The sequence below is a fragment of the Lactiplantibacillus sp. ME-2 genome (assembly GCF_022549155.1).
GTDB lineage: Bacteria > Bacillota > Bacilli > Lactobacillales > Lactobacillaceae > Lactiplantibacillus > Lactiplantibacillus plantarum.
On sequence record NZ_JAKZEQ010000021.1, the window covers coordinates 1 to 57,671 of the forward strand.

Genomic DNA, 57,671 nt, shown 5'->3' on the forward strand with positions numbered 1-57,671 from the left:
CGGATAGTGATTCGGACTCGGATAGTGATTCGGATTCCGACAGTGACTCCGACTCGGATAGTGATTCGGATTCCGACAGTGACGCTGACTCAGACAGCGACTCAGGTTCCGACAACGACTCAGACTCAGACAGTGATTCGAATAACGACAGTGACTCCGATACAATCACAGATTCAGATTCAAATGATGGAACCAATTCTGACAATGGTAGTAATTCTGGCTCAGATGGAAGTTCCAGTTCAAATACTGGATCAGGTTCGGGCAATACGACGGGCTCTACTGGAAATAATTCAGGTACTGGCACTGGTACGACAACTTCATCGACTGCTTCTAACAACGGTGCTGCTTCGACAAGTACGACTAGCTTGAGTGCTGCAGCAACAAGTGGTGTCTCGGCCACAGCCGCAACGTTGGCGGTTACGACACCATCCAGTGACGGTGCTGCAACAACGTCAGCAACTGCTGCTACATCAGTGGTTTATGCCGCTGCTAGCGCTCAAGACGTTGATGCAACTTCTGATCAGACTGATTCAGATTCGAAGAGTAGTAATGATTCTGATAAGGATAAGAAGTCAGCTGATACTGATAGTGCTGATGATAAGGTCGGCTCAAGTAATACTGACGAGAATGGTAAGACTGCATCTGATACAAGTAATAATGCCGGAACGATTTTCGGTGGCTTGTTGACCGCTGCTGCAGCTGCTGGACTCGGCTGGTGGTTCTTCTTGTTCGGTCGTCGTCGTAAAGATGATGATGAAGATGATGAGAATCAAAAATAGTTAAAATTTAAAGCTGATTTGTTAGTACTGCTAACGATATACGTTGTAAAATAAGACTATTAACCAAAACGGGCGTGAAGCCCGTTTTGGCGTACATAAAAGAAAATTGAAAGAGGTAAGACTAAGATGCAAAAATCTACTGTCACCAAGCTTAAGCAAGCACTGATTGCAACTGGAAATTTGAAAGATTACGGTACAAGTACCGTAACCTTGGCACTTTCGGGTATCGGATCATCGACATCGGGCCCAAGTGCGATTCTATCGTTGCGATTCTTTCAAGCAAGCTTGGATAGCAGTTGCACAACAATTAGCCAAAACCCCTCAAGCGAGTTGGGTTCGATTAGAAGCAGTTCAATCAACACAGAAGTTACCAAGAGAAACTTTTGAAAAGCGATTGGCAGCTACTTTTCGGATGAACTATTGGCGATACGGTATTAGTTTTGATGCAGATTTCAAGACAGCCTTATTGGAGATGGAAAGTAATGGACAAGCATTTTTCCGTCCTAGCAAAGCGCATCGAATTGGTAAGAATCGTTCGGGTTCTTGGGTCGACTATGATCGAGTAGAGCCGTATCTTGACAAGCGTGAAGGAGCGCTACCAGTCGATATTCGAAAGACAGAAAATGTTTGGGTCTTTACAACCGCTGGTGTATTTACTGACGGGCAGAAAATCTGGAATCTATCTGAGCAAGAGGATTGTGGTAAGGGCGTTCGGGTGGTGACTGACGAGCAGAGCGAGCTGCAATCAGCTATTGAACATGGTGAAACTTTCCTAATTAATCAGTTAAAAGACAATGGAAAATTTGTCTACGGTTATTTTCCGGCTCGTCAAAGAGTTCTTAGCAATTACAATGTTGTGCGGCATTTTTCGTCCTTATATGCCTTGCTGGAAGCCATTCCATTCACAAAGCGCACTGAAGATTGTGCAAAAGTTAAGTTAGCGATTCAGTGGGGCTTAAAAAATGCCACGATTGAAAAAGAGGGCGCAATCTTCGTCGATGATAATGGCGAGCTAAAGTTGGGTGGACAGGCCTTATTAATACTTGCATTGAGTAAATATCAAGACGTTACCAAGGATGATACTTTCATGCCAGTTTTAATGAAAGCTTTTAAAGGCGTCCATTTCTTCCAAGAACCGTCTGGTAAGTTAATTCATGTCCTAAATCCAGATTTAACGGTCAAAGCAGCTTATCGAATTATCTATTATGAAGGAGAAGTCGCATTTGCGCTTTCCCGACTATATGAGTTAACACATGATAAGAATGTGATGGATCTGGTGAAGCAAATCTTGGATTACATGGTGGCTAATGACTACGGTAAATACCATGATCACTGGATTTCTTATGCAATCAATGAAGCATTACTGGTATTCCCAGACAATCGTGATTATATGAAACTGGGTTTGAAAAATGTATTCAGTCATCTAAAATTCATTGAAGAGCGTGATACCACGTATCCAACATTACTTGAGTTAGTTGATGCGGCCGTCAAAATGACCGATATGATTAAACGTTCAGGTAATGAAGACTTGATAGCACCTTATGACTTGGTTCGTTTACGGCAGGTATTGCGGTATCGTGCGTTGTATGAGATTACTACTGGGTGTTTTCTACCTGAGATTGCAATGTATCTCTATAATCCACAGAAGTTCATTGGTGGGTTCTATGCACGTCATGACAATTTCCGGACACGGATTGACGATTGTGAACACTTCTTATCTGGGTTGATCAACTATTATAACTACACATATCGACAAGCATAATACTAGGTAACAGAAAGGGTGACTGTATGTTTTACTTCATTAATGAATATATTTTAGGCAAGAATTCGAGTGTTGAGCACGCGGCAATCAACCGGGTGAAATTATTTAACCACTATAAAGCGCCAGCCCAGATTGTGACTAAGATGTATGACCGTTTGCTACATCAGACCATGGGAACTTTTCAGTTAGCAAACCAGCAAGTGCTGAATATGTTTGATTACTTTCAACAAACCACGGATGTGCCAACTAAAGTTCTGCATACTGATGACATGCATCTGCCAGTTGAATATGCGGTAGAAGTGGGTGCCAACTTTAGCAAAATTTTTAATGGTGATGAACACGTTAGCAACGTCGGCTTTATTCCTGGAACGATTGGGCGCGTCTTTTACCAAGAATTCTTCGACAATCAAGGTAACTTATCTTCAACTGACCTGTGGGATTGGCGAGGCTTCAAGTCCAGTACACAATATTTTGGTCAGAACGGTAAACTGGTTTTGGAACGGTTTTATAATCTACAAGGCGAGACCGTTATTGAGCAGTACTATGTACCTGACACTAACGGTAATCCGCTAGCGTCACGTTTGATTTTAAAGAATTATCGTGATCAAGCAGAGCGCTTCTTCCAGGACGCGAACCATTTATTTCGTTTCTTCTTGGCCGAACTCAGTCATTTGGACAAGCAAACGACGACCTTTATTAGTGATCGCCCAGGTACCAGTGTGAAGCCGTTGTTGGAACTTCAGGATGATTCTCACAAGTATGTGACGGTTCCAATTTATCAGGCGAAGGATATTAATGACCCAATTCATTCCCCGTTGGACGGGTTCTTAACACCGGCCTTCGATAATCTGCAACACTTTGATGGTTTCATTACAGCTACTGAAAGTCAGGCTCAGCATCTGCGGACGCGGTTCCCTAAAGCTAAGGTGACAGTGTTACCAACTGTAACTACGAGTCCGTTGGCGCAGAGTAAACTACGGCCAATCACGGCCCGCCCCAAGCAATTGCTATACGTTGGGCGGCTGGCGCCAGATCGGCAACTGGATCAGTTAATTCGGACCATTGCGTTAGTTAAGCAACAGGTCAAAGAAATTCAGTGTGACTTTTACGGCTACGGCGATCCAGAGTATCTTAAGACGCTGAATAAGCTGGTTGAAGAATTAAAATTGACGAATAATGTGCATTTATTAGATTATCATCCTGATTTAGAAACACGTTATGATGATTATCAGCTGTTGCTCAATACCGATATTGTTGATGGTGGTCCAATGAGTATGCCGGAAGCCATGAGTCACGGAATTCCAGTGATTAGTTATCGCTTTAATTATGGGCCTAAAGATTGGATTGATGACGGTCATGACGGTTTCATCGTTGATCCTGGCAATCAATTGGCGCTGCGTGACCGGGTCATCGAATTAATGACGGATACGAAGAAGTTGACGGCATTCAGCGAAGCCGCCTTTAAGAAGCTTCATACGTCACAAACTGACTTAAAAGTTTGGCACCGTTGGCAACAATTACTGGGTATTAAGTAGGAGGGCGCATATGTATTATTTCTTAAACGATAACATGCAATTTTCAAAATCAGGAATCGAACAGGCGGAAATCAACCGACTGACTTTATTCAAGAAGCACCATGTGGCTGCTAAAATCGTGACCCGCGTATTCGCAATGAACTTGCACGATGTGCTTGAAGGGGCCAACATTGCCGATGCTGATTTTGTTAATCTTTTTGACTTCTTTTGTGGTAGTCAGTCGGTCAAGCGTCAAAGGTTTGATTTGGCCGACTTTGAAGTGCCAGCCGATGCTATCAAAACCCGGAAGGATAATCAGATTCAAGTCATGGAACGTGGTAAGTTAATCATGATTATTTACCTTCGGGCCGGTACGGAAGCCGTTAGCAATGTGCAATACTTTGACGTTAATGGTCGTACGCTCAAGATGAGTTGGTGGGATACACGGGGTTTTAAGTGTCTTGAACAATTATTTGATTGGGACGGTAAGATTGCCCAAGAAGCGTACTTTGGCCCGGATGGATTGATTCACGTGGAGAAGTTACACTTGTTAAATCACGCTGGTCAGGAGCGAATCACGTGGCGCGTCTTGAACTACAACGAGCAGAGCCATACTTTTAATGGGATGAATGAACTGACCCGTTACTTCTATGATGAACTTAACCAGTTGAATGATGAACAAAATGTCTTCATTTGTGATCGGACCGTTGAATGTGCCTGGGGCTTATTCAATATGACCACACCAGCTAAGAAAGTCTTGCATCTACATAATAACCATGTGAGTGATGCTAAGGATATTATGCATTCTACCTTGAACAATAATTATGCTAATGCGCTGAATAATTGGGCGGCTTGGAACGCGGTCATTTCTGCGACACCGGAACAAACTAAGGACGTGGAAGCCCGCTTTGGTAAGGATATTCCAGCGTTCACTATTCCGGTTGGCTATGTTGATAATGCTACGTTAAAAGCCGCGCCGGTGAAGTTTGACCAACGACAAAAAGACCTCGTCGTGCAAGTTGCGCGGCTGGCACCTGAAAAGCAACAGAATCATTCAATCGAAGCCTTTGTTGAAGTTCACAAGCAGTTTCCTGATGCCAAGTTGGAATTATGGGGTTATGCGAACGGGGATATTGAAAAGCAACTACATGCACAAGTTGCTGCAGCGCACTTGGAAGATGTGGTATTGTTCAAGGGGTATACCACGGATGTCAATGCCGTTTACAACCGGGCCCAATTAGGACTTTTGCCAAGTCGAGCTGAAGGATTCTCATTGATGTTGTTAGAAGCTCAAGCCCATGGGTTACCAATGGTTGCCAATGACGTGAAGTACGGCCCGAGTGATATTATTCAGGATCATAAGAGTGGAATCCTAACGACAGACGGCGATGTGCAACAATTGACCAAAACGATTTTAGAATTGTTGAAGAATCAAGGGCAGCTGGCACAATACAGTGCTCAGGCCTATGAAAATGCCAAGCGTTATTCAGAAGAAGCCGTTTTCAAGCAGTGGCAAGCATTGTTAGATTACTTTAAGCCTGCTAAGGTCACGGCTTAAGTAGATTTGACGGCAAGGGAGGGCGCAAAATGTTAATGATTATGACCATTTATGGGACCGTTAAGATGTTTACCCGAATGATCGTGTACTGTGGCATCGGTGGTCTTGTCCTAATTGTTCGTCACCATAATCGTAAGAAGCGGCGTAACGAGATGGACGAGGGAACTAAGCGGATCATGCGTAATACCCCTAAGGATGAGAACGGTAAGTATCCGTGGGAGAAGTAAGGTACCATTGGTTTTTAAGTTAAGTATCTAATTGAAAAGACCTGTCAGACGAAGCTAATCGTCTGACAGGTCTTTTCGGCTAATTTATCGTTAAATTAACGTTTCTGAATGGCCAACAAATATGGCGGCACATGGACTTGATTAATAAACTGATATTGTAGGACTTGGAATTGATGCTGGTCTAAATTCGTTACGTAATCCAAAACGGCTTGTGCTTCTGTCGCACCACCGGGATGACCAGCATAGACTAGCAGGATAATGAGTCCGTTGGTGACGAGGCGTTCCTGAATGGCTTTTATGGCCGTTAACGTTGTCGTTGGTTTCGTAATGATTTGTTTATCGCCACCTGGTAAATAGCCCAGGTTAAAGACGGCACACTTGATAGGTTGATCAGCGGCAATCTTATCTGCGATGTGTTCATGGCCCGTTTGCCACAGAGTGACTTGATGGGTGAGCGCTGCTTTATCTAAGGCAGTTGTCGTCGCTTCAATGGCCGCTGATTGAATGTCGAACCCGTCGACGTGACCAGTAGTCCCGACCAGATTGGCGAGGTAGACGGTATCATGGCCGTTGCCAACCGTCGCGTCAATCACGTGGTCACCGGGATTGACGACTTGGTTCATTAGCGCGTGGCTATAAGCTAATGCCGAACTGAGTTGAATGAGTGTTACCCCCTTGTTGAATTCATGAATTAGGGCCGCAATCGAAGCGGTCCGTGCCGATAACGCATACTAAAACGCGCACTTATATATAGTAAAACACTTCCAAGTAAAAGGCCACCGATTGTATCGCTGGGATAGTGGACGCCCACGATGACCCGGCTGATCATCATTAACAAGATGGCCGTTATGCCGAGGGCAGTGAGCCAGCCAGTCAAGGCATTGCGGTGCCAGTAGTCAAATGCCAACACGAGCAGACTACCGATAAGGACGGTCGTTGTTGTCGAGTGCCCGCTGGGGTAACTATACCCCCCAATTTGGACAAGTCGCCAAGCGGTTGGCCGTGGCCGCATGATGACCTGTTTGATGAGATAATTACCGTAGCCGGTAATCAGCCAGGTGGTGACCCAAAAGAAGACTGCGCCGCGTGGGTTATGGCCCAGCCAGAGTGCCAGGCCGATAATTAACGTGATTATGGTGATGGTGTGGGGATTGCCAAGCTGCGTATACGTGACCATCGCGTGTTGAAACCACTGGGGACTATGATGCCAAAAATTAGCAAACGTGGTGTCAAAGTGTGTTAACCAAGGCGCCCGTTGCCATACCGCGGCCGTCCAGCCTAACCATCCTATAAATATAAGTAGAATCAAACTGTCCGAACGTTGCCAGGATCGTTGCTTCAATACTGATTCCTCCGATAAATAAATTATTGCCATTATTATAGCATTTTTTATCAGGGGTCCGATTAATGCCGATGATAAAATTTATCGCCAGCGGGGCTTGGACCCTTGAAAAAAACGTGCTGGTTTGCTACTATGAAAACAATAACTTTACGACTCTGAGAAGGAATAGTAGTGGCTGGTGTTTTGCAGAAACTCCGTGGTAGTTGCAAACGGGGATTCACCAATCATGAACTCACCTTCGAGTCTTCCGGCTGAACAAGATTGTAGGTACGGACGTGGTTTCGCGTTAAGATTCCCAAGAGGCCACGGTAACGTGGAATCATAGGTGGTACCGCGGAACCCGTTTTCGTCCTATAAGCTTAATTGGCTTATAGGATTTTTTTGTTTTTTAACCGCTTTTACTGAGTTGAAGCATGAAAATGCCATCTTGAATAGTCAGTTGGAAAGTCGCAATGCTAGCTTTTACATACAAGGCAGCAAGAAAGGGGCACTACTATGGCATACAACCATAAAGTCATTGAACGCAAATGGCAACATTATTGGAAGGAAAACAAAACCTTCAAAACATTAGATACGACGGATAAGAAGAAGTATTACGCCTTAGACATGTTCCCATACCCATCTGGTCAAGGATTACACGTTGGACATCCTGAAGGGTATACGGCCACGGATATTATGTCACGGTTCAAGCGGATGCAAGGGTACAATGTCTTACATCCAATGGGTTGGGACGCATTCGGTTTACCCGCTGAACAATATGCGCTCAAGACGGGGCATAACCCGAAGGACTTTACGGCCAAGAACATCAAAAACTTCAAACGTCAGATTCGGTCATTAGGTTTTTCATATGACTGGGACCGTGAAGTGAATACGACTGATCCAAGTTACTACAAGTGGACGCAGTGGATCTTTGAACAGCTCTATAAGAAGGGCTTGGCTTACGAATCTGAAACGTTGGTCAACTGGGCTCCTGATATGATGGGTGGAACGGTTGTTTCTAACGAAGAAGTGGTTGATGGTAAGACGGAACGCGGTGGCTATGATGTTTACCGGGTGCCAATGAAGCAATGGAGCCTCAAAATCACGGCCTATGCGGACCGGTTGATTGATGACCTGGACGATATTGATTGGCCAGAAAACATCAAAGAGCAACAACGTAACTGGATTGGCCGCTCAGTTGGCGCATCCATTCGTTTCAAGGTTGCTGGTCAACCTGACGATACCGAGATTGAAGTGTTCTCAACGCGGCCAGACACGCTGTTTGGCGCAAGTTACATGGTCTTGGCACCTGAACACGACTTAGTTGAACAATTGACGACACCCGAACAAGCGGACGCTATCAAAGCATACAAAGCTAAAATCGCCAGCAAGTCAGACCTTGAACGGACTGATTTGAATAAGGACAAGACCGGGGTCTTCACTGGTAGCTACGGCATCAACCCGGTTAATGGTGAAAAACTGCCAATCTGGATTGCCGATTACGTTCTGGCTTCATATGGAACTGGGGCCATCATGGCAGTGCCTGCTCATGATGATCGGGACTTTGAATTTGCACAAAAATTTGATTTGCCAATCAAACCTGTCATTGCGGGTGATAATGATTATGACCAACAAGCTTACACTGGCGACGGGGAACACATCAAATCAGGTTTTGTTGACGGTTTAGCTAAGCAACCAGCTATTGATAAGATGATTGACTGGTTAGGTGAACACCATGCCGGTGAAAAGAAGGTCAACTATCGGTTACGTGATTGGATCTTCTCACGGCAACGGTACTGGGGCGAACCGATTCCAGTTATTCACTGGGAAGACGGCGAAACGACGCTGGTTCCTGAAGATGAACTACCATTGCGGTTACCAGCAACTAAGAACCTGGAACCATCAGGAACTGGTGAAAGCCCGTTAGCGAATATCGACGACTGGGTAAATGTCGTCGATGAAAACGGTCGTAAGGGGAAGCGTGAAACCAACACGATGCCACAATGGGCCGGGAGTTCATGGTACTTCTTGCGTTACGTTGATCCGCACAACCGTGAAGCTTTGGCCGATTATGACAAGTTGAAGTACTGGTCACCCGTTGACTTATACGTGGGCGGTGCAGAACACGCGGTCTTACATCTGCTTTACGCACGTTTCTGGCACAAGTTCTTATATGACTTAGGCGTTGTGCCAACCAAGGAACCATTCCAGAAGTTAGTTAACCAAGGGATGATTTTGGGTGATAATCACGAAAAGATGTCTAAGTCGCGGGGGAACGTGGTTAACCCCGATGATATTGTTGACCAATATGGTGCCGATACGTTGCGGTTATACGAAATGTTCATGGGACCATTGGAAGCTTCGATTCCGTGGAGTACCGATGGGTTACATGGTGCCAATAAGTGGATCGAACGGGTTTGGCGCTTAATGATCGATGAAAACAATCGTGTTCGCGACCGAATCACGACTATCAATGATGGTAAGTTGACGAAAATCTACAACGAAACCGTTAAGAAAGTCACGGAAGACTATGAAGCTATGCGCTTTAACATTGCGATTTCACAAATGATGGTCTTCGTAAACGAAGCATACAAGGTCGACGATTTACCAATCATTTATATCGAAGGCTTTGTGAAGTTACTGTCACCGATTGCACCACATTTGTCGGAAGAACTATGGTCATTATTAGGCCATGATGACACGATCACCTACGCCACTTGGCCAACGTATGACGAATCTAAGTTAGTAGAAGACACGGTCCAAATCGTGCTTCAAGTTAATGGTAAGGTTCGCTCGCACGCCGAAGTCGCTAAGGATATGGGCAAGGATGAACTTGAAAAACTAGCCCTGGCGGATGAAAAAATCCAGGAATTTACGGCCGGCAAGACAGTTCGTAAAGTGATCGCCATTCCTGGTAAACTGGTTAACGTGGTTGCCAACTAAGTACCACGACCAGTATCAACTTAAATGAATATCGCTTAAATTAATCGTGATGGTGACTGACAATTGTTGGTTGCTATCACGATTTTTTAACTACTCACAGAACTAATTAGTGCGGTTACGATTGATTTGGTTAAGTGAATAAAGATTCTGAGGACGTTCTGGTTCGGTTTGGGAGACAAATCACACGTGTTTTTGGTGGGCAGGGCGTGTGCAACCGCCTATGCTTAACTTAAAACTAGCAGTAACGTGGTTTAATCAGCGGAAATGGTTATCATGGCGATCATGGCGGCACTCTGCTGTAATCGAATTTGAGACCGCATCGTGGCCGCTGGTAAAGCGTACGGATTGGTCTTTTTTCTGTATCAGCCATAGGGTATCGGACGGCGGTACGGTTCGCCAATAGCTGGTGCAGTTGTCAAGACCTTATCATTAAAGTTCGGTTAAACTCACGCATAAGGCCGGAATTGAATTGCAACTTGTTTGTTTTTCATCTAAAATGATTAGGATTGAATTAAGAAAGTGGGTTACGAACATGTCTGAGGAATCAAAAGCTAATCAGCCCCAGAATGCACACGTGAATTCTGAAGCCGAAGCGCACCAGAAGATGGTGCGCGGGTCGGCTTGGATGACGGCTGGGAGTCTCTTTTCACGGGTGCTCGGGGCGATTTATATTATCCCGTGGGTTATCTGGATGGGCGCTGATTATACGCAAGGTAACGCGCTTTATGCCAAGGGATATAATATTTATAGTTTTTTCCTGCTAATTGCGATCGGGGGAATTCCGTCCGCAATTTCTAAACAACTTTCCGAATATAATGCGATGAATGAATATGCCGTTGGACAGCGCTTGTTCAAGCGGGGCTTGTTGTTGACGTCAGCCTTTGGGATTATTGGTGCCATTATTTTATGGTTTGGTGCTGGCTTGATTTCAACAGCTTTTGGGGGCTATGATGCCAATCTGATTCCCGTCTTGCATGCGTTGGCTATTGCCTTGGTGATTCTGCCATCGATGTCTTTGACCCGGGGATTCTTCCAAGGGTATCAACAGATGGCGCCGTCCGCAATCTCACAGTTCGTGGAACAAGTCTTTCGGGTCATCTATATGTTGGGTGCGACGTATTTCATCATGCGCGTCGCTCACGGCGATTGGGTGAATGCCGTGACCCAATCGACATTCGCAGCATTCGTCGGGGCGGCTGCCAGCTTCTTATTACTCGGTTGGTATTATTTCCGCAAACGGCCCGAGCTAAATGCCTTAGCTGCTCAGAGTGAGAACAAACTAGTTATTCCAGTCTGGCAATTGTTCCGCGATATTATTATTCAGGCGATTCCATTTATTGTGATCGATACCGCAACGACAGTCTTCAACCTGTTGGATCAAGCAACGTTCCAACCGATGATGCGGCTGGTTTACCATTTGGGTACTAAGCAGATCGATACGTTGTATGCTTACTTTGCATTTAATGCGAACAAATTGGTGATGATCATTGTGTCATTGGCGTCTGCGATTGCCGTGACGGTCGTGCCGATTTTATCTGAATCATTGGCCAGTCATAATATGCGTAATATTCGTAAACAATTGGAAGATTCGATTATTTTATTCCTATTTATCATGATTCCCGGAGCGCTGGGGATGGCCGCAGTGGCACAACCACTTAACACGCTCTTTTATAGTTATGATCAAATTGGAACGTTGATTCTGCAGATCTCAGCATTTACCGCGATTGCTTTAGGCTTTTTTACGGTGATTTCGGCGCTGATGCAAGGCCTATCACGCAACCGCGATATTATTCGCTATTACTTGATCGGCTTACTGGTCAAAATCGTGATTCAGTTACCATGTATCTATTTCCTATCAACGGCTGGGCCCCTGGTTGCGACCGCGATTGGGATGATGGTTGCGAGTCTGATGGCGATGTATGATTTGGAAGTCAACTTTGGAATTCGTTACGTGAAGTTATTACCAAAAATCAATCGAATTTTAGTTTATTCGATTTTAACATACGTCACGGCACGATTAGTTGTTTATGGGCTGAACTTTGTGTTGAATGAGCACAGTAAGACGCAATCGTTCTTGATCGTGGCCCTAGCAGTTATCGCTGGTGGTGCGGTTTACGTTTACTTAGCACTCCGTTCACGGATGGCTGATTTGATGATTGGAACGAAAGCTGCTGGGTTACGACGGAAATTACGGATTAAATAGGTGAATTATGCGAGTAGATAAATTTTTACATGCGATGCGAATTGGCACGCGGACTCAAGTACGTCGTCTGATTAAAGATGGTCATATCACTGCCAATGGTGAGCCAGTAATCTCTGGCAAACAACAGATTAACCCTGGCAGTGATACCGTCTTTTTAGATGACGTGCAGGTCCGTTACCAACAATACTTCTATTATGTGATGAATAAGCCAGTCGGGGTCATCACGGCAACGACGGATTCCGCTGCGAAAACGGTGATGGACCTGTTCAATACGGCGGATTTTCGTGACGATCTATTTCCAGTGGGTCGTCTCGATAAAGATACTGAGGGAATCTTGGTCATTACGAACGATGGAACCCTATCACACGACCTATTGTCGCCGAACCACCATGTTACGAAGGTCTATGAGGCTGAAGTAACGGGGGAAATCACTGCAGCTCAATTGGCTAATTTTAATGATGGAATCACGTTAAAGGACGGGACTGAACTGCAACCGGCTCAGGCTGAGATTGTTCAATTCCATGAAATCGAGAACTTTACCACGATTCGAATCATGATCCATGAAGGCAAGTATCACCAAGTTAAGCGGATGGTCGGAACGTTAGGTGAACGGGTCGTCGGGTTACGGCGAATCAAGTTTGGTTCGTTAACGCTACCCGTTGGCTTATTAGCGGGGAACTATCGTGCGCTGACTGATGACGAACTAACAGCGTTGAAGGCGGATGCGAACCAACCCGTAGGCGAATAGTGCGTGTTACGAATTCGGCCACTCTGGTTTAAACTAAATCATTAAGCCCCAACTAACTATGAATTCAAGCATGGTTAGTTGAGGCTTTTTTAGCATAATGTCGTTGGCTTGTTCGTGTTCATTATGGTCCAGCTAGCTAAGGGCGTTCAATCTGACTAAAGCGGTGCATGTAAGTCGGAATGCGGGTACTGATTTGATGCGGCAAGACGACGTACCGCGTTGCAGCGAGGTCATCGGCAATGGCACTGTGCAAGTAGACCGCGCTGAGAACGGCATCGGTGAAATTATGAAATTGACTTACGAAGCTACCAATCATACCAGCCAACGTGTCACCCATGCCGCCGGTCGCCATGGCCGGAGTGCCGCCGGGGTTGAACCAGACTCGTTCGTCAGTGTAGACGGTCGTGCGATGAGCTTTGACCACGGCCGTAACACCTAACCGTTGTTGCGCGTCATGATTGGCAGTTGGGGTTTGATCTTTGATCGCGATACCGCTAAGTCGTTGCCATTCCATTTGGTGTGGCGTGACCACGATGTCCGTGGCGGGTAAGGGGCGGGCCTGCTGTGCAAGCAAGGTCAGCGCCGAACCATCGATGACCAATCGTTGTGGGACGTGCGTCGCAGCGAGAACGGCGGTCAGTAACTGATCAGCGACGGTATCTGTTCCAAGGCCTGGACCGATGACGATAACGTCCATTCCTGCCAGCAGGTTTAATAAGGTGTCCGTTTGGTGATAGTCAATGACCATGGCTTCGGGTAGCCGAGCATGTAGACTCGTGAAATTAGACGGGTCGGTAGCGACCGTCACCAGACCGGCACCACTATATGTTGCGGCCGTTGCGGCCATGATGATAGCACCACCAAAATTTTGATTACCCCCAATCAGCATGATTCGGCCGTAATTGCCTTTGTGAGAATCAGCCGGTCGTTTGATAATCGTTCGGCTAACAATTTCAGTTGTAATAGGTTGCATAAAATGACCAGCTTTCTAAGTTAATTTACTTTGAGTATACCATTTTCCAAAAGCGGTTACTTACGATTATTAAGTTGACGACAGCTATGATAAAATTGAGGTAACAATATGTGGGAGGAATTTAACATGTCAGTTGATTGGAAAAATGAAGCAACTAAGCATCAAGATGATTATTTAGCAGATTTAACCACCATGCTCCGCGTACCGAGCTTTCGTGACGATAGCCAGGCGACGGATGATGCACCCTTAGGCCCTGGTCCTAAGCAAGCGTTAACCACGTTTTTAGCGATTGCGGAACGCGATGGCTTTAAGACCAAGAACATTGATAACTTGGTCGGTTATGCTGAAATTGGTGAGGGGGATGAAACCTTGGCAATTTTAGCCCATGTGGATGAAATGCCTGCTGGTAACGGCTGGGATACGGACCCCTTCGAACCAACCATCAAGGATGGCAAGATGTATGCCCGCGGCGTTTCCGACGATAAAGGCCCGGGAATGGCGGCCTACTATGGCTTAAAGATTGTCAAAGAACTTGGCTTGAAGCTCAATAAGAAGATTCGCTTTATCGTTGGGACAGATGAGGAAAGTAATTGGACTGGAATGAAACGCTACTTTGAAGTTGAACCAGCGCCAACCTTGGGCTTCTCTCCAGATGCCATGTTCCCGTTGATCAATGGTGAAAAGGGAAATGTGAGTCTGCAATTACACTTCGGTCATGAAGATAATGGCGACTTTAACCTTGTTTCTTTTGATTCTGGCTTGCGTGAAAATATGGTGCCGCGTGATGCCGAAGCCGTGGTCGCGACGGATGACAACGAGCAGTTGGCGGCCGACTTCACAGCGTTTCTGGACCAGCAACCAGTAACTGGTGAATTAACGGTCGTTCCTGAAGGCGTTAAGCTGGAAGTTGTTGGAAAGGCCGCCCATGGGATGGAACCACGTAACGGGATCAATGCCGGAACCTACCTTGCAACGTTCTTGACTAACTATGCCTTTGCTGATGATGCCGCTGCTTTCTTAGACTTCGTGGCTAATAAGCTACACGATGATTCACGGGCGAACCAGTTAGGCTTAGCTTACAAGGATGACGTTATGGGTGATTTGACGATGAATGTCGGGTTACTCAGCTTCGACCATCAAAAGGGTGGTGCGTTAACGTTGAACTTCCGTTATCCGAAGGGAATCGAACCTGCTGATTTAACGGCGAAAGTCCAAGCACAGTTACCAGCTGGTGCCACGGTCACGCAGGGTGACTTCATGGTGCCACATTACGTTGACCCTGAAGACCCGATCGTCAAGGATTTGATGGACGTTTACCGGCGTCAAACTGGTGACACGGCCTCACAACCACAAATTGTTGGTGGTGGGACTTATGGCCGGATGATGGCTCGTGGGGTTGCCTTTGGGGCACTCTTCCCAGATACCGAAGATACGATGCACCAAGCCAATGAATTCCAACCAATTGACGAATTAATGGCTGCAATGGCGATTTACGCTGAATCAATTGCCGTGTTAGCAACCGACAAATAGTGATCCTTTAATGGAGGGTGATGGTTATGACGATGGTTAAACGCATTTTAGTCGGCATCGATACGAGTCCTCAGTCCCAATTAGCTTTAACGAAAGCAATTAAGATCGCGGTCGAGCAAAATGCCGCTTTGGATATTGTGACGGTCATTAATACTGAGAAATTTATTGGTGTGACTCAAGGGCCGATGGGTTTTGGCGCAACGACACCGCAGGCATTGAACGAATTGACGGCCGGTCTTAAAGCGAATCTCGCTAAGGCTCGCCAACAAGCGATGGCCGCGGGTGTCAGCGATGTGCGGGTTCACTTACATTCAGGTAATTCGAAGTTATTGTTAGCGACGACTTTACCAGACCGCTATGGCACTGACTTGATCGTTGTTGGGGCCACAGGTCTTAACAACGTGGCACGGGTGTTAATTGGCTCTAATGCTGCTTATGTGATTCGCAATGCTACCTGTGACACGTTGGTGGTGCGCACAGATGCTGATCAACAGCCAGTCAAACTGCCAAAGCATACCACTCGTCGGCTTTAATTGAAATTTTTAGGACATCCGATAGTGTGTCCAGATAAACATTTGAGCGGCTTTTTCAAGCTCGATATCGGACACAGAGAAAACCGACTCAAGGTGGACCGTTATCATCCATGACAGATTAACTGGTAGGACACAGACTAAATAGTTGTTTCGAGAATGTACAAATTCTCGAAACAACTATTTTTTATTCACTCCGAATTTGTTGGTGGGGCGCTGTTTATGAAAAAAATACATAACCCATACGTTATTTTTACATTATGCCAACATTCCCGATACGTTGGTCTGGCATGATTAAAGAGTAATCTAATAAATTACAAATAAAAGGTCGAGGGGATATGAATATGGGAATTACCTTGCAGAACATCACAAAGACGTATGATAAGGCGAAACAGCCAGTTTTAAACGATGTAAATGCCGAGATTCAAGACGGAGAGTTATTCGTGATTGTTGGGCCATCCGGTTGTGGTAAAAGTACGCTGCTGCGGATGATTGCCGGTATTATTCCAATTACTAGTGGAAAGCTGGCCATCAATGGTCAGATCATGAATGCAGTCCCACCAAAAGATCGAAAGCTGTCAATGGTTTTTCAAAGTTATGCCTTGTACCCTTTTTTGGACGTGGCTGCCAACGTTGCGTTTGGTTTACAAGCACGAAAAATGCCGGCCGCGGAAGTCGAGCGTCGGGTCAATGCCGCGTTGAAGATGGTCAATTTGACGGCTTATCGTGACCGCAAGCCGCGCGAACTATCTGGTGGTCAACGGCAACGAGTGGCTTTGGCTCGGGCGATTGCCAGTGATGCTAAGGTTTGCCTGATGGACGAACCGTTATCAAACCTTGATGCGCAACTACGCGTGCGAATGCGGACCGAAATTCGCGAACTGCAACGTAAGCTCGGATTGACATTGATTTATGTCACCCATGACCAAACTGAAGCGATGACCATGGCCGATCACGTAATGGTGTTAAATGAGCGTCACGTGCAGCAGATTGATACACCGTTAGATATTTATAATCATCCTGCTAATCATTTCGTCGCTGAATTTTTCGGTACGCCACAGATTAATTTACTGCCAGTGGTGACGAAAACCGCTCGTAATTTACACGTCGCGGAGGGCTTTCAGATTGCGCTTAACCAACCATTAAACGCGGGGAGCTATACGATTGGTATCCGACCTAATCAGCTAAACGCAGTACCAGTTACTGATGAGCGCGGTAATGGCAAGGTTACGAATGTCGAGACACTGGGCGAGATGACGATTATCGAAGTGCAGGCTGATAACGGGACGGCATTGCGAATTGCACAATCTGGTCAGGTCCAATTACCACTTGAACAACGGGTGAATGTAACCGTTAATGGTAAGATCTTCATTTTTGATGAGCACGAACAACTGATTGCTGAAGAGGAGGGTGTTACTAGTGATCAACTCGTTTCCGTCGATTAAGCGACGCCTTAAGCCGAAACAATCGCCAGATGCGCATGACCAAGCAAATGTGCAGACCGGCAGTTTTGAATTAAAGCGTAATGATAAATATTATGCTTGGCTATTTCTTGGGCCCTCAATACTCGCCCTCAGTGTTTTTGTTTTCTATCCAATGTTACGCACCTTGTATCTAAGCTTTTTCTTGACTAATAGTCTTGGTGAACCAACCGTCTTTGTTGGTTTGCAAAATTACCTTAATTTGCTGACGACTAATAGTTATCTTGCTAGCCTGCAAGCCACTGGAATCTATGTCGTGGGTGTGACAGTGTTCACGTTAATTGGGGGGTTACTGTTAGCGGCCGCTGCCAATCAAAGGGTTCGAGGTATCGAGCTATTTCGAACTATGTTTACCTCGACTATGGGAGTGTCTGTCTCGGTCTCCGCAATTTTCTGGTTATTCATGTTTAATCCATCCGTGGGCTTGTTGAATAAGGTGGCCATCTGGATGCACTTACCGGCAATTAATTGGTTAACGGAGCCACACTGGGCCATGGTGGCGATTATTATGACGAGCGTTTGGATGCACCTCGGATTTACTTTTCTGATCTTTTTTGGGGCATTGCAAGTTGTGCCTAAAACCTTATATGATGCGGCCGATGTGGCGGGGACCAGTCGGCGTTATCAGTTCATCCATATCACGTTGCCAATGATTTCCCCCACACTCTTCTTTGCGGCGGTGATTACGTTGATCTCAGCGTTCAAGAGTTTCGGATTGATTGACTTAATGACTGCGGGTGGGCCTACGAACGCCACCAACTTATTAGTTTACCGTATTTATCGGGATGCCTTCGTTGATGGTAACTATGCGCTTGCTAGCACGGAATCGATCATACTAGCAATCATTATTGCAGCGATTACGGTAATCCAATTCAAACTTTTAGCAAAGCGGGTGCATTACTAATGGAAAATACGATGGCTACTCAAGCCCTGATTCGACATCGAATCGGTATCGGATTCCGGTACTTGTTATTAATTACATTAACGTTAGTCATTATTTTACCGTTTGTTTTAGGGTTGTGGACCAGCTTTTTACCAACGACGACTATTGCGAAAGGATCACTGAGCGGAACCCTTTCTTGGCAGAACTATCAGGATGCGTTTACCAAAACACCCATTCTTCGCTACTTATTTAACAGTTTAGTGATTTCAATCATTCAGATGATTGCTCATCTGTTTTTTGCATCAATTGCCGCCTACGCCTTTGTGTTTTTAGAATTTAAGTATCGGGATGCGTTGTTCTACTTGGTCTTGGCAACTATGATGCTACCATTTGAAGCTGAAGTGATTCCGAACTTTCACACGGTCCGTGCGATGCACTTGTTGAATCACTATGCGGTGATGGTTATCCCGTTCTTAACTTCGGCCTTTGGTATCTTCATGTTACGTCAAGCCTTTCTGCAAATTCCGCGAGACTTAAAGGAAGCCGCTGATGTTGATGGTCTCTCACACTGGCAATTTTACTGTCGCGTTGCCTTACCATACTCACGGATTAGTTTATTGACGCTAGCTGCTTACAGCTTTTTAGGAAGCTGGAACCAATATTTATGGCCAATGCTGACCACGTTTTCAAATCGGCTACGTCCGGTCCAAGATGGATTGCGGCAATTGCATTCGGAGGAAACCGCTACGAATTGGGGACTCGTTCAGGCGAGTGCCGCCATCGTGGTGATTCCAACATTGATTGTCCTTTTCTGGGGGCAACACTACTTTAAATCTGGATTGAATGAAGGTTCGGTGAAATGATGAAGATAACGCGGAAGTGGCAGTGGCTAGCCGGTATGATGGCTGTCCTCTTGGTAGTGGGTGGGGTCGCTTATAGTCGGACCCGTGTCCATGCGGATAGTAGTCGCATTAAAGTGGTGTTTTGGCATGAGATGAAAGGTCCTGGTCAACAAGCGATTGACGCCTACGTTAAAGCGTTTAATCACCAACAGTCCAAATATGAAGTTGTAGCCGAGTTTGAGGGTGGCTATAATGGCGTCATTCAAAAAATCTTGAATACGCATGGGACGGCCGCGTCACCAGCTCTATTTCAATCGATGGATATTTCCACCAGTCAGATGTATCACAGTGGTTTCACGACACCGATGCAGAAATTTATTGACCGTGACCATTACGATGCTGATCAAATCATTCCGGGCGCCAAGGCGATCGTGATGCGCGACAATCAATTGCTAGCAATGCCGTTTAATGCATCGCAAACGGCGCTTTATTATAATAAGAGGGTCTTGCGTCAGTACGGGATTACGCCGCCGCCAGTGGATCCGACTTACGATGATATCACGCGAGTCGCTAAGGCCATCCACGACAAATCCCATGGCAAAGTCAAGGGAATGACAATGGAGGCCTATTCGTGGCTATTCGAGCAGCTGGTCGCTAACGCAGGTGTTCCCGTTGCCGATCATGATAATGGTCATACTGGCAATGCGACTAAGGTCGACTTTACGAGTCCCGCGGCGATCAATGCGATGAAGTGGGTTAAAGAAAATATTGACTATGGTGACTTTATGAACTTTGGTTCGGGTGGTAATGCTGCTGCAAATGAAGCAGCCTCTTTCTTGGCAGGCCATTTGGGTATCTTCATGCAATCGTCCGCGAACACGGGTCAGTTGTATCAAGTGCTCAAAAATGATCTAGGTGTCACATATTTCCCACGGCCGAATGGTCAGAAAGCTAACGGAATCGCAGTTGGTGGGGCGGCACTTTGGATTGCAAACGATAAACCAAGCGCGGTCCAAGATGGCGCGTGGGAATTCACTAAGTTTCTCGCTAGCGCACAGACGCAAGCCGATTGGCAAGCCAAGACTGGTTATTTAGCCGTTAATAAGGGGGCTAAGGACAAGCCAACGCTGAAAAAACTATTCAAGAAGTCGCCGGTCCTAGAAGTTTCTGGTAATCAGATGCTACGAACGAAGCCTAATAATACGAACTCAGGTGTCTTTGTCGATGGTTGGGTTCCCGCACGGACGGCGATTCAAACGGCGATGCAGCAGATTTTTGCAGGCCAAGATATTCGACAATCGTTGCAAACGGCTGAAAATACGTACAATAAAGTGTTAGAATCAAATAACCGTGCAAACGGTCGTCATTAATCGGAAAGAGTTGAAGAATTGTGCCAAATATGTCGTTGATTTATGGTCATCGGGGCGTTCCCGTTAAGTTTCCTGAGAATTCGCTAGCTGGGTTTGCGTATGCCATCAGTCATCATATCGATGGCTTAGAGTTTGACGTCCATCTTACCCAGGATCAAATACCAGTGATTATGCATGACGAACGAATCGATCGAACTACTAATGGGCAAGGGGCTATTGCGGATCTGGCCTTCGAACAGTTGCGTAGATTTGAATTAGCAAATGGAGAGCCCGTCCCATCCTTACAAGAATTTTTAAACTTAGTGAGTGGGGAGCCCGTTCACTTGAACCTTGAGTTGAAGACTGATCGACACTATTATCTTGATATCGAGCGGATTGTGCTACGGATGGTCCGGCAGACTGACTTAATTTATCCGGTCGTTTTTTCGTCGTTTAATCTGAAGAGTTTACAGCGGGCCTACGCCATTGATGCCAGCCAGAAATATGCTTTTTTGACTTCAGCGCGTCTGGGTAATCCGGATGAGTTTGCGACTCACGAACGCTTAGAAGGGGTGCATCTTGAACACTATCAACCTGTACACCATGTTGCTGAACGGGTTTGGACAGTGGATGAGCCAATCGTAATGCAACAATTGTTCGCAGCCTCGGTCAATGCGGTGATTACCAATAACTTTGAGTTAGCCCAACAAGTCCGGGCAGCCATGTAATCGAGCGCAATTGTGCTAGTGCGGCATTCAAAGATTGTCGTTTGGTAATGCGACACTACCCGCGCTACCTAGTTAGCTGGTCGCGAGTCATTAAGAAGTTTCTGTATTGTTTGCTCGCTAGATTGTGCGCAATAAAAGCGCCAGTCCCGATAATGGGGACTGGCGCTTTTAGCATGATTAATTAAACTGTGGTTGGATTGCGAATCTTGCCTAATTCAGAATCGATTTGAGCCAGCACTGCTTGTTGGTTAGCAGGTTTTTCCAAGTCGTACTGTTGTAAATCAATCTTCATTTTAGGGCTAGCATCGTATTCATCGTACCATTTCCGATAAGCGGTCCACATCTTATAGTAATAAGATTCCAGTTCAGGGTTGTGGTCGAACTGTTCGTAGTCGCGACCACGCTTCTTGATCCGGTAAAGAATCGTATCGAAGTCAGTTTCAGAGTAGACCATCAAGTCTGGTGCCTTCTTAGGCAGTTCAGTCAATTCGGTCATCATATTGTCTAGTAGTTGCAAGTAAACATTCAATTCAGTATCAGAGATGTTTCCTTCAGCGTTGTTTTCTTTGGTGAAGAGGGCATCTTCATAGATGGAGCGGTCGAGGACGTTGTTATCGTCGGCCAATGCCTTCTTGATCATTGCAAAACGTTTGTTGAGGAAATAGATTTGTAATAGGAACCCGTAATTCTTAGGATCCGAATAATAAAGTGGCAATACGGGGTTGTCGCCAACCGGTTCGTAAAATGCCTTAGTTCCAAGGTGGTCAGCAATTAACCCCGTTAACGTGGTTTTGCCGACCCCAATCATTCCTGCTGTTATTATCACCATGATAGCCCCTCTTTATAAAAAATTGCACAATATATTGTATCTCAAAAAAAGTTTTAATACCATATAGACTTTTAATGAAAAATTTGCTTGGGAGCTATTTTCATTTATTTTTTAGCCTGTTCCTTTAATAAATCACGAATTTCTTCTAGATATTGCGCGGAAACATCGACTTCTTCTTCCTCGGGTTCTTCTGGTTCATTTTTAACCACTTTATTAATAATTTTCACCAGAATGAAAACGACGATGGCGACGATGAAGAAATTAATGATGGCATTTAGAAAGGACCCGTACTTAAAAGTAGCATCACCGATACTGAACTTTAGATTGGATAAATCAACTTTTCCTAAGAAAATCCCAATCAGTGGATTAATTAAGTTGTCTGTCAACGATTTAACAATGGCCGTAAAAGCGGACCCAATAATAACCCCAACGGCCAAATCAATCACGTTACCGCGGGCAATAAATTCCTTGAATTCTTTGATCATGCGACTCGCACTCCTTTATTAATTGACTGTTAACAGTATAGCCAAAATCAAACGCTGACTCAATCAATATACCAATCTAATTTAACCGTAAGCTTGTCCCTAACTAAAGCATACCCATACTAATTTGAGGTGGTATCATGATTAGTTTTGTTTGGATAGTGACTTAATGTTGTTCTGAATGATTGTTGTGGTGCATTTGAGACTAGTTAATGGTTTTAGCTAGTTGGGCTGTTGACTGAAAAGTTAGGTGACTTAGCGTGTGTGACATCCGGTCAAAATGAGTCTGTGAAAAGCAGTCTCAAGTGATGGGGAAGTCGTTTCAATATTAGTAGGGATTTTCACGAATACTAATAATATGGTAGTAGGTTAAGGTGTTGACCAGCGAATCAGAATTAACAGCACCATTTGGGTAAAGTCGTCAACTTAGTTAGCTGCTAAAAACGACTCTCTCTGATATAGAGAAAGTCGTTTTGGCAGTGTTTCGAGATCATAAATCCAAATAACTAATTCGTCTTATTGTCAGATGCTTTAGCTTGAGCCTTTCGCCGAACCAACGTGGCTAACTTACTCTGAGTGGCTTTGACGGCGACGGGGTCTTCAAAGTCAATTTGAGCCAGCCGAGGGTAACGACGGATAAAGAACAACCAGGTCAGAGCAATAAACAGCATTAGAATCAGTGCTAAGACGCCCATCTTAGGAAGAGCAGAATTACCAGTCATTAAGGTCTGCCGCAAGCCGTTGACGCTGTAACTCATTGGTAACCACGGGTGGATTGTTTGGAAAAAGTGACCTGACAGCTGAATTGGATACGTTCCGGCTGAACCACCGAGCTGTAAGACTAGTAGTACCATACTGAAGAAGGCGCCAGCTTTGCCGAAGACAAGGTTAAGCCAAGCGACGATCGTCATGAAGAGTAGCGCCGTTAGCGTGAGTAACAACCAAGTGGCAAACGGATGAATCGGGCTGAGTCCGTTGATTAACATCATCAAGCCGAGCATAATCGTACTTTCCATGATTGAAAAGACGAGCATGATGCTGGCCTTGCTACTCCACCAATCCAGTGCCGATTGCGGGTGTTTGCGTGGGGTATACATATCAAACATCATATTGAGGGCGAGCGCGCCGACAAATAACGAGACACTTAACATATACGGCGCCATACCAGTACCGTTGTTTGGTACATCATCACGGTCCTGGTGAGTTGTAGTGACGGGTTTGGCAACTTGTTGATACGTCAGTTTTGATGGATTGAGATTCCCCTTGCTTGCGGCCGTTCCTAATTTGGTCGCTAATGCTTGGTTACCAGTTTGAATCTTATTACCAGCGGTTGTAACTTGGTTAGCACCCACGGCTAGTTGCTGAGCTCCGGTGGCTAATTGCCCATTGCCACTAGTGAGTTGCTGACTGCCATTAGCGAGTGCAATACCCGTTGTGCCGAGTCGATGTAAGCCAGTGGTGACTTGTTGACTGCCCGTAACTAACTGTGAGATGCCAGTTGTTAAGCTGGGTAGGTTGGTCTGTGCAGATTGAAGACCCGTAGCCACGCGGCTGGCACCTTGTGTTAGCTGGTTGCCCTGGGTGCTGAGTTGACGCGTGCCCGCGGTCAGCTGTTGAGAACCCGCGGCAACTTGCCCCGCACCCGTAGCCAGTTGGTGACTTCTCTGATTGAGCAAGTTGGTGTTAGCATCCAGTGTTTTAAAGCCTTGGGTGAGCTGCTGGCTATTAGTTGTGAGCGTTGTTGTTCCGCTAGCCAAGTTTGTCGCACCAGTAGTGACGGCCCCAATGCCATTAGTGAGATTAGGTAGGACCGTGTTCAGCTGGGTTAGACTAGTACTCAGTTTGTTAGCCGCGTTACCAGCAGATTGAATACCGGTCGTCAGTGATTGCGCACCGGTAGTGAGTTGGGTGACCGTGGTGACAAGGTCAGCCTGCTGTTGAGTCGTGGCGCTGAGGGCCCTAGTCAAAGCAGTCGTATCTAGAGCCGGTTGCGTCGACTGGGCGATGGTCGTGGTTAAACTCGCAAGGGCGGCGTTGATGGCGTCACGGTTAGCGGATTGATCAACCGTTGCCAAAATGGCTGATTTTTGTGCCGCAGTCAAATTTTGACTGTTAGCGGTTGCGGCGACATTGTCGTGAAGCGCCGCACTAGTTTTAATAGCCGATGTCAGCGCACTTAGCGCGGTTTTAACGGACGATAAGTCGGTACCAGCAGCCTGCTTTTTCAGCGCTGCCACGGTTGCGCTAATCGTGGCTTGATTGTTGGTTGGTTGCTTAAGTTGCGTCTGCAATTTTTGCAAGTCGATGGTGAGGGACTGACTGTTCTGACCTAGTGTCTGGATGCCAGTAGTTAGCTGACTTGAGCCGCTCGTTAGGGCCGTCGTTTTAGCCGTTAACTGAGCGGTCTGTGCTTGTAGTTGATTAGCACCTTGACTAAGCTTGTTGGCACCAGTGTTGACCTTGCCGACACCGGCCGCATAAGCGTTTAAACCGGAACTAAGTTGTTGCGTACCAGTCGCCAGTTGAGCGGTACCACTACTGAATTGTTGCGTGCCACTGGCCACCTGATGGGCACCAGTATTGACTTTGACAGTCCCAGTATTCACTCGCTGGGCGCCAGCAACGTATTGATCAACACCTTGATTTAAAGTTTGAACCCCGGTGTTGAGTTGAGCCATGCCAGCAACTAACTGATTACTTTTGACGAGCAGTTGTGTTAGACCGGCAACTACTTTTTGGTTACCCACCTGTAGTTGTGAAATGCCATTAAGATATTGGTTTAAACCGACCGTCAGTGTTTGACTCCCTTGTTTTAGTTTCAGCGAACTAGTTGCGAGGGTGTCCAGGTTGGTGGCGATTTTTTGGTTGGCAGTTTGGAGCTGCTGACCACCGGTGGCTAGCTTTTGATTATTAGTAGCAGCTGTTTTGAGGCCACTGTCAAGTTGTTTGATAGCGGCAAACATCGTTTTGGCATAGCTCGTTGTAATCGTTTGGGCGACGGATGACCGAATCGAAGTGACCGCTGAATCGGCCATCTTGCTAGCGACGAAGTTATGTCCAGCACTTGTATCATAATGTAGCACCATGGCTTGTGGTTGGTGATTGAGTAAGGTGGTCGCGTGGCGCGAAAAATTGGTTGGAATCGTGAGCACCATATAATAGCGGCCATTTTTCAAGCCAGCTTGTGCCTGACTTGCGTTGACTTGTTGAAACTTCAAAGCGCTAGATTTTTTTAAATTCGTTGTTAAATTGCGTCCAACACTGAGATGCTTCCCTTGGTACGTGACTGGCTGATCATGATTGACGACGGCTACAGGTAAATTATTTAACCGACCGTATGGATCCCACATTGATCGTAAAAATGTCACGGCATAAATTGATGGAATGAACATAATGATTGCCATGACGATAATCATTAGTTTGTGTTTGCGCATATACGCCCATTCTGCTTTAATCATCTTTACTTGCGCTCCCTTAATTGTCTATTTTGTATGAAACCCCGTGTGTGCATTAAAGAGGATAACAGGTTTCAGAAATAGCACCACATCATCAAGACAGCATGTGGGGTTTAAACCCCATTTTGAGTGCAAGTGGGGTTTAAAATTAAGGGTAAGTTATGATTTTAAAAATATTATGGGTATACATAGCATGAATTGAGCTGTCATCAATTATGATAAAAATGTGTTAGTTAGGTTACTGGTCATCAGTAAATGTGCGTCCTACATACACCTTCTAGGCTGAGCGGCAATTGCTATAACATAGCCAACATCGATTCGGCTGCGGGATTGTCCGAACGTGGAAAAGAAGCCCCTTACCATGATATTTCAAAGTAAGGGGCTTGGTATGAGATAAGCAGTTAAGATTTCCAGACAATTAGTTCATCTGGTTTGAAGTAGAGTTGTTGGCTAACACCAAACCGAACTAAGTATTGATCTTTAGCTGCGTAGTAGGCAATGATCGTTCCCACAATTCCCAAATATGGTTTTGGTAACTTGACGGTTGTTCCGATTTTTAAAGTTGACATGATTGAAAACCTCCTAAATTTTAGTCATTATCAAGGCCGTGACGACGGTAGGCATAGAAGAAGATGCCACAGGTAATCACGAGCCATCCGAGTTGCGTCAGTACCTCACGAAGCGTCCATGAAAAACCATTAGTGGCATATGAGGCGGTAATATAGTGATTAATCGTGCTGGTATAAAGATAGCTACTAATGGTTTTAAGGGTGGTATTGAACTGTTCGAAATTCGGTATCAGGCTTAAAATCAGCATCATTGGAATACTGTAGACGCCTGCTTGAGTTTGACTATTAGCAATCAGACCAATAATGTATCCGAGCACGAGACTCGTTAAACTAGTGATAATAGTAATCAATAAAAAGTTTCCTAAGTGAATTTGCGACCAACTGGCGCCGCTTAGGGGGACCAGTATCAAATTGGTTACAGTCATAATAGCTAGTGGTGGCAATAAACTACCGATAAAAAATTCGGGCCCGGTAATGGAAGAGGTCATTAGGACACGTAACGTATGGTGTTCTTTTTCTTCGGCTAAGGGATAACTCGTCATCATGATGCCACCCATAACGATATTAAAGCATAGTCCCATTCCCAGTAATAGGGAAATCAGGGCGACGTGTGATGGTGCTTTACTTTGCATAATACTCTTCATGAAAACGACGTACAAAATGGCCATGATTGGGGCAGTCATTAGACTCATATTTGAAATGATCAGTCTTAATTTAAGACCGAATAAGGCTTTTATTTTGGTTACTGATAAACTCATTTTAGGCTCCTTCCAGTTACGGTTAAAAAGACATCTTCAAGGGTCGGCTCGCACGAGTGAATCGTCTCAAGTTGCCCAGAAAGCATCCACTGATTAATCTGATAGGTCGTCTCAGGAGATGCGGGGAGTAACAAATCTTGCGCTGCCGATGCAATGTGGACGCGATACTGCTGGTCGCGATTATATTTTAATTGCAATGCTTGTGGGGCTGCACATTCTGCGATGCGGCCAGCGTTGAGTAAGGCGACACGATTGCAGAGACGAGTGGCTTCCAGCATATCATGAGTCGTTAGCAGAATCGCTGTACCCTGGTCGCGTAATTCCCTAATCAGTGCGTGAATTGCTTGGGTCGTGCGGGGATCTAAACCACTGGTTGGCTCATCGAGGAACAAGACTTGCGGTTGGTGAAGAATTGCTCGGGCCAGAACTAGCCGTTGACGCATACCTTGAGATAACTTACCAGCGAGTTTTTTCTTATGTTGACTGAGACCAACTCGTTCAAGTAACTTATCAACACGTGCAACCGGGACACCAAACATTTTCGCGAAGAATAGTAGGTTTTGGTATACCGATAATTTGTCGTAAAGCCCACTTTGATGCGTGACGATGCCGATTTTTTCATAGCGGTGTTCGTCGTATGCTTGGACAGACTGACCCAGGACGTAGGCTTCACCGTTCGTTGGTAATAATTGTCCGGTTAGAATTTTAATGGTGGTTGTTTTTCCCGATCCCGAGGGACCTAAAAAGCCAAAAATTTCACCTGGTTGGACGGTAAAACTAACTTGGTCCAGCGCGGTCGTATTTTGAAATGATTTGGCAATGTTAATCACTTCGATTGCATTTTTTATTGTCATCGTTGATCGCTGACTCCTTTAAATTTGATTTGGAAGCGTAGTGGCTTCTACAAAATCTAGTTTACTGGAGCAATCGTCGAATGTGATTAAATCAAGGTGTAATGGGGCATATTGGGGCCGAATGGGGCATTATTTAGGCTGAATGGTGTCCTAAAAATTGATCAAAGCTTTTAAATCAGTGAGTTTACCGCGAGAGAGGGGCAGTTTACTTTTGTTTTTCAAGATTAACGTGTAACTATTTCGGGAGTAACTGATTAGTTCCGCGATTTGTTGTAAATTAACCAAGTAAGAACGATGACAGCGAAAGAAGCCGAGCGTCGTCAATTGTTGTTCTAATTCGCTCATTGTTTGCGATGATGTGAATTGTTCGCCACTGACGTTCAGTTGACTGACCCCGTTGACACTTTCAATAAAATCGATCTCGTTAGGGCTGAAAAAGACTGTTTTATCTTCAACCTTGCTTGCAATTTTAAAAATTGGTCTAGGCGTATCTTCTGAAGTGTGTGCGGAATCGGAACTGCTTTCGGTCGCCAAATCAGTCAACTCGAGGCCCTGGTTTGGTCGATAACGAAAGATAGTCGTACTGGTTAGGACAAGTTCTTCTAATGAGTAGGAGGTCAGCAGTACGGTGACGCCGTGTTCGCGAGTATAGGCTAAGGCTGCTAAGTACAGCTCAATGCCAGCGTTGGTCAAGTTGGTCAGGGGACTTTCAATTAGCAACAAGTCCGGTTGTAGGATGAATGCCCGCAGTAAGGCCAGACGTTGTTGTTGATCAAAGGATAAGTGCTTGATCTTAGTATGGGCGACGTCTTTGAGTGCGAAATACTGCAAAATGTCATCCAGGTCCGTCTCAAAGGTGCTGATGTGTTGAAAGGTCTTCAAATAAGTCGAGACTGTTAATTGCGGATAAAAGCCGTCATCATGAAAGATGGCTTGGATACGTGCGGGAGTGAGGCCAGTCATCACGCCACTAGTTTGGGGTGTCGTTTGGCGTAATAGGTTAAAGAGGGTCGTTGCCTCAACGTGGCTCATCTGAATGCCGATGTTACTTTGCGCTGGAATGGTGAGTGTGAAATCTTTTAAAATCGTTTGGTGTGCTTGTTGTTTAAAGATGTTGCTTAACTGAATTGTTTGCATGGTGAGAACCTCGTTGTTTTTAGTGTTTGCGTGAGGTGGCTAGAAAAAGGCCATAGCACTCAGACAGATTGGCAAATCTGATGTAGACAGTAATAATATACCATATCGAAGTAGGCAGTTGTGGTTTGTCCTGATTGAGACCGTTATGTCAAACTGAAAGCTGACATGCTGCAAAATACCGCAATAAAAACAGGACAATGGACGGCCGTCATTCGTATGGCGGGTCAATATCCTGTTTTTTAAAATTAATGTTTGATGATTGAATGACTAACGAGATTGATCAAGTGGTCATAAAACACTTGGTCAATTGATAATAATAGCAATATCAGAAATGATCAACCAAACGGTCTTTGCAGGAGATTATAAGCAATTACCGGCATCACTGTTAAGCCATGTGGATGAAACTTCCTAATATAATCAGCCACAAGCTGATTAGGGCCCATTGCGATTCTTGCCGCATGTTTATGCGCCTCCATAACAATTAAGTATGGCACAGCGATTAGTGCTTGACCAATTGATTCCAGAAGCAGGCAAAGTCATCAGTTGTGACTGAACCGCCAAGCTAGAATTTGTTTTTGAATTTCAACCAATTTAGATAGTGATCATGGGCTTTTTTCAGTTGTCGGTAGCGCCGGGGTTGTTTGCGGTAAAAATCCTGATGATAATTTTCTGCTGGCCAAAATTGCTGTAAGGGCTCAATGGCCACGACAATTGGTTTTTGATAACGTTGCGAGTCCACAAGCGCTTGTTTGGATGCTTGTGCAATGGTCAATTGATGTTGATTAGCATAAAAAATGACTGGCCGGTATTGGCTACCGCGATCATTGATTTGTCCAAAGCGGTCGGTCGGATCAATTAGTTGCCAATAAATATCGACAAGATTTTGATACGAGATTTTACGGGAATCGTATCTGATTTCCACGGCTTCAACGTGCCCCGTATATTGACCACTAACTTGTTCATAGGTCGGTTGGGCCCACGAACCACCGGTATAACCAGAAATCACATTATTAATACCGGGACGCTGATCAAAGGGCTCAACCATGCACCAAAAGCACCCACCAGCAAAGACTGCCCGTTCTTCATAAGGCGAACTAAGGGGTGGGTAAGCCGATACATTGTTTTTAGTCGGCATGGGTGCGTTGCCAGTGATGGCAAGATAAAAGTCCATAACATCCGGGGTCAAGTTATTCCGCATAGCTAATGGTCGCAAATCAGCTTCGAGCTGTTTTAGTTGCCCAGTCGGCGATAGCTGTTGCCGATTATTCTTGGCCTGGACTAGTAAATGGCGTTCCCAGTCACGCGTCGCCGGGTTGATGATTAAATTGTATAAGTCGCGCATTAAGGCTTCAGGTTTTGTTTTCATGGTGTCCCCTTAACTGGCTTATTTGCCGAGTATTAGCACGTACTTGTATTTTGACTGATTTGATTTTAGCACGGTGCTTTGGTAGCACATAATGTTATGATTTGTTTTCTATCACCCTGTCGTAAGCTACTCTAACAAGAAATGCAACCAGATGATATTGATGTGATCGTTAGTTGCATCTTAGTTATAAGCACCGTTTGGCCGACGTCAAAAATGGCGGCTATTATTGTGGGTATTATTCACCCAAGTCCAATTTGATTGGAAAAGCTTGCTATGAAGTATGGTTGATAGTTTATAATGAATCGCATGCGAAAAAAGGAGGAACTAAAATTGGATGATGAAGTCGCCAAATATACAACCCAAGAGATTTCAGTATTAGTTGGAATGAGTGTCTCTCAGGTCCATTACTATGATCGCCTGGGCCTAATTCCTAATCTAAGACGATCTGAGAATGGGTATCGTGTTTTTACGGAAAAGAATCTGATTTGGATGAAAAATTTGAAGATTTTTATTGATTCCGAAATGCCGTTGAAGGATATTCGTCAACTAACTGATTTAGTTGTTCAAGGCAAGCAAGCAACAGCGGAAAAGCGTCAAGCGATTGTTGAACATCATCTGAAAGAATTAGAGAAAAAACAGGCTGAACTTAAGAAACAGGTCGCATTCATGAACGGGTTTATTAAAACATATCAGCAAATGGAGAAGGAGTCCGATGAACGATGAATACAGTTTTAGTTATTGGTGCAACTTCGCCAACTGCCCAGGCCTTCATTAAATTAATGGAACGTGATTATCCAGAAATGACTTTAAAATTATTTGTTCGTAATCGCAAAAAGGTCCCGGCCTATCAGAAACGAGAACATGTTATTTTTCTGGGAGATGCAGCGAAATATACTGATTATGTAGCGGCACTCGAGGATGTCGATTATATTTATGATTCCGTTGGTGGGCTGAGCACTGGTCCGTACGTTAAGTTATTGTTACGTGCAATTAAGGAAACACAGGCAACAATTAAACGAATAGTCGATATTTCGGCAGGCGGTATTTACGGTGAATATTTGTCTGGTAATTTACCCTATTTATCGGCTGTTCGCACGCAACATCCTCAGTATACCCATGATCAGTTAGACAAACCGTTGTTATTTGCAAATAGTGGTATTCCCTTTACAATCTTTAGACCAGGACTAATTCAGAATGGACCCGAAACAAAAATTATTACGCACGGTCCTGAATTTAGAGCGATACCGGAGTCTGAATTTGCAATTAATCGAGATACGTTTGCTAGGGCAGCAGCCAATGCCTTATTTAATGATGACTACCACAATCAAAGTGTTGCTATTTCTAATGGTGAACTATTATAGAGGAGAAACTTTTGTATGAAGCGTTTAGTTGGAACTCTGTGCGGTATTATTAGTGCCGCTTTATTTGGGCTAGGTGGAATACTAGCACAGCCTTTGTTAAGTGAGCAAGTTCTGACTCCGCAACAGATTGTATTGTTACGGCTGTTAATCGGTGGGGCAATGTTGTTGCTATATCGTAACTTGTTTTTCAAGCAGGCTAGAAAAAGCACGAAAAAGATTTGGACACATTGGCGAATTTTAACACGAATTATGATATACGGCATCGCCGGCTTGTGCACGGCACAAATTGCCTTTTTTTCTGCGATTAATTACAGTAATGCAGCAGTTGCAACTGTCTTTCAGTCCACTAGTCCGTTTATTCTGCTTGTATTTACCGCGCTGAAAGCGAAAAGACTTCCCAGTTTATTAGCAGGAATGAGCTTAATAAGCGCATTGATGGGAATCTGGCTTATTGTTGAATCCGGATTTAAGACCGGATTAATAAAACCGGAAGCAATTATTTTTGGCCTGATTGCGGCTATCGGGGTTATCTTATACACCAAACTACCTGTTCCATTGTTAAACCAAATTGCCGCAGTGGATATTTTGGGATGGGCACTAGTTATTGGCGGTGTGATAGCGTTGATTCACACACCGTTACCAAATTTAGTTAGATTTTCAAAAACGCAGCTTTTAGCGGTTCTTATCATTGTTATTCTAGCCACCGTTGTTGCGTATGATCTTTATTTAGAAAGTTTAAAGCTAATAGACGGATTTCTGGCAACTATGACTGGACTATTTGAACCAATCAGTTCCGTACTTTTTGGCATGTTATTCTTGCACCAAATCTTGGTTCCTCAGGCCTTGGTTGGTATTATATTGGTTGTGGGTGCAATTATGATACTGAATTTACCTCACCATATCACGGCACCTGTTCCCAGCAAACCCTGTCAATGTACGATGCCTAATCAGTAGGGAATGATAAGCAATCAATAATATCAAAAGTACTGGCTTTAACAACATATTGAAGAAATACTGCCAATTAAAACATCGGTACTGCGATTACCTTTTCGTAATCATATAAAGCTATTGTTTTTTGAAAGTTGGGTCATTGAGCACAGTAATTGACTGTTTCAGTTTTAGAAATTGATTCTTAGCAGGTCGCATTTTTGAAATGTCTTAACAAACGACTAAGTTAAATTTCACAAATGGCTGTAGCACCTATAATTGCACGCTGTGCTAAAAACTGCGCGTATGTATGGATAAACATTGAGATTTCAACGCAAAAATAAAGCGGTTGCATTTCCGCACGTCTTTCGCTAGAGTGGAATAGTAAACCTAAAATGACCAAGTTTCAGATGGTCAAGCGGATGAGAGGGAACTTTAATATGTATAAAATGATTGTTTGTGACTTGGATGAGACCCTGATGAATGACGATGGTACGTTGTCAGAAAAGAATGCGGCGGCAATTCAAGCTGCGGCGGCTAAGGGTGTTTATTTTGTGCCGAATTCTGGTCGTAGTTATACCTCGTTTCAGAACGATTTGGAGACGATGGGGTTGCGGGACCAACCACATCAATATTCGATTTCTTATAATGGTGGTTTGATTTTAGAGAATAAGGATAATCGGCCATTGGCGGTGAATGCCATGCCATATGAGGTTGCTAAAGGGGTGTTTGAAGCGGGAATTGCGAATCAGCAGGCGGCGACGCATGTGTACACGCAGGATACGTTATATATTTACAATCCGGTTCCAAGTGATTCAGATTATCTACAAAACCGGGGCGTGACGTTCACAACTATGACGACGCCGGACTTTGAACAATTCAAAACGATGAACGTCATGAAGATTATTATGGCCTTGCCAACGATGACTGACCGCAAGCAAATGCGCGCAGACGTTGAAGCTATTGTTGATCCAAGCAAATTAGCCGTCACTTATTCGTCCGACCGTTACGTTGAGTTTAATCCGGCTGGCGTTGACAAGGGGACCGCAGCGGTTCAATTAGGAAAGCTACTGGGAATTACGGCGGATGAAATTATTGCAGCTGGCGATAACAGCAATGATCTCCCCATGCTGAAGGCGGTCGGATTGCCTGTGAGTGTCGCCAATGGTATCGATGCAGTCAAGGCCGCAGCTAAGTACGTGACGGTCGCTGATAACAACCATGACGCGTTAGCAGAGGTTATTAACAAGTTTATTTTATAGTACAAATTTTATTTAGAAAATGAAAGTTGCCATTTGGCGTTCAACTTTTACAAGTGGTATCATGATAATTGAAAATGTGGTAGTATGAAATAAATTATTTGTTACAAATTACTGAATGGGGGAACACGCATGAGTGCGATTCGCGACGATTTAGCTAAAGCGATTAAGAATACCAACCTCGTTGAAATCTATTCCAAGGGAACCAATGAGCAATTTAGTGTTGGCTATGTGATTCAGCAGGATGAGAAGTTTGTGCTGGTCCAAGCCGTTAATGTCGATGGTGAACTAGATGGGTTAGTGGTCTTTCGTAAGGCATCGTTAGCCCGCGTAATTAGTGACACTGATTATTTGAAGAGCATGGCGACGATCATTGCGCTGGCTAAGCAACGGGGCTATTATGATGTTTGGAACACTGAACGATTGATGAATAAGCTGCTGAAGAAGCAGAATAAGACTAAACATTCGCTCTTAAAAACATTGTTGAAGCAAGCTTTTCACCACGATCAAGTGATTCAACTATCTGGTCGAATCAAAAAACATGGTGACAGCTATGCTGGCTTTATTCATAGTGAACATAAGAAATATATTGAATTTAATTATGTTGATATGTTCGATCTTGCAAAGCGCCCACAAATTGCCATTCGCTACGCTGAAATTGATGAGGCCAGTTTCCATAGTTTTGAAACCTTTAATACAACCGCGGTTATCGAGAGTTTTATGCCGGGTGATTTTCACTAATAATGATCTGTGAGCGGCACCGTTAATGAACGGGGGTCGCTTTTTTTATACCGTCGATCATGTGTGTCTTTTAAGACAATAAAGGCGTGTATAGCAAGCTTTGGAGACGGTTACGGGTATTAGTTGGTCAGTCAGCGATTTGGTAAAGATTGTTAAGTTTTTATCGCACAAATATACAAACTGGCCGTATTTCGCTACAATGGTAGTATTGAGCATCATGCGGGGAGGGGAGCAGTTATCGTTTACGTCTATTGGTATATTGCAGCTTTTGACCATTGGTACTCGGTCATGTTGGTTTTTTTACTGCAGATATTAATCAATCGTGAGCTTCGACAGAAGCGAGTCTATGCGACCGTTGCGGTTATGACCGTACTTCTAACTGTGATCTACATGTTGTATGACGACTATTCGGATATCATCACGTTCATTGTGAACATGGGGTTACTGGCGTTTGTAGGGCGCAAAAAGTACTTTATTGTGACGAGTCTAACGGCCACACTCGCCTACATTCTTTTTAGTTTCTTTGGCAATTATGCGACGGAGTCGATTTTTCACTTATTCAACCTGGGTTTGAATGACTGGAGTGGCTGGCTATTTGAAGCCATCGGTGAAACAAACGTCACAGCTTGTATGTTGGCAGTCGCCGCTAGTTTCAAGGTCTTAAAGAAGCGTTATCCGCGGCAATTTGTAGACGGGCTAACGTTGAACGTGATTGTCAGTGCTTTGGCTGTAGTTGCGGTCGCGTTTTTTACCATCACGACTGCGGCGGATAATTATAATATTGGCTCAGGATTTTTGGGGATTCTAATGTTGATTCTAGTGGCTATCTTGCTGATCAACGCCGGAACGTTTCTTTACCTGTTCTATAGTTATACATTGCGGGTTCAAAATAACCGGCAAGCTTTGGAACGGCAACAATATGATATTTATGTCAAAAATTTGGAAAATAGTTATCAAAATTTACGTAAGTTTCGCCATGATTATCAAAACATCTTACTGTCCTTGGGTGAGTATATTCAGACAGCTGATGATCCTGAATTACAACAATATTTTCGTCAAGTTGTGACCAAGTCTAAGCAAAGTCTAAATCGTGATTTTGGACACTTTGACAATTTAGAACAAATCAAGGACAAACCATTGAAAGCCATTATTCAGAGTAAGTTTTCCGTTGCGCGCCAAGCTGGAATTCAAGTACGCTTGGAAGCCAACGACCCGATTGCGGCAATTGCAATTGATTCAGTGACGTTATCACGGGTGAGTGGCATCTTGTTAGACAATGCCATCGAAGCGGTGAAGGGTCAGAGTGGTGGTCAGATTGCGGTCGCACTTGTTAAGTATCCCCGCATGGTGGAGTTGATTTTTGCCAATTCATTGAATCATCCGATTGAGCGCCTGGATGAGCTGATGGTTGCTGGGCATACTTCGAAAGGTGCTGGTCATGGGCAAGGGTTAGCAACCGTTCGTGAGTTGTTAGATCCATTAGCTAACGTGACTTATGAAGTGAGCTCCCATCAACGATTCGAATTTATTATTAGTATTGAAAGTGAGTGAGCAGCGTGTTAAAGACCTTTGTTGTGGAAGACGATCCTGAACAATTAGCAACCTTAAAGCAAATCATTAAGAATCATATTATGATTAATGATTTTGATATGGAACTGACCTTAGCAACCGGACAAGCACAAACGTTGTTGGACTATGTCGAGACCAATTCCGATCTTGAGGGACTCTACTTTTTAGATATTGAATATCCTGGGCAAGACTTAAATGGCCTAGCACTGGCGACTCGAATTCGCGAGGCGGATGTTAATGCGCGGATTGTCTTCGTGTCGACCCATTCTGAAATGGCCTTTTTGACCTTTGAACGACGAATCGAACCACTGGACTTTATTGTGAAAGATTTGGGTCAAGAAACGGTCAAAGCCAAAGTGGAGACAGATATTCGGGTTGCTTATGAACGTTATACCAAGCAAGCAGTCACCAGCAAGGCCATGTTTTCTTACTCTAAGGGTGGTCAGCTCTTCAATGTTCCATTAGATCAGGTGTTATTTATCGAGACTGGAGCAGTTCGTAATAAGCTGGTTCTCCATTTAACAGATCGAATTGTTCAATACAATGGTAAGATTAGTGATGAAACCGTGGCCCACCCAGAGTTATTCCGGGTTCATAAGAGTTTCTTGGTGAACCCGCAAATGCTAGTACGAATTGATAAGCAACATCAGCTTGGCTACTTTGAAAATGGCGAGTCGGTCGATATTGCGATTCGTAAAATGCATGATTTAATCGCATTAATCAAGCGTTCCGAACTGGCAGTCACGTTTAGCTAGCTTCGCTTAAGACTCTAATGTAACAAAATCGTTAATCAAAAGTGAATTTTAATGACGTTGGTGCAGGCTATTATGAGCTTTGCACCTTTTTTGGCTTTTTAGATTAATTTGCATGTATGCTTAGACTATTAAATGCCAGCTGTGGGAGCTGGTCTGGAGGTGGCGTCATGAAGCAGTTCTGGTCACTAATCTTAATGATTTTGGCCGGTTGTTTGTTAATATTTGGTTCGGAATACAGCTTGCAAGGTGATTATCATCGACGAATTCATCGGCTCACTGTGTCAAAGGTGGTTTACCATCAAAATGCTACCTCTGCAACAATCAGTGGCCGTACCAAGCACGGTGTCATTGTCACCTTAAAGAGTGGGAAACATGTCCGTCAGGTTATTTCGAATAAGCAGAGTGGTCAATTCTATGTTAAAATGCCAGTTCATAAGCGGATTACAATTAAAGTCGTGGGGCTAAAAGCCAAAGTACTAACAGTACCAACCGGGACAAAGAGTTAGATGGGTGAGCGGGCAAGTTGCCGGCTCTTTTTTGATGGTTAATGACTAGGACAGCGTGCCATATAAAAGCTACGGTGAACTACTCGAATTTATTTAGTTGTTAGTCGCGTTACGGGGTTGCTAAAAAATCATTAAGCTTCTAGTTTTGCGCTAGGCGCATTGTTGATTTTAGCGTACAGTAACAATGACAAGAAAAGGAGTCGTGGCTGTATGTTAGTGGTTGGCATTATTTTGGTGATTGGAATCATCGGGACACTGGTTTTACGATTTCAATTTCACTTTCGCCTCGCGATGGGCACCATTACCGAGACGGCGTTTGCCTGCTCATTGTTGAATATCGGGGTATTTTTGTTGTTTATTTTATTGGGTCAGTTAACGGGACCAATCCTGCTATCAGAATGGGCCTACTTGCCGATTTATCGGTTGTTACAAGGAGGTTTGATTCCCGTTATTGGCATTGGCTTGGCAATTCTGGGAATGGTGCGTGAGAAAGGCCTGATGAATTGGTGGCTATTACATTTTAATGTGCTATTTTTGGTTTTTGACGTGTTATTAGTCTGGCAGGGGAGTTATAAAAGTTAGGGTGGCCAGTGCCGTGACGAAGTTGTGCGTGAAGGTCGTCAATGCAGTAACATGATGGTAATTGCTAGGCTATTGATCACAAAGTGGAGCGCAATGGCCGCGCGAATTTTACGGGTCAGCCGATAAACAATAGCTAGCACGAGTCCCATGGTGACGTATATGAGGAAGCTCGGTAAGGTTGAACTACTATGGAGGCTACCGAAAACAATCCCGCTGAGCCCGACCTTGAGCCATTCTTGTTGAAAGAAAAGGTTAGTCAGAACGCCACGAAAAACTAACTCTTCAACAATTGGAGTCAAAAAAACGGCGCTCAACGCCATAAGCCAAAGCGACAGAGGACTGCCGGCCATTAAATTTTTAATGGCGGCGTTATTTTGTGTTTGATTCTGGTGATACAGAAGCTGGTTTATAAATTGAAAGCCGCCCTCAAAAATTAAGATGGTGAGATAGGCCATTCCAATAATTTGCCAGTCATGGTGTTGTAAGTTTTCTGATTGATAGTTGCCGGTATAGTGCCGCATTAGGGCGGTTGCCGCCAGTGCTAGGATCACAAAAATTAACAGATAGACACCTGCCAGGGTGATCTGCCAGGCTGTGAGCTGATGTTGGCGATATAATTGGTTAATTAATTTAAGTAACATTGGTGGGATCACGACCCCAACAATTAGGCCAGCAGTGAGCAACACGCGTCCGAGCCACCCCAAGCCGCGGTCAATAATTTCCATCGGACTTCACCTCCCATGGTTGATTTTACCGCAGTGTTCAGGTTTCGACACGGATTTGCAAATCTGAGAAAGGCATCGATGCCAGGCACAAGCGGATGATATTAATCTGGTTGAATGCTAAAAATATAATAATTGTAGAAATAATGGTTGATGCTCTATAAAAATAAAGAATAAAAAAGCATAATTCGGACAAATCTTCACACTTTCTTCACAATTATGTAATAGTATATACTTGTACCTAATAGTTATACACTTGTTCATTTTACTCCCCCAAAGTGGATGGACGAGCAAGTACAATCCCCCATATTGTACTTAAACCTAACTCTTTGGCCCTACTGCTACTAAGCGGTAGAGTCATTTTTTTGTTGCACGTCCCCAAAGTCACCGAATACAGTACCTGCAAAAAATCGTCCCTTAATACATACTTAAATTATTTTTAGCGGTCTAAACTATCAAATTCAACTGGGTTTTATCATTTGATTTATTTTTTGCGGAATTAATGTGGCTGCAAACACCCATAATTATTTGATTGGTGCTAGCTAACGATTGTTCATATTAGCCTTGAACGGGCTAGTCTCAAAACAAAGTGACGCTAGTGTCAAAAATCAATTGGTTTAATCGCAACAAAAAAGGCCGAGGTTAGAAAAACCTCGACCTAGTTAAGCAGTCAGTTAGAATGCTTCACCAGAATAGTCGACCTTTTTAGGATCGGCATTTTTGATGTGTTCGGAAGCAAAGTTAACCGTTTCGCGAATCTGGTTATAGGTTGCTTCATCTAAACCAAGTAAATCCATGCAAGAATTAACGTGGGCAAAAATCTCTGGTTTAGCATCGATGGCTTTTTGCGACAACGAGATGTTGACTTGGCGTTCATCGTCCGTATCGCGCTTGCGTTCGACCCAGCCTTGGGTTTGCATCCGTTTCAATAACGGGGTCAGAGTCCCGCTATCAAGGTTAACGTGTGAACCAAGTTCCCGGACCGTCATCGGACTCTTTTCCCAGAGTGCCAATAAAGTGATGTACTGCGGATAAGTCAGCTTGAAAGGTGCTAAAGCTTCGGAATAAAAATGATTATATCGTTTGCTGGCGGTGTAGAGCGCAAAACAGAGCTGTTCGTCGAGCAAAATGTTTTTTGTTGGGGTTGCCATCAAACCGCCTCCTTTACTATCTATTTTAGTACATTGTACGCAATTAATTCGCCAAATGCAATTAATATTGCGCAAATACATTGTTTTCGAACGATTTATTTATAAAAGCGGGTTAATTAATTGACCTGTTGGCGTTGTTGGGACTTAATGCATGTCAGGAATAACTGGGCCATGGCCTGCTGATTGATGGCAAGTTGATGGTTGTCCGTGAACGCATAAAGTGGAACTTGTGCTGGCAATGTTTTGGCCGCGTGATCACCAACTGGAATCAGGCAGGCGATTTTTGTTTTGTCATGTACAAATTCATGAGCGTCACGTGGGGCGGCCTTAATCGTCAGTGATGCCAATACGTGATAACCGGTCGGCATCATGTGTTGTGCATGTTTGACATGCACCCCGTGTAGTCGGGAACGTAACTGGAACCCAGACGTGGTGGTCAACTGTAACGCTTGCTTTAATTCCAATAAATAAGTTTGTTGATTATCAATATTTTTCAACCGGATCTTGAAGTGTCCGAATGGAATGGCGCGATCCTGATGTTGGACGGCTAAGGCGTGTTGTTCGACCCGCATTTTATCCTTAACGGGCTCAAAGGTATATTGTTGTAAAAGTTGTGTTGCTGTTTTCAAACTATCACTCCCTACGATTAATTTAGTCCTTTAAAAACTTGTGGTCAAATAATTGGTTACGTTTGCGAGTGACGTCGTTTTCAAGTAAAATTAAAGTGATAGGGGGTTGGAAAAATGTTTATGACAACTGGTGATTTACAGCGCTCCCATATGATTAAGGGCGTCGTCTCCGTCACAAAACACCTGATGTTTGAATCTGATGGTGTTGATCAGTTTGAACGGTTTGACGATTTAATCGAGCAAGTCAAGCTACTACTGCTACAAAAGGCAGAGGATCAAGGTGGCGACGGGTTAATTTATGTGAACTTCAATACTGAAGTCGCTCAGATGAGTGTTGCACCACGGTTTTTGATCGTAACCGGCTATGGGACGGTCGTCAAGCTCGTTGATGAATCAGTCTGATACTTAGGATCTGAATTTTCAGGTCCTTTTTTGATAGCAAACAAGTGATAGAAAGGAAGGTTTGATGACCAGTTATTCATTTCCACATGGCGCCATTGACGTATACGACGCTACCCAAAACAATTTAAAGCACGTTAGTCTTCGCGTTCCTAAATATGCAACCACGGTGTTCGTGGGCTTGTCAGGTTCCGGTAAGTCGTCACTCGTTTTTGATACGATTGCAGCGGCGTCACGGCGCGAACTGAATGAAACGTTTCCCAGTTTTACGCAACAATATTTACCGAAGTATGGTCAACCACACGTCGGGCATATCGAGCACTTGCCCGTTGCGATTGTGATTGCTCAACAACGCCTCGGCAAGAATGCGCGTTCAACCTTGGCAACCTATACTGGGATTTATTCGTTACTGCGGCTCTTGTTTTCACGGGTTGGGGAACCGTTTATCGGGTATTCGGACAGTTTTTCGTTTAACTTACCCCAAGGCATGTGCCCAACCTGCCAAGGTTTAGGTTATGTTGACGATATTGATGAGCAGCAATTGATTGATCCTGAGAAATCATTAAATGAGGGGGCCATCACGTTTGTGAGTTTTGCACCGGATACGTGGCGTTGGCGCCGTTATGCGACGAGTGGTTTGTTTGACAATGATAAACCCATCAAGGATTATAGTGCTGCGGAATACGATTTACTGATGCACGCACCGCAACAGAAATTAGCCCATCCTGGAGAAGGTTTTCCTAGAACGGCCCTGTATGAAGGTGTTGTTCCGCGGATCAAGCGCTCGATTATTGGTAAGAAGGAAGCCGAACACCATCGCGATGCGATTGCGGCGATCGTCACGCGCAAACCGTGCCCAACGTGTGATGGCACACGACTCAAACCGGTCGTGTTGACCAATCATATTAACGGGGTCAACATTGCTCAGGTGACGGCTATGGATTTAAAGCATGTTCTGGCATTTTTACAAGCGATTGATGCGCCGTTAGCCCAAGATATTGTGCGGGAGCTGACGACCAAGATCCAATCGTTGGTCGATATTGGCCTGGGCTATCTGACATTGGATCGTGGGACCAGTTCTTTATCTGGTGGTGAAGCGCAACGGATTAAGATTGCCAAATACTTGACCAGCGCCTTAGTAGATATGGTCTACATTTTGGACGAGCCAAGCGTTGGGCTGCACCCACATGATATTCAGTTAATCAAGCAAGCGTTAACGAAGCTGAAGGATAAGGGTAACACAATTCTGATTGTTGAACACAATCCAGCCATGTTTACGTTAGCCGACTATGTTGTCGAGATGGGGCCTGCAGCTGGTCGCACTGGTGGAAACGTAACCTTTACTGGGACTTATGACGAGTTACTGGCTTCTGATACGTTGACGGGCCGGTGGTTGCGACAACCGCATAAATGGGGTCAAGAACGACCAGTCCAAGCCCACTTGGCATTACACCATATTAATGAAAATAACCTGCACGATGTCAGTGTCGACGTGCCCCTCGGTGTGATGACGGTCGTCTCGGGGGTGGCCGGTTCAGGGAAGAGTTCGCTGGTTACCGCGCTAAAACGGCAATTAAAGACGGCTTATATTGATTTAGCCCAGACACCAGTGGGCCTGAATATTCGCTCAACACCGGCGACTTACTTAGGAGTGCTCGACCAAATCCGACAACTATTCGCGAAAGCCAATGGCGTGGCAACTAGTTGGTTCAGCTATAATGGTAAGGGTGCTTGTCCGCGGTGTAAGGGTAAAGGCGTGACCATCACGAATATGGCCTTTATGGATCCCGTTGTGCAGACATGTGAATTGTGTCATGGGCAGCGGTATAATGAAACGGCGCTCAGCTATGCTTACCAGGGTAAGACGATTGCCGACGTGCTCCAGATGTCAGTCACAGCGGCGTTAGCTTTTTTTGCCACGATGGACAAAGTGGCTCAGCCATTGAAGAATTTAGACCGGGTCGGTTTGGGTTACCTAACATTGGCGCAACCGCTCACCACTTTGTCGGGTGGTGAACTGCAACGGTTGAAGCTGGCGGTTGAGCTAGGCAAGCAGGGAACGGTGTACTTGTTAGATGAACCGACTGCCGGTCTGCATTTGCAAGACACACAACGCTTATTAAAATTATTCGATGCCTTAGTGGCCGCTGGTAACTCGTTGATTATTATCGAACATAATCTGGCGGTAATTAGCCAGGCCGATTGGTTGATCGATGTGGGGCCGGATGCTGGTCAGTATGGCGGTCGAATTCAGTATAGCGGAACCCCACGAGCAGCAGTTGACGTGCCCACTTCACGCACTGGAGCCGCTTTGAAGGCTTGGCTGAAGGCGTGATTAGAAAATTTGATTAAATAAAAAGCACGTGCAATTGCACGTGCTTTTTTAGAAGGGCGGTAGGTGGGAATCGAACCCACGCGTGCCGGAGCCACAATCCGGTGCGTTAACCACTTCGCCACTACCGCCATCACGTTAACTTTTCGTCAACATATCTAGTATACACTAAAATCGTGGGTTGCATAGGACTTTTTGTGGATTTTCAGAAATTAATCGCCTCAGTTTCTGAAGCGTTGGTGAAGGTTCTACTGTGACCAACAATTATTTAACCGTTAGTAAAAGGCCATAGTTCCCCTAACAATGGGAGCTACGGCCCGTTTGCCGTGGTTAGTGTGTCTAACGGATAGGTGAGGTGGACCAGCACTTATCGGTTGAGCAAAATTATTATGAATTCATCCTTATTGAAGAAATGCGTAAAAATCTTTGCAAAGGCACTACTTTGTTAAAATTCACAAAATAAAAGAGCCCAGTAAATAAGTGTTTACCGTGGCTCTTTTATTGCTCATAGACTAATTATGCCCCAGGCAGGATTCGAACCTGTACATTGTTTCCAATACAGCGACCTGAACGCTGCGCGTCTGCCAGTTCCGCCACTGGGGCAGTTGCTTTAACAACAATATCCATTATAGCGAAAAGTAACAAAAAAATAAACCTTTTTCTATATTTATGCAGTTGATATTAATTGTAATTGCAAATTGGTTGCTTAGTTACTGGGGCTGGCCTTAATTAGCATGGAATAACTGTACGCCGAAATACTGAAATTACTACCGGCAAAAAATGCATCCAAAAAGTCACCCATCCCAGCAGGTTCAACGACACTGCTTGAATGGGTGACAACTTGTCTGTTTATTAATTTGCTTGTTTGGTCGTGATACTACCATCTAAATAAACAAAGTAACTATTCAGATAATGCCCCCGGCCGCCATTAGCCGTTTTCTGATAAGCATCGACCTGATAATAGTGGTGGCCGTGTGCATCTTGATTGGCAGTTGGTACGACACCAAAGGTTTGTTGCTTGGGATCGTTGAGCACTTGCCCGACGGCGGCCACTGCACTAGTTGCGCTAGTGATATGGTCGTCAGCAGCTTGATAATGGTCACCAGATTGCTTCTTAGCACTAGCATCAGCCGCTGCATTGGCACGACTAGTTTGCTCCGCGCGGTTAGCGGCTGCAACTGAGTTCGCTTGCTTAGTGGAAATACTTGGCTCAGCTTGGGAAGTGCAGCCTGCTAAAAGGAATAGGGCGCAGAAACTGATTAAAATTGCCCGGGTCACGTTCGGACCTCCTTATTTCGTTTGTTCTTGGGACAAGCTCGGATAAGGGGCTTGTCGGATGATGTTCGAATCAACGATGGTCATCACACCGATTGACAGAAGTAACAGGATCACTAAGATTAATTTTTTCATTAAAATAACCTCACTTGATAACGGTGATTGACCTATTTCCAGTTAGGGACCCAAATGACGCGGTCAATTTGTTCAGGAATGACCGTAATCTTGGACCCAGTCTGTGGCCCAGCTTGGACGTCGATCACATATGAGATCGGACCAGCATCGACTTCAACAATCGAGCCACGTTGACCGTCGACTGTGTCGACTAAACTATACAATGGAATCTCATCATTGCTGATTTCCATTTCATATAAGGTGAATTGGAGGAAGTAGGACTTTTTACCGGTCTTGATTTTTAAGGGGGTGTCAATGGCACCGTAATCGGGAAGGGCCCGATTTTGAGCGTTGGGATCATTCAGGTACTGCATTTCATCGACAGCATCGATCGCCATCTTCCATTCACCACCAGTTAAATTAGTTTTGGAGGAGAGGGTCATGACCGAGTTAGCGTAAATGTCGATCACGTTGAAGGCTTCGTCGACCTGCTTTTTCGGCAGATAGCCGATGGTATAGCCATGCTCCGCAACTTTTAGTTCAACCCGTACGGATCGCTCAGCACCATCAACTTCTTCAACTAACTGAATTTCACCGATGTTAGCGTTAGCGTCGACACGGTACTTCTTGGCATAGAGATAATCTGCTTTCAGACCAGAATCATTATAGCCACCATAAGGTTTAAAGTAACCTCGGGCACTCGCATCGGCCAGCGCGGCTTCAAATTCTTTTTGGTAGTAATCTAAACCAATGACGTATGAGCGGAAAATTGCACGCGAATTAGCGTTGATCCGGCGCGTCTGAGGAACCGCCACCGGATGGGGAACGGCTTGATTCAAGCGATTCCGAAAACCGTTATTTTGAGTCTGCAACTTGGTAATTTGACGGTCTTGTTCCTGATTGGTCAAAGTTTGATGAACGAGGCGCTGCCGAATTGATTTAAGCAACGCGGCCTGTTTATCCGCCGCCTGATTGACATGGTGGAGATGGACTAACACCGCAATTAAGATAATGATTAAAATTAGACAGGCTAAGATCAGCCCGGCAATAAATAAATAAGTTCTCATAAATAATTCACTCCAAAAAGAATTGCAGATTAGTTTAAGTATAAGCGACCAGCCCACTAAGCGCCAATTTAACGGCTGAGCTTGTCAGGGGGCCGATAACAAGGTATGATATTGCTATTGTATAATATTTTTGAGCTAGAAGAAACGGTGGCGAACGGCGTGCAGTGGTTGATTAAAATCTACCATCAATATCAATATTTTTGGAAATACGCACTGTTTGGCTTTATGGCCGCGCTGGTGAACGTCTTGGTATTCTGGGTGCTACACTCAGTCTTGGCGGAACACTATTTATTTTCCAACACAATCGCATGGGTGCTAGCAACTTTGTTTAGTTTTTTTACCAACAAAGCGGTGGTCTTTCAGTCCAAATCGCAAGACTTTTGGCACTGGTGTCGCGAGTTCATTAGTTTCATGTTGACACGAGGCTTATCATATTTTTTCGATACTTTCCTCATGTTCGTCGGCATTTCGTTGTTGTTCTGGGCACCCCTACTTGTTAAAATCATCGACCAGGTTCTCGTGGGACTCTTTAACTATGGAACGTCGCGGCTGATTTTTATGGAAAGCAACCAGAAAATGCGAATGCGCCAGCAAATCATGAAACGATTGAGTGATCGTAACAATTAATTGGCATCAGGCAAGCAAGTCGTCCCCTAACGGACGACTTGTTTTTTTGATAGCATCACTTTGGATCGTTAGGCAGTAATTTCAACGACATTGATGGTTTAAATCAAGTTTCCCGTCAATTGCCAGTGCAAGCCGATGCCACAAATAATCGTTAGTAAGGTGCCGCAGACGAGTAGGGTGACAAGTCCAGAGTTCAAATGACTTTCCTGCTTGCGGGCAAAGGCCACTTCAATGAGGCCAATCGTGCCAAGACCGAGTATCACTTTTAGCAAGGTCAACCACCAGTTGCCTGATAAGGTTCTGATTGCCAAGGCCACCCCAGTGATGATAATTAGCAGGTACCCGATGCGACTAAGAATCAAAAAGCGATTGGCTGATTTGACTGAGTGACGACTGAGACCAATCGCAACCGTCAGCATGAGCCATAGCCAACCAATAATGTGCCCTAATAAGTACATGACAAAACCGCCTCCACATTTACAATTCATGTCTAATTTTAGCATGAAAGTAGGTGTTGGCGGCGGTTTCTTTTATTGTACTTTAATTAAGTTTTTCTGTTGGATGTAATCGACTAATTCAATGACCGTTTTAAAGCGGTTGAACGGTGTGACGATGTGAACGCCGTTGAAGCGCGCACAGATACCATCAATCAATTCCTTTGCAATGGCAATGCCCACTGCCCGTTCGTTTCCGGTTTGTTCGGCTTCTGCCATGCGTGTCAAGATAGGTTCTGGAATCCGAATGCCATGGACTTCATGGTGTAGGAATTCAGCATTACGCCGTGAGACGAGTGGCATAACACCAATGAACACTGGCACGTTCACGTGATTAGCCGCTAGAGCATCCGCCAAAGCGTCAACATTTGCAAGATCATACACGGGTTGGGTGATAATGTAGTCACAACCATAACTTAACTTCCGACTGATTGACTTGGTCGATATGGAAGTGCGATAAGCGTTAGGATTAAAGGCGCCTGCGACCCGAAAGTCACTGGCTTCTTTAAGCGACTTACCCGTTGGTCCGATGCCGCTATTGAATTGCTTGATCAACTTCATCAGTTCAACGGAGCGCACATCGCTGACCGAAGTGGCTCCCGGAAAATCACCGAGTTTGGCCGGATCGCCAGTGATAGCTAAGATGTCCTCAATACCCAGGCTGTGTAGACCCATGATCTCTGATTGTAAGCCGATTAGATTGTGGTCGCGGGTCGTCAAGTGCACGATCGGCGTGATGCCGTAGTTCAACTTGAGCTGCGCCGCAATCGTCGTATTAGCAATCCGGACCGTTGCTAACGAATTGTCAGACAGTGTAATGCCATCGACACCAGCGGCTTTTAATCGTTCAGCACCCCGGAAAAATTTAGTCGTATCAAAATCGCGGGGTGGATCGAGTTCGACTAACGCCGTTTTTTGGGTCGCAACTTTTTGCAGAAACCGGTGCTGACTCTTTGTCGTGACAAGCGTTGGTGGCTGTGGTTTTGTAGCCGGCTGGTCATGAGCAACGATGCTGCGATTACTTAGACCGCGGACGGTTGCGCTGGTATGCAAAGGTGTGGTCCCACAACAACCACCAATAATGTTCAGACCGAGCTGACGAAAACGTTCGGCATATTCTTCGAAATAGCTTGGTTCACCATCGTAGACCACCGCACCGTCCTGATCAGTGCCAGGCAAGCCAGCGTTTGGGTAAACGGCTAGTTTGACGTTAGCTGGAATCGCCAAGTTTTCAAATGACTGAGCTAAATAGTAAGGTCCCAGGCGACAGTTCGTGCCGATTACGTCGGCGCCGGCAGCGTTGAGTTGGACGATGGCATCAGTGAAGCTCGTACCGTTTCGTAAGACGCCGGGGGCTAACATTGAAACATTCGTGATGACGGGCAAGTCAGTATGGGCCTTCACGATTTTTAACGCGGCGAGTAGTTCTGGCAAATCATAATATGTTTCGAGCAAGATGCCATCTAACTGGTTGGTGGCTAGAAGGGCGGTAAGTTGTTCAGTCACGCTGGCAGCAATCGTTGCTGGTGTCGCCCGTTGAACAGTTGCATCGGTATCGCCGGCTAGTCCACCGATCGTTCCCAGAATGTAAACGGGGTGATCCGCGTGTTCCCGTGCGGTCGCTGCAATTTTCACAGCGGCCTGATTGATGGTGGTGACTTGGTCTTGTAAATCATACCGGGTCAACTTTAGGCGGTTCGCAGCGTAGGTGTTGGTTTGAATAATATCGGCACCAGCCCGAATGTACGATCGGTGAACGCGTAAAATCGTGTCGGGATGCGTCAAATTCAGGTTTTCAAAAGCCGAATTGATGCCATAGTTACCATATAAAAGGGTGCCCATTGCGCCATCGGCAACGAGGACCCGTTGCTGGAGTGCTTGTTTAAACTTCATTCAAGCCACCTCCTTAGTGGATGCTAGTGGTCAGTTGGGCCTGGATCGCGTTGCGCGCAGCAATCATGTTCTTTAAGGCTGCTAGGGTTTCTGATTCTTGCCGGGTTTTGAGGCCACAGTCAGGATTGATCCAGAATTGCCGGGCGTCGATAACGCGTAATGCGCGTTGGATGTTGGCTTCAATTTCCGCAACACTCGGTACGCGTGGACTGTGAATGTCATAGACCCCCAGACCGATTTCTTGATCGTACCCGGTTTGTTCAAAAGCACTGATAATCTCCCCATGGCTACGGGACGTTTCAATCGAAATGACATCTGCGTCAAGGGCTTTGATGGTATCAATGATATCGGCAAAGTTAGAGTAGCACATATGGGTATGAATCTGAGTGTCGTTTTGCACGCCGGTCGTGGTGATCTTAAATGAGTACACTGCTTCATCCAAATAGGTTTGCCAATGGCGCTGCTTGAGTGGCAAACCTTCCCTAAGTGCTGGTTCATCAACTTGAATAATCTTAATACCAGCTTTTTCCAAGTTTTGAACTTCTTGCCGGAGGGCCAAAGCAATCTGATTTTGAACCTGCGCCCTAGGGATATCGTCGCGAACAAAACTCCAGTTGATAATGGTCAGTGGTGCTGTCAACATGCCTTTAACCGGCTGGTCGGTTAGACTTTGCGCGTAAACGGACTCAGCAACGGTGATTGGTTCCGTGTAAGCGACATCCCCAAAGATAACGGGTGGCCGGACGCCTCGTGAACCGTATGATTGGACCCAACCATTTTGGGTCGCATAGAAGCCAGTCAGTTTTTGACCAAAGTATTCGACCATGTCAGTGCGTTCAAATTCACCGTGAACCAGGACGTCGAGGCCGAGGTCTTCTTGCAGCTTGATCCATCGTTTGGTTTCAGCATGCAGGAATGCCTGGTAATCGGCATCGGTTAAATTACCCTTGCGCCATGCTGCTCGCTTTGCTCGGACTTGCGCACTTTGCGGAAAGCTCCCAATCGTTGTTGTTGGCAGGAGGGGTAGGTGTAACCGGTCGTGTTGTAACTTAATCCGGGTCGCAAATGGCGCCTGGCGTTCGAATTTTTGATTGCTCAGTTGCGCTTCAGCGGCGCGGACCGACTGGTTGTTGCGGTGACTGGACTGGTTGAGGGCGGTCAAGTTGGCCTGATTATGGTCAAAAACTGCTTGAACAGCGGCAACCCCCTGATTGGCTGCCACGGTTAAGGTATGCAATTCTGCCAATTTCTGGTCCGCAAAGGCCAGGCCGCCCAGTAAGACGGGGTCAGCCTTGGTTTCATTTTTGGTGGTAATGGGAACGTGTAATAATGAGTTGGCCGGTTGGAGCCATAACTGATCATCGGTCACGATTTGCCGTAACTGTTGAACTAATGCAAGTTTTGCTTGTAGATCACTAGCCCAGACGTTATGTCCATCAATAATGCCAGCTGCGAGAATTTTGTCAGTTGGGAAGCCGTGGTCGACCAAGTGCGCCAGGTTTTCACCATGGTCGTGTACTAGGTCCAGTCCAAGTGCTTGGATTGGCCAGGTCACGATTTGGTCGTACTGATCAAGACTGTCAAAATAAGTTTGGAGCTCGATTTTTAAGGATGGGACAGCCGCATGCAAATGTTCAAGTGCAGTTTGATAAGGTGCGAGTTCCGCAACCGTCGTTGTTTTGACTAGGGTCGGTTCATCCAATTGAATCCATTTTGCGCCAGCTGTCGCTAATTCTTCAAACACTTGTTGGTAAAGCGGTAATAACTGCGGTAATAGTTCGTTGACGGCGGCGTCATCCAAGTACTGTCCGTGACGTTTACCCAGTTTAAGGAAAGAGATGGGACCCAGAATGACTGGTTTACCATCAATGCCAAGTTCTTGCTTAGCTTCTTGGTAGTAGCGTAGCCAGCGATTATCTAATAACTTAAAAGACACGTCATCGAATTCAGGAACAATGTAGTGATAGTTGATATTGAACCACTTTGTCATTTCGGCCGCCACGGCGGTATCAGTTCCACGGGCAATTGCATAGTAGTCGGGCAAGTCCAACTGGTGATCGAAGTGACCAAAGCGACTTGGAATCGCGTTGAATGCGACTAGTGTATCTAAAACGTGATCGTAATCCGAATTGTCTGCGACCGGAATATAGTCCACTCCCAAGTCGCGTTGCTTTTTCAAGTTAGCTAGGCGTAATTTTTTAGCAGTGGCGTGAAAGGTCACGTTGTCTAATTGTCCTTTCCAAAAGTGTTCCAATAAGTGCTTCCATTCACGATGTTCACCTAAACGTGGATACCCCAAGTTACTATTAATAATTGTCATTAAAACCCACTCCTTATATTTAGCAAATTATTTTAAACGAAAAAACGGCAACCTCATCCTGATTAAAGGACGAAGTTGCCGTTCGCGGTACCACCTTAATTTGTCAACACCTCACGATATTGGCCTCAATCCGTACGTTTCATACGGAAGCTTATTAACAGTAGCTAACTGTCATCACCTGGCAAAAGCTCAGTGGTGCCGTTTGGAGGCCATTTTTCATCAATCGTCTTCCGGTTTGGTTTGCACTATTCCAAACTCACTGCACGGGTAGCGATGATTACTTTCCTCTTCAGGACGTTTACATGTTTTATGATTGATTAGAAAATACCACCAATTTCTAATTTAGTCAAATCATTTTTTAATTTTTTGCACATATTCAAGGCGTAATGTGACGCACACGCTATTTGGAGCCAGGCAAGTAGGAAACGCGGTGTGAACAGCCACTAGTCTTTGCCAGCAACCGTTGTCGGATTCCGACCGCTTGAACTGGTGAATAGGGTTGAAACGCAGCTCCCACATGGTTGGGTTGACATTTTAGGCCTTCATAACAGGGGCGTTGCGCCAAGCATTCAATTGAGGATTAAGTTGGTTAAGGGTGCTGACGATATTGAGTGAAATCAGGTGCTTTGGTAATCAATGCACTGGTATAAAGGGATTTTAATAGTCCTAAAATTTGAATATTTCATCAAAACTGTGGGGAAATGTCCTAATCTACACCCAGCAGATTACCGGGTGCGTACTTGCTAAAAGCACTAAATTTCATGAAATCATCATATTTTTTTCGAGTTAAGGGTACTTATTTTCACAATTAACTTGCTAGTATATTTGGTGAGCCCACTAGCGAAGTACCAAAGATCAAATAAATAATAATGATTAGGATGATGAAGAATGAGTCAAAGCTTATGGCAACGATTGTTTAATCACCGTCAACAAACGAAGCAGGCCGTATTAATTCTTGGGAGTGGCCGTTCCGGAACATCGGTAATGACTAAGTGTGTTAATTTGATGGGCATTTCTCTCGGGACTGATAACCTGTTGGCACCTAGTAAGCGGATCAATCCGAAAGGTTATTTTGAAAATAAAGATGTTATCAATATTCACAAGTCACTTGGAAGTCGCATCCGGTACCGGCCAGCCTTCAAGGGTTACTATGATAGCCCGAAGATTAAAAAGGACCGGGCGGCGTTAACCACGTATCTACGAAACTTTTTTGAGAATGAACAATATCTGGCGATTAAAGACCCACGGATGAATGATTATATCGAATTGTGGCAACGTATTTTGGCTGACGTTGAGGTTCAGCCGGCTGAGATCGTCTTGCTACGTAATCCGATGGACGTGGTCAATTCGAATGAGCGCGCCTGGCACCGTGATACCACGCTCGCAATGCGTCAGTGGCAAGTCCGGACGTTGCTTTCATTACGTGATACCGACCGTGAGCACCGCATTTTAGTCACGTACGAAGATTTGTTTGGTCAGACGTTGACGACGTTGAAACGAATCGCGACCCAATTTAACTTACCGTGGACGAGCGACGAGGCGGCCCTCCAAGCGCAAATCGATGACTTCATCGATCCAGCACTCCAAAAGAGTGATAGCGGTGAAAATTTAGCTGATTTTGAAGCTCGAACGGACGTGGAACCCGATGTTAAGGCACTTTACTTACTAGGCCGTCAAGCTGCGGCTGACCCGGATTACTTTGCCTCGGCTGAATTTCAACAGCGCATCGACGAGATGACTGATGAGTATTTAGCCAAGTATGGCGCTTTATATCGGGACTTTAACGTCAAGATCAATAGCAAAACGTTCTTTGTATTCGGCGAAAATCAGGCCCAAGTTGATCAGGTCAACACGACTTTACGAAATGATCAAGTCAAGATGGTCGGCACAGAAGCTGACAGTCATGAGGTTGCTGAAGACTTGAGCGAACGGTTGAATAATAATACGATTGCCATTCAGACGTACCCCTTGGACTATTTAGTGGTCGAGCAAAAGGAAGTCCTGAATAATTATCTCCGTAAAAACGCGAAACGCGAGACGTTATGGGGGATTGGGGATGCTAAAAACAATGAAATCGTTGAAATGTTAACGACGGTCAGTGCCGAGTTAGGTGCGGATACGCACAACGTGGTGATTGCAGATGACTTAACAGCCATCATTGATGAACGTGAGCGCCGATTAGCGATTCAACATTTAGTACGGACGTTGCACGCGGTTGAACAGCCACCATACTTGGTCCTGATGGCTGACGAACTGGGAACCCCTGCGTCGCAAAGTGCGGTGACGGCTTTTATTGCTGCTGAACCGACTAAGGCAGCACCATTACGAGACGAACAGCCGGACGAAACGTTCAAGCTGCGGACCCCGCTAGACATGGATGAGGTGGCGGCAACTTTAACAGCGTTGTGTCGACGTGCGAGTCAGGATGAACAACAGCAAGCCGCATTGAACCATTTTGTAAGTCTTAATTATGATGAAATTTTAAACGTGAAAGGTGATCAATATGCAAACAGTGTACGGAATTAAAGCTCATGGTGGTAAGTTAGTTAATTTAGAAGATTTTAGTGAAGCAGCGCGTCAGGCTGCTGAGCAGCTGCCAAGTTTAACCATCAATAATTGGAATATCTCAGACTTGGAATTAATTGGGATTGGTGGTTTTAGCCCCCTGACTGGCTTCATGGTCAGTGATGATTACCATTCAGTGGTCAACACGATGCACTTGAAGAGTGGCGTTATCTGGAGTGTACCAATTACGCTGGGTGTGTCCCAAGCGGATGCTGATAAGATTGAATTGAATACTAAGATTGCTTTGAAGGGCGCTGACGGCGTCATTTATGGCACGATGCAAGTTGAAGATAAGTTTGTTCCAGACAAGCAATTGGAAGCCCAAAACGTCTACAAGACCACCGACGAAGCCCATCCAGGTGTTAAACGTTTGTATGCCAATGGTGACGTCTACTTGGGTGGCGCAATTAAATTGTTGCATAAGCCAGATCATGGTGCTTTTAGTGATTATTATATGGAACCATTAGAAACTCGGAAGATGTTTCATGACCTCGGCTGGAAGCGGATCGTTGGGTTCCAGACACGGAATCCAATTCATCGGGCGCATGAATATATTCAAAAATTAGCTTTGGAAAACGTCGATGGGTTATTCTTAAATCCATTGGTTGGTGAGACCAAGGCGGATGATATTCCAGCAGACGTTCGGATGGAAAGCTATAAGACGATTCTGAAGTATTACTATCCAGAAGACCGTGTTCGGTTGGTCATTTATCCAGCCGCGATGCGGTATGCTGGTCCTAAGGAAGCCATCTTACACGCAATCGTTCGTAAAAACTATGGTTGTACTGACTTTATCGTCGGTCGTGACCATGCTGGTGTGGGTGACTATTACGGAACCTATGAAGCCCAAGAATTAATCACTTCGGTCGAAGATGAGATGGGCATGCACTTCTTCAAATTCGATAATTCCTTCTACTGCAAAAAGTGTGGTTCAATGGCAACGCAGAAGACTTGCCCACACGGTGCCGAAGATCACATCTCATTAAGCGGGACGAAGGTGCGTAAGATGCTGGCTGATGGTGTTGTACCACCAAAGGAAGTTTCACGTCCCGAAGTTGCCCGGGTCCTCATCGACGGGTTGAAGCGTAAACGTGAACAGCAACAGGAGGTCTAAGCATGGTAAAATCAGATAATATTACTTGGCATCAATCGCAAGTTAGCAAGGCCGAACGGCAAGCGCTGAACCATCATAAGAGTGTGGTTTTATGGTTTACTGGCCTGTCCGGTTCCGGTAAGTCGACGATTGCGAATGCCGTTGAAAAAGCATTATTTGACCAACAAGTTGGTAGTTACGTTTTAGACGGCGATAATATGCGCTTTGGCTTGAATAAGAATTTAGGCTTCTCAGCTGAAGACCGTGAAGAAAATATTCGCCGAATCGGCGAAGTTGCCAAACTATTTGTCGATGCTGGCGTGATTACGTTGACAGCTTTCATTTCACCATATCGGACCGACCGTGATAAAGTGCGGGCGAACCTTGAGGTCGATGAGTTTATTGAAGTGTTCGTCGACACGCCGCTTGAAGTTTGTGAACAACGAGATGTGAAACAATTGTACGCGAAGGCGCGTCGTGGTGAAATCACGGGCTTTACAGGCATCGATGCACCATACGAAGCACCTATCGATCCTGAGATTACGATTGACACGTCCAAACAACCACTGACCGCTTCCGTCCAACAAGTATTGAATTACTTGGCGGAACACCATTATGTCAGTTTGGTTACTGCAAATGAAAACTAATGCAATCATTACTGACATCACAAAATCGATTGTGAAAATGGACCGAATCTTGGTCTATCGTCATACGAATCCGGATCCCGATGCAATCGGGGCACAATTTGGACTAGTCGCCTTGCTCAAAGCGGCTTACCCGGAGAAACTTGTTGTGGCGATGGCCCCAGTTCCGGGCCATTTGGCGTGGATCGATACAACCGATGAGCAGTTAGTGACCCCCCAAGCAACGGACTTAGTCATTGCCGTAGATTGTGCTAACCATGAGCGCCTAGCTGGGGAGTTGCCAACAGGTGCCTTTGTGATTAAAATCGACCATCACCCGAATCACGATCCCTATGGGCAACTGAACTGGGTCGATGAAACTTATAGCAGTTGCTCGGAGATGATTTATGAGTTGGCGCAAGCGGGGTGTTTTACAGTGACGGCGGCCGTTGCAACCAAGCTATATGCCGGAATTATCGGCGATACGGTGCGCTTTTCAACTCCTGAGACGTCCACTCGAACTCTGAAGATTGCTAGTGCACTCGCGGCAACGGACATTGATATTGCCACTATTAGTCACCACGAAATGGACTTAACGCCAGCACTCAGCAAGTTGTATGGGTACGTCCTGAGTGAACAAACTATTGAGCCAAGTGGTCTGGCACACGTTGTCTTACCACAACGGATATTTAGTGACTTGAGTCTGGAATATGGCGATGAGGATGCGCTTGTCCCGTTGCCCGGTAACCTGACGACGGTCAAAGTTTGGTTGTTCTTCATTGAAACTCCACAGGGGCAATACCGCGTACATTTTCGGTCGAAAGCAATCAATGTCAATGCGGTCGCAAAAGCGTTCAATGGCGGCGGTCATCCGTTAGCAAGTGGGGCATTTGTCCCGGATCTAGTGACAGTTGGACAAGTCATTGAGCAAATGCAGGCGCAAGTATTGGCTGCGACGGCAGTAGATTAAGTATAATAAATTTAATATAAACTGAACTGATTCGGTTCGACATGGCAATTGTTAGTCATTCTGTGTCGGTCACGTGGGTTGCCACGGGAAGGTTAGACCGCCAGTATCAGCGGCGTGAGCCTAATATTCTGGCTGACAAAATGGGCATGCCGTTGGAGTAGCAGTCGTGAGGAATTAATTGGCGTCAGAAAAAATAGTGAGATAGGGTCGGTGAAAGGTAAATGAAAAAGCGAAATTGGTTGATTGCACTAATTGTCGTTGTGATTGTCGCGATTGGCGGTGGTTTTGGGTATTACAAATATCATCAGTCAACTGCAACGACAACGACCACTAGTAAGGTACGTTCGGCGAGTGCAACGAAGAAGGACATCAACACGCGGCTAGTCAAGACTGAGATTAAGGCCCAGTCGAGTGAGACGGCGACGCTGAAGAAGGCGGTCGCCAATAAGAATTATACCGTTAATAACATGTACACGAAGGTTAACCCATATGGGGTGTCTCCGTTATCCGCTAAGGTGATTTTCCAGACGAGCAAGGCGGCCAAGGTCAGTTATACGGTGGTCGGCAAGAGTAGTAAGACTTCAATTTCTAATACGGTCAATAAGTACACAACGAGTCATGATTTGACCGTGCTGGGGTTATACGCCAACACGAATAACCAGGTCAAGATTAAGGTGACTTATAAGAATGGCACGTCGACGACCAAGACGATCCGACTGAAAACGGCGAAGTTACCATCGGCGTTGACCGATTTTAAGATCAACGTTAAGAAGGCTAACAAACAAAAAATGGTCTTAGGGACTGGTAATTCGAAGCTGACATTTATGGTTCGGACGACGATCTCTGGGAGCAAGCAGTCTAAAAACTTATCGTTCG

The 57,671-nt window shown here is 45.1% G+C and carries 49 protein-coding genes, 2 tRNA genes, 2 pseudogenes and 2 other annotated features (1 of these 55 running past the window's edge); of the genes and pseudogenes, 32 read left to right on the forward strand and 21 right to left on the reverse strand.

The window, feature by feature from the left end:
* From MMY95_RS08870 to MMY95_RS08890, 5 genes and pseudogenes are all read left to right on the forward strand, one after another.
* Window positions 1-779, forward strand: a pseudogene (locus MMY95_RS08870) (lp_1303a family serine-rich repeat glycoprotein adhesin); the annotation flags it as partial.
* A gap of 126 nt (window positions 780-905) precedes the next feature.
* Window positions 906-2,541 (forward strand): annotated as a pseudogene (locus MMY95_RS08875) (glycosyl transferase family 1).
* A 26-nt stretch (window positions 2,542-2,567) separates the two neighbouring features.
* Complete coding sequence (locus tag MMY95_RS08880) at window positions 2,568-4,076, forward strand: glycosyltransferase (protein WP_011101348.1); 1,509 nt, start codon at window positions 2,568-2,570, stop codon at window positions 4,074-4,076.
* 10 nt (window positions 4,077-4,086) lie between these two features.
* Entirely contained in the window at window positions 4,087-5,613 is a 1,527-nt protein-coding gene (gene asp1 / locus MMY95_RS08885; protein WP_053267594.1) for an accessory Sec system glycosyltransferase Asp1, read from the forward strand.
* A 29-nt stretch (window positions 5,614-5,642) separates the two neighbouring features.
* Window positions 5,643-5,840 carry a hypothetical protein gene (locus MMY95_RS08890; RefSeq protein WP_003643183.1) on the forward strand — a complete coding sequence of 66 codons (198 nt, stop codon included), beginning with the start codon at window positions 5,643-5,645 and terminating at the stop codon, window positions 5,838-5,840.
* A 95-nt stretch (window positions 5,841-5,935) separates the two neighbouring features.
* Here the strand turns inward: MMY95_RS08890 and MMY95_RS08895 are convergent, their stop codons facing one another.
* Together MMY95_RS08895 and MMY95_RS08900 are read right to left on the reverse strand one after the other, a co-directional pair.
* Window positions 5,936-6,463, reverse strand: a complete 528-nt coding sequence (locus MMY95_RS08895) for a class I SAM-dependent methyltransferase (protein WP_003643182.1) — start codon at window positions 6,461-6,463, stop codon at window positions 5,936-5,938.
* Between the two features lie 68 nt (window positions 6,464-6,531).
* The gene (locus MMY95_RS08900) at window positions 6,532-7,215 is read right to left on the reverse strand and encodes a phosphatase PAP2 family protein (protein ID WP_347192197.1); all 684 of its coding nucleotides are present in this window, start codon (window positions 7,213-7,215) and stop codon (window positions 6,532-6,534) included.
* Between the two features lie 113 nt (window positions 7,216-7,328).
* Window positions 7,329-7,539: a binding site (T-box leader), on the forward strand.
* Between the two features lie 138 nt (window positions 7,540-7,677).
* Here MMY95_RS08900 and leuS point away from each other — a divergent pair.
* The 3 genes from leuS (at window position 7,678) to MMY95_RS08915 (ending at window position 13,055) form a co-directional block, all read left to right on the forward strand.
* Window positions 7,678-10,104, forward strand: a complete 2,427-nt coding sequence (leuS, locus tag MMY95_RS08905; RefSeq protein WP_241277611.1) for a leucine--tRNA ligase — start codon at window positions 7,678-7,680, stop codon at window positions 10,102-10,104.
* A gap of 532 nt (window positions 10,105-10,636) precedes the next feature.
* Entirely contained in the window at window positions 10,637-12,307 is a 1,671-nt protein-coding gene (locus MMY95_RS08910; protein WP_011101352.1) for a polysaccharide biosynthesis protein, read from the forward strand.
* Window positions 12,308-12,314: 7 nt separating this feature from the next.
* Window positions 12,315-13,055, forward strand: a complete 741-nt coding sequence (locus MMY95_RS08915) for a 16S rRNA pseudouridine(516) synthase (RefSeq protein WP_053267596.1) — start codon at window positions 12,315-12,317, stop codon at window positions 13,053-13,055.
* Between the two features lie 136 nt (window positions 13,056-13,191).
* Here the strand turns inward: MMY95_RS08915 and MMY95_RS08920 are convergent, their stop codons facing one another.
* Window positions 13,192-14,028, reverse strand: a complete 837-nt coding sequence (locus MMY95_RS08920) for an NAD(P)H-hydrate dehydratase (protein ID WP_046947750.1) — start codon at window positions 14,026-14,028, stop codon at window positions 13,192-13,194.
* A 126-nt stretch (window positions 14,029-14,154) separates the two neighbouring features.
* Here MMY95_RS08920 and pepV point away from each other — a divergent pair, with 126 nt between their 5' ends.
* From pepV to MMY95_RS08955, 7 genes are all read left to right on the forward strand, one after another.
* Window positions 14,155-15,558 (forward strand): dipeptidase PepV, encoded by a 1,404-nt coding sequence (pepV, locus tag MMY95_RS08925; RefSeq protein WP_003645262.1) that lies wholly within the window; start codon window positions 14,155-14,157, stop codon window positions 15,556-15,558.
* 26 nt (window positions 15,559-15,584) lie between these two features.
* Window positions 15,585-16,091, forward strand: a complete 507-nt coding sequence (locus MMY95_RS08930) for a universal stress protein (protein WP_003644234.1) — start codon at window positions 15,585-15,587, stop codon at window positions 16,089-16,091.
* 341 nt (window positions 16,092-16,432) lie between these two features.
* On the forward strand, window positions 16,433-17,533 hold the full coding sequence (locus MMY95_RS08935; protein WP_033098977.1) for an ABC transporter ATP-binding protein: 1,101 nt from the start codon (window positions 16,433-16,435) through the stop codon (window positions 17,531-17,533).
* A complete protein-coding gene (locus tag MMY95_RS08940) occupies window positions 17,508-18,473 on the forward strand; it encodes a sugar ABC transporter permease (RefSeq protein ID WP_053267597.1) in 966 nt (321 codons plus the stop codon). Before MMY95_RS08935 ends, MMY95_RS08940 begins: the two co-directional genes overlap by 26 nt.
* Window positions 18,473-19,315, forward strand: a complete 843-nt coding sequence (locus MMY95_RS08945) for a carbohydrate ABC transporter permease (RefSeq protein ID WP_003643172.1) — start codon at window positions 18,473-18,475, stop codon at window positions 19,313-19,315. Before MMY95_RS08940 ends, MMY95_RS08945 begins: the two co-directional genes overlap by 1 nt.
* Complete coding sequence (locus MMY95_RS08950) at window positions 19,312-20,664, forward strand: ABC transporter substrate-binding protein (protein ID WP_104795640.1); 1,353 nt, start codon at window positions 19,312-19,314, stop codon at window positions 20,662-20,664. Before MMY95_RS08945 ends, MMY95_RS08950 begins: the two co-directional genes overlap by 4 nt.
* A 20-nt stretch (window positions 20,665-20,684) precedes the next feature.
* A complete protein-coding gene (locus MMY95_RS08955; RefSeq protein ID WP_087509094.1) occupies window positions 20,685-21,371 on the forward strand; it encodes a glycerophosphodiester phosphodiesterase family protein in 687 nt (228 codons plus the stop codon).
* 181 nt (window positions 21,372-21,552) lie between these two features.
* Here MMY95_RS08955 and MMY95_RS08960 read toward each other — a convergent pair whose 3' ends face one another.
* From MMY95_RS08960 to msrA, 8 genes are all read right to left on the reverse strand, one after another.
* Window positions 21,553-22,200, reverse strand: a complete 648-nt coding sequence (locus MMY95_RS08960; RefSeq protein WP_003643169.1) for a deoxynucleoside kinase — start codon at window positions 22,198-22,200, stop codon at window positions 21,553-21,555.
* A 104-nt stretch (window positions 22,201-22,304) separates the two neighbouring features.
* Window positions 22,305-22,685 (reverse strand): large-conductance mechanosensitive channel protein MscL, encoded by a 381-nt coding sequence (gene mscL / locus MMY95_RS08965; RefSeq protein ID WP_003643168.1) that lies wholly within the window; start codon window positions 22,683-22,685, stop codon window positions 22,305-22,307.
* A 503-nt stretch (window positions 22,686-23,188) separates the two neighbouring features.
* Entirely contained in the window at window positions 23,189-26,140 is a 2,952-nt protein-coding gene (locus MMY95_RS08970; RefSeq protein WP_241277612.1) for a YhgE/Pip domain-containing protein, read from the reverse strand.
* A gap of 398 nt (window positions 26,141-26,538) precedes the next feature.
* Entirely contained in the window at window positions 26,539-26,706 is a 168-nt protein-coding gene (locus MMY95_RS08975; protein ID WP_003643166.1) for a hypothetical protein, read from the reverse strand.
* 20 nt (window positions 26,707-26,726) lie between these two features.
* Window positions 26,727-27,464, reverse strand: coding sequence for an ABC transporter permease (locus tag MMY95_RS08980; RefSeq protein ID WP_011101359.1), 738 nt, complete (start codon window positions 27,462-27,464; stop codon window positions 26,727-26,729).
* Window positions 27,461-28,318: an ABC transporter ATP-binding protein gene (locus tag MMY95_RS08985; RefSeq protein ID WP_003643164.1), complete on the reverse strand. Its 858-nt coding sequence runs from the start codon at window positions 28,316-28,318 to the stop codon at window positions 27,461-27,463. Before MMY95_RS08985 ends, MMY95_RS08980 begins: the two co-directional genes overlap by 4 nt.
* 150 nt (window positions 28,319-28,468) lie before the next feature.
* Entirely contained in the window at window positions 28,469-29,455 is a 987-nt protein-coding gene (locus MMY95_RS08990; protein WP_003643163.1) for a LytTR family transcriptional regulator DNA-binding domain-containing protein, read from the reverse strand.
* Between the two features lie 562 nt (window positions 29,456-30,017).
* On the reverse strand, window positions 30,018-30,821 hold the full coding sequence (msrA, locus tag MMY95_RS08995) for a peptide-methionine (S)-S-oxide reductase MsrA (protein WP_003643161.1): 804 nt from the start codon (window positions 30,819-30,821) through the stop codon (window positions 30,018-30,020).
* A 330-nt stretch (window positions 30,822-31,151) separates the two neighbouring features.
* Between msrA and MMY95_RS09000 the strand changes: the two genes are divergently transcribed.
* From MMY95_RS09000 to MMY95_RS09040, 9 genes are all read left to right on the forward strand, one after another.
* Window positions 31,152-31,544 (forward strand): MerR family transcriptional regulator, encoded by a 393-nt coding sequence (locus tag MMY95_RS09000; RefSeq protein ID WP_003644245.1) that lies wholly within the window; start codon window positions 31,152-31,154, stop codon window positions 31,542-31,544.
* Complete coding sequence (locus MMY95_RS09005; RefSeq protein WP_003643159.1) at window positions 31,541-32,182, forward strand: NAD(P)-binding oxidoreductase; 642 nt, start codon at window positions 31,541-31,543, stop codon at window positions 32,180-32,182. Before MMY95_RS09000 ends, MMY95_RS09005 begins: the two co-directional genes overlap by 4 nt.
* A gap of 15 nt (window positions 32,183-32,197) precedes the next feature.
* Window positions 32,198-33,136, forward strand: coding sequence for a DMT family transporter (locus tag MMY95_RS09010; RefSeq protein WP_003643158.1), 939 nt, complete (start codon window positions 32,198-32,200; stop codon window positions 33,134-33,136).
* 413 nt (window positions 33,137-33,549) lie between these two features.
* A complete protein-coding gene (locus tag MMY95_RS09015) occupies window positions 33,550-34,371 on the forward strand; it encodes a Cof-type HAD-IIB family hydrolase (protein ID WP_003644247.1) in 822 nt (273 codons plus the stop codon).
* A gap of 129 nt (window positions 34,372-34,500) precedes the next feature.
* Complete coding sequence (locus MMY95_RS09020) at window positions 34,501-35,109, forward strand: hypothetical protein (RefSeq protein WP_003643156.1); 609 nt, start codon at window positions 34,501-34,503, stop codon at window positions 35,107-35,109.
* A 288-nt stretch (window positions 35,110-35,397) separates the two neighbouring features.
* A complete protein-coding gene (locus tag MMY95_RS09025; RefSeq protein ID WP_104795642.1) occupies window positions 35,398-36,660 on the forward strand; it encodes a GHKL domain-containing protein in 1,263 nt (420 codons plus the stop codon).
* A gap of 5 nt (window positions 36,661-36,665) precedes the next feature.
* The gene (locus tag MMY95_RS16090) at window positions 36,666-37,433 is read left to right on the forward strand and encodes a response regulator transcription factor (RefSeq protein WP_003645252.1); all 768 of its coding nucleotides are present in this window, start codon (window positions 36,666-36,668) and stop codon (window positions 37,431-37,433) included.
* 167 nt (window positions 37,434-37,600) lie between these two features.
* Window positions 37,601-37,939: a membrane protein gene (locus tag MMY95_RS09035; protein ID WP_003644251.1), complete on the forward strand. Its 339-nt coding sequence runs from the start codon at window positions 37,601-37,603 to the stop codon at window positions 37,937-37,939.
* Between the two features lie 210 nt (window positions 37,940-38,149).
* Complete coding sequence (locus tag MMY95_RS09040; protein ID WP_053267604.1) at window positions 38,150-38,521, forward strand: hypothetical protein; 372 nt, start codon at window positions 38,150-38,152, stop codon at window positions 38,519-38,521.
* Window positions 38,522-38,559: 38 nt separating this feature from the next.
* On the opposite strand, the gene MMY95_RS09045 is transcribed toward MMY95_RS09040, so the two are convergent.
* The 3 genes from MMY95_RS09045 to MMY95_RS09055 form a co-directional block, all read right to left on the reverse strand.
* The gene (locus tag MMY95_RS09045; RefSeq protein ID WP_033608558.1) at window positions 38,560-39,246 is read right to left on the reverse strand and encodes a type II CAAX endopeptidase family protein; all 687 of its coding nucleotides are present in this window, start codon (window positions 39,244-39,246) and stop codon (window positions 38,560-38,562) included.
* Between the two features lie 671 nt (window positions 39,247-39,917).
* Window positions 39,918-40,394, reverse strand: a complete 477-nt coding sequence (locus tag MMY95_RS09050) for a MarR family transcriptional regulator (protein ID WP_003643149.1) — start codon at window positions 40,392-40,394, stop codon at window positions 39,918-39,920.
* Between the two features lie 116 nt (window positions 40,395-40,510).
* Window positions 40,511-41,023, reverse strand: a complete 513-nt coding sequence (locus MMY95_RS09055) for a hypothetical protein (protein ID WP_003643148.1) — start codon at window positions 41,021-41,023, stop codon at window positions 40,511-40,513.
* A gap of 114 nt (window positions 41,024-41,137) precedes the next feature.
* On the opposite strand from MMY95_RS09055, the gene MMY95_RS09060 reads away from it, so the two are divergent.
* Together MMY95_RS09060 and MMY95_RS09065 are read left to right on the forward strand one after the other, a co-directional pair.
* On the forward strand, window positions 41,138-41,425 hold the full coding sequence (locus MMY95_RS09060) for a hypothetical protein (protein ID WP_202861338.1): 288 nt from the start codon (window positions 41,138-41,140) through the stop codon (window positions 41,423-41,425).
* A gap of 64 nt (window positions 41,426-41,489) precedes the next feature.
* Window positions 41,490-43,757, forward strand: coding sequence for an excinuclease ABC subunit UvrA (locus MMY95_RS09065; RefSeq protein WP_053267606.1), 2,268 nt, complete (start codon window positions 41,490-41,492; stop codon window positions 43,755-43,757).
* 55 nt (window positions 43,758-43,812) lie between these two features.
* Here the strand turns inward: MMY95_RS09065 and MMY95_RS09070 are convergent.
* The 4 genes from MMY95_RS09070 to MMY95_RS09085 all read right to left on the reverse strand — a co-directional run bounded on the left by MMY95_RS09070 (window position 43,813) and on the right by MMY95_RS09085 (window position 46,210).
* Window positions 43,813-43,885 (reverse strand) — tRNA-His (locus MMY95_RS09070).
* Between the two features lie 388 nt (window positions 43,886-44,273).
* Window positions 44,274-44,357 (reverse strand) — tRNA-Leu (locus MMY95_RS09075).
* 249 nt (window positions 44,358-44,606) lie between these two features.
* On the reverse strand, window positions 44,607-45,032 hold the full coding sequence (locus MMY95_RS09080; RefSeq protein WP_003645249.1) for a hypothetical protein: 426 nt from the start codon (window positions 45,030-45,032) through the stop codon (window positions 44,607-44,609).
* 164 nt (window positions 45,033-45,196) lie between these two features.
* Entirely contained in the window at window positions 45,197-46,210 is a 1,014-nt protein-coding gene (locus MMY95_RS09085; RefSeq protein WP_003643143.1) for a hypothetical protein, read from the reverse strand.
* A 105-nt stretch (window positions 46,211-46,315) separates the two neighbouring features.
* Here MMY95_RS09085 and MMY95_RS09090 point away from each other — a divergent pair, with 105 nt between their 5' ends.
* Window positions 46,316-46,837: a GtrA family protein gene (locus tag MMY95_RS09090; protein ID WP_003643142.1), complete on the forward strand. Its 522-nt coding sequence runs from the start codon at window positions 46,316-46,318 to the stop codon at window positions 46,835-46,837.
* A gap of 98 nt (window positions 46,838-46,935) precedes the next feature.
* Here the strand turns inward: MMY95_RS09090 and MMY95_RS09095 are convergent, their stop codons facing one another.
* From MMY95_RS09095 to metE, 3 genes are all read right to left on the reverse strand, one after another.
* The gene (locus MMY95_RS09095) at window positions 46,936-47,295 is read right to left on the reverse strand and encodes a YisL family protein (RefSeq protein ID WP_003645248.1); all 360 of its coding nucleotides are present in this window, start codon (window positions 47,293-47,295) and stop codon (window positions 46,936-46,938) included.
* Window positions 47,296-47,367: 72 nt separating this feature from the next.
* Window positions 47,368-49,224 carry a bifunctional homocysteine S-methyltransferase/methylenetetrahydrofolate reductase gene (locus tag MMY95_RS09100; protein WP_046038907.1) on the reverse strand — a complete coding sequence of 619 codons (1,857 nt, stop codon included), beginning with the start codon at window positions 49,222-49,224 and terminating at the stop codon, window positions 47,368-47,370.
* A 13-nt stretch (window positions 49,225-49,237) separates the two neighbouring features.
* The gene (gene metE, locus MMY95_RS09105) at window positions 49,238-51,544 is read right to left on the reverse strand and encodes a 5-methyltetrahydropteroyltriglutamate--homocysteine S-methyltransferase (RefSeq protein WP_021356309.1); all 2,307 of its coding nucleotides are present in this window, start codon (window positions 51,542-51,544) and stop codon (window positions 49,238-49,240) included.
* 62 nt (window positions 51,545-51,606) lie between these two features.
* Window positions 51,607-51,846 (reverse strand) — a binding site (T-box leader).
* Window positions 51,847-52,432: 586 nt separating this feature from the next.
* Between metE and MMY95_RS09110 the strand changes: the two genes are divergently transcribed.
* From MMY95_RS09110 to MMY95_RS09130, 5 genes are all read left to right on the forward strand, one after another.
* Entirely contained in the window at window positions 52,433-54,070 is a 1,638-nt protein-coding gene (locus MMY95_RS09110) for a hypothetical protein (RefSeq protein WP_087509099.1), read from the forward strand.
* Window positions 54,048-55,223, forward strand: coding sequence for a sulfate adenylyltransferase (gene sat / locus MMY95_RS09115; RefSeq protein WP_053267609.1), 1,176 nt, complete (start codon window positions 54,048-54,050; stop codon window positions 55,221-55,223). Before MMY95_RS09110 ends, sat begins: the two co-directional genes overlap by 23 nt.
* A 2-nt stretch (window positions 55,224-55,225) precedes the next feature.
* A complete protein-coding gene (cysC, locus tag MMY95_RS09120) occupies window positions 55,226-55,849 on the forward strand; it encodes an adenylyl-sulfate kinase (protein ID WP_053267610.1) in 624 nt (207 codons plus the stop codon).
* Window positions 55,839-56,795, forward strand: coding sequence for a bifunctional oligoribonuclease/PAP phosphatase NrnA (locus MMY95_RS09125; RefSeq protein WP_024521458.1), 957 nt, complete (start codon window positions 55,839-55,841; stop codon window positions 56,793-56,795). The genes cysC and MMY95_RS09125 overlap by 11 nt, the downstream gene beginning before the upstream one ends.
* Window positions 56,796-57,016: 221 nt before the next feature.
* On the forward strand, window positions 57,017-57,671 hold part of the coding region annotated (locus MMY95_RS09130) for an aryl-sulfate sulfotransferase (RefSeq protein WP_241277613.1) (this coding region is incomplete at its 3' end). The annotated region continues 159 nt past the right edge of the window; 655 of 814 annotated nt are visible.

Bases quoted from the DNA above. Each gene is read 5' to 3' on its own strand.
- MMY95_RS08880 (WP_011101348.1), top strand. From the start codon at position 2,568: ATGTTTTACTTCATTAATGAATATATTTTAGGCAAGAATTCGAGTGTT.
- asp1 (WP_053267594.1), top strand. From the start codon at position 4,087: ATGTATTATTTCTTAAACGATAACATGCAATTTTCAAAATCAGGAATC.
- MMY95_RS08890 (WP_003643183.1), top strand. From the start codon at position 5,643: ATGTTAATGATTATGACCATTTATGGGACCGTTAAGATGTTTACCCGA.
- MMY95_RS08895 (WP_003643182.1), bottom strand. From the start codon at position 6,463: ATGAACCAAGTCGTCAATCCCGGTGACCACGTGATTGACGCGACGGTT.
- MMY95_RS08900 (WP_347192197.1), bottom strand. From the start codon at position 7,215: ATGGCAATAATTTATTTATCGGAGGAATCAGTATTGAAGCAACGATCC.
- leuS (WP_241277611.1), top strand. From the start codon at position 7,678: ATGGCATACAACCATAAAGTCATTGAACGCAAATGGCAACATTATTGG.
- MMY95_RS08910 (WP_011101352.1), top strand. From the start codon at position 10,637: ATGTCTGAGGAATCAAAAGCTAATCAGCCCCAGAATGCACACGTGAAT.
- MMY95_RS08915 (WP_053267596.1), top strand. From the start codon at position 12,315: ATGCGAGTAGATAAATTTTTACATGCGATGCGAATTGGCACGCGGACT.
- MMY95_RS08920 (WP_046947750.1), bottom strand. From the start codon at position 14,028: ATGCAACCTATTACAACTGAAATTGTTAGCCGAACGATTATCAAACGA.
- pepV (WP_003645262.1), top strand. From the start codon at position 14,155: ATGTCAGTTGATTGGAAAAATGAAGCAACTAAGCATCAAGATGATTAT.
- MMY95_RS08930 (WP_003644234.1), top strand. From the start codon at position 15,585: ATGACGATGGTTAAACGCATTTTAGTCGGCATCGATACGAGTCCTCAG.
- MMY95_RS08935 (WP_033098977.1), top strand. From the start codon at position 16,433: ATGGGAATTACCTTGCAGAACATCACAAAGACGTATGATAAGGCGAAA.
- MMY95_RS08945 (WP_003643172.1), top strand. From the start codon at position 18,473: ATGGAAAATACGATGGCTACTCAAGCCCTGATTCGACATCGAATCGGT.
- MMY95_RS08950 (WP_104795640.1), top strand. From the start codon at position 19,312: ATGATGAAGATAACGCGGAAGTGGCAGTGGCTAGCCGGTATGATGGCT.
- MMY95_RS08960 (WP_003643169.1), bottom strand. From the start codon at position 22,200: ATGGTGATAATAACAGCAGGAATGATTGGGGTCGGCAAAACCACGTTA.
- mscL (WP_003643168.1), bottom strand. From the start codon at position 22,685: ATGATCAAAGAATTCAAGGAATTTATTGCCCGCGGTAACGTGATTGAT.
- MMY95_RS08970 (WP_241277612.1), bottom strand. From the start codon at position 26,140: ATGATTAAAGCAGAATGGGCGTATATGCGCAAACACAAACTAATGATT.
- MMY95_RS08975 (WP_003643166.1), bottom strand. From the start codon at position 26,706: ATGTCAACTTTAAAAATCGGAACAACCGTCAAGTTACCAAAACCATAT.
- MMY95_RS08980 (WP_011101359.1), bottom strand. From the start codon at position 27,464: ATGAGTTTATCAGTAACCAAAATAAAAGCCTTATTCGGTCTTAAATTA.
- MMY95_RS08985 (WP_003643164.1), bottom strand. From the start codon at position 28,318: ATGACAATAAAAAATGCAATCGAAGTGATTAACATTGCCAAATCATTT.
- MMY95_RS08990 (WP_003643163.1), bottom strand. From the start codon at position 29,455: ATGCAAACAATTCAGTTAAGCAACATCTTTAAACAACAAGCACACCAA.
- msrA (WP_003643161.1), bottom strand. From the start codon at position 30,821: ATGAAAACAAAACCTGAAGCCTTAATGCGCGACTTATACAATTTAATC.
- MMY95_RS09005 (WP_003643159.1), top strand. From the start codon at position 31,541: ATGAATACAGTTTTAGTTATTGGTGCAACTTCGCCAACTGCCCAGGCC.
- MMY95_RS09010 (WP_003643158.1), top strand. From the start codon at position 32,198: ATGAAGCGTTTAGTTGGAACTCTGTGCGGTATTATTAGTGCCGCTTTA.
- MMY95_RS09015 (WP_003644247.1), top strand. From the start codon at position 33,550: ATGTATAAAATGATTGTTTGTGACTTGGATGAGACCCTGATGAATGAC.
- MMY95_RS09020 (WP_003643156.1), top strand. From the start codon at position 34,501: ATGAGTGCGATTCGCGACGATTTAGCTAAAGCGATTAAGAATACCAAC.
- MMY95_RS09025 (WP_104795642.1), top strand. From the start codon at position 35,398: ATGTTGGTTTTTTTACTGCAGATATTAATCAATCGTGAGCTTCGACAG.
- MMY95_RS09035 (WP_003644251.1), top strand. From the start codon at position 37,601: ATGAAGCAGTTCTGGTCACTAATCTTAATGATTTTGGCCGGTTGTTTG.
- MMY95_RS09040 (WP_053267604.1), top strand. From the start codon at position 38,150: ATGTTAGTGGTTGGCATTATTTTGGTGATTGGAATCATCGGGACACTG.
- MMY95_RS09045 (WP_033608558.1), bottom strand. From the start codon at position 39,246: ATGGAAATTATTGACCGCGGCTTGGGGTGGCTCGGACGCGTGTTGCTC.
- MMY95_RS09050 (WP_003643149.1), bottom strand. From the start codon at position 40,394: ATGGCAACCCCAACAAAAAACATTTTGCTCGACGAACAGCTCTGTTTT.
- MMY95_RS09060 (WP_202861338.1), top strand. From the start codon at position 41,138: ATGTTTATGACAACTGGTGATTTACAGCGCTCCCATATGATTAAGGGC.
- MMY95_RS09065 (WP_053267606.1), top strand. From the start codon at position 41,490: ATGACCAGTTATTCATTTCCACATGGCGCCATTGACGTATACGACGCT.
- MMY95_RS09085 (WP_003643143.1), bottom strand. From the start codon at position 46,210: ATGAGAACTTATTTATTTATTGCCGGGCTGATCTTAGCCTGTCTAATT.
- MMY95_RS09090 (WP_003643142.1), top strand. From the start codon at position 46,316: ATGATATTGCTATTGTATAATATTTTTGAGCTAGAAGAAACGGTGGCG.
- MMY95_RS09095 (WP_003645248.1), bottom strand. From the start codon at position 47,295: ATGTACTTATTAGGGCACATTATTGGTTGGCTATGGCTCATGCTGACG.
- MMY95_RS09100 (WP_046038907.1), bottom strand. From the start codon at position 49,224: ATGAAGTTTAAACAAGCACTCCAGCAACGGGTCCTCGTTGCCGATGGC.
- metE (WP_021356309.1), bottom strand. From the start codon at position 51,544: ATGACAATTATTAATAGTAACTTGGGGTATCCACGTTTAGGTGAACAT.
- MMY95_RS09110 (WP_087509099.1), top strand. From the start codon at position 52,433: ATGAGTCAAAGCTTATGGCAACGATTGTTTAATCACCGTCAACAAACG.
- sat (WP_053267609.1), top strand. From the start codon at position 54,048: ATGCAAACAGTGTACGGAATTAAAGCTCATGGTGGTAAGTTAGTTAAT.
- cysC (WP_053267610.1), top strand. From the start codon at position 55,226: ATGGTAAAATCAGATAATATTACTTGGCATCAATCGCAAGTTAGCAAG.
- MMY95_RS09125 (WP_024521458.1), top strand. From the start codon at position 55,839: ATGAAAACTAATGCAATCATTACTGACATCACAAAATCGATTGTGAAA.